The sequence below is a fragment of the Runella sp. genome (assembly GCF_027484545.1).
GTDB lineage: Bacteria > Bacteroidota > Bacteroidia > Cytophagales > Spirosomataceae > Runella.
In genome coordinates this window covers 57,672-105,278 of the sequence record NZ_JAIXST010000129.1, presented here as the reverse complement: position 1 = coordinate 105,278, position 47,607 = coordinate 57,672, and the positions used below count along the sequence as shown (strand labels likewise).

Annotated in this window: 46 protein-coding genes (1 of these 46 cut by a window edge); 27 read left to right on the top strand and 19 right to left on the bottom strand. The window is 44.2% G+C overall.

What is annotated here, in order from left to right:
* Positions 1–260 (bottom strand): hypothetical protein (locus Q0081_RS11635; protein ID WP_298353104.1); only part of this gene is annotated, 260 nt, incomplete at its 3' end.
* On the opposite strand from Q0081_RS11635, the gene Q0081_RS11630 reads away from it, so the two are divergent.
* From Q0081_RS11630 to Q0081_RS11615, 4 genes are all read left to right on the top strand, one after another.
* A complete protein-coding gene (locus Q0081_RS11630; protein WP_298353101.1) occupies positions 235–1,329 on the top strand; it encodes a PepSY domain-containing protein in 1,095 nt (364 codons plus the stop codon). The two genes, Q0081_RS11635 and Q0081_RS11630, sit on opposite strands and share 26 nt — an antisense overlap.
* 77 nt (positions 1,330–1,406) lie before the next feature.
* Positions 1,407–1,796: a hypothetical protein gene (locus Q0081_RS11625; protein ID WP_298353097.1), complete on the top strand. Its 390-nt coding sequence runs from the start codon at positions 1,407–1,409 to the stop codon at positions 1,794–1,796.
* 80 nt (positions 1,797–1,876) lie between these two features.
* On the top strand, positions 1,877–2,317 hold the full coding sequence (locus Q0081_RS11620; protein ID WP_298353092.1) for a hypothetical protein: 441 nt from the start codon (positions 1,877–1,879) through the stop codon (positions 2,315–2,317).
* Positions 2,314–4,659, top strand: coding sequence for a TonB-dependent receptor (locus Q0081_RS11615; protein WP_298353089.1), 2,346 nt, complete (start codon positions 2,314–2,316; stop codon positions 4,657–4,659). Before Q0081_RS11620 ends, Q0081_RS11615 begins: the two co-directional genes overlap by 4 nt.
* 59 nt (positions 4,660–4,718) lie before the next feature.
* On the opposite strand, the gene Q0081_RS11610 is transcribed toward Q0081_RS11615, so the two are convergent.
* Positions 4,719–4,994, bottom strand: a complete 276-nt coding sequence (locus Q0081_RS11610; RefSeq protein ID WP_298353087.1) for a Txe/YoeB family addiction module toxin — start codon at positions 4,992–4,994, stop codon at positions 4,719–4,721.
* Positions 4,966–5,229, bottom strand: coding sequence for a hypothetical protein (locus tag Q0081_RS11605; RefSeq protein ID WP_298353084.1), 264 nt, complete (start codon positions 5,227–5,229; stop codon positions 4,966–4,968). Before Q0081_RS11605 ends, Q0081_RS11610 begins: the two co-directional genes overlap by 29 nt.
* Positions 5,230–5,285: 56 nt before the next feature.
* On the opposite strand from Q0081_RS11605, the gene Q0081_RS11600 reads away from it, so the two are divergent.
* The gene (locus Q0081_RS11600; protein ID WP_298353081.1) at positions 5,286–6,488 is read left to right on the top strand and encodes an exo-alpha-sialidase; all 1,203 of its coding nucleotides are present in this window, start codon (positions 5,286–5,288) and stop codon (positions 6,486–6,488) included.
* Between the two features lie 73 nt (positions 6,489–6,561).
* Here Q0081_RS11600 and Q0081_RS11595 read toward each other — a convergent pair whose 3' ends face one another.
* Together Q0081_RS11595 and Q0081_RS11590 are read right to left on the bottom strand one after the other, a co-directional pair.
* Positions 6,562–7,671: an alanine--glyoxylate aminotransferase family protein gene (locus tag Q0081_RS11595; RefSeq protein ID WP_298353078.1), complete on the bottom strand. Its 1,110-nt coding sequence runs from the start codon at positions 7,669–7,671 to the stop codon at positions 6,562–6,564.
* Between the two features lie 140 nt (positions 7,672–7,811).
* A complete protein-coding gene (locus Q0081_RS11590; RefSeq protein ID WP_298353076.1) occupies positions 7,812–10,646 on the bottom strand; it encodes an FAD-binding and (Fe-S)-binding domain-containing protein in 2,835 nt (944 codons plus the stop codon).
* Positions 10,647–10,727: 81 nt separating this feature from the next.
* Here Q0081_RS11590 and Q0081_RS11585 point away from each other — a divergent pair, with 81 nt between their 5' ends.
* The 3 genes from Q0081_RS11585 to Q0081_RS11575 all read left to right on the top strand — a co-directional run bounded on the left by Q0081_RS11585 (position 10,728) and on the right by Q0081_RS11575 (position 14,422).
* Complete coding sequence (locus Q0081_RS11585) at positions 10,728–12,488, top strand: L-lactate permease (RefSeq protein WP_298353073.1); 1,761 nt, start codon at positions 10,728–10,730, stop codon at positions 12,486–12,488.
* A gap of 150 nt (positions 12,489–12,638) precedes the next feature.
* Complete coding sequence (locus tag Q0081_RS11580; RefSeq protein WP_298353071.1) at positions 12,639–13,187, top strand: DinB family protein; 549 nt, start codon at positions 12,639–12,641, stop codon at positions 13,185–13,187.
* Between the two features lie 158 nt (positions 13,188–13,345).
* Entirely contained in the window at positions 13,346–14,422 is a 1,077-nt protein-coding gene (locus Q0081_RS11575; RefSeq protein ID WP_298353068.1) for a glycosyltransferase family protein, read from the top strand.
* A gap of 86 nt (positions 14,423–14,508) precedes the next feature.
* On the opposite strand, the gene Q0081_RS11570 is transcribed toward Q0081_RS11575, so the two are convergent.
* Positions 14,509–14,901, bottom strand: coding sequence for a hypothetical protein (locus tag Q0081_RS11570; protein ID WP_298353065.1), 393 nt, complete (start codon positions 14,899–14,901; stop codon positions 14,509–14,511).
* A 131-nt stretch (positions 14,902–15,032) separates the two neighbouring features.
* Between Q0081_RS11570 and Q0081_RS11565 the strand changes: the two genes are divergently transcribed.
* Positions 15,033–16,019 (top strand): formylglycine-generating enzyme family protein, encoded by a 987-nt coding sequence (locus Q0081_RS11565; protein WP_298353062.1) that lies wholly within the window; start codon positions 15,033–15,035, stop codon positions 16,017–16,019.
* 40 nt (positions 16,020–16,059) lie between these two features.
* Here the strand turns inward: Q0081_RS11565 and Q0081_RS11560 are convergent, their stop codons facing one another.
* The 6 genes from Q0081_RS11560 to recQ form a co-directional block, all read right to left on the bottom strand.
* Positions 16,060–17,022, bottom strand: coding sequence for an MlaD family protein (locus Q0081_RS11560; RefSeq protein WP_298353058.1), 963 nt, complete (start codon positions 17,020–17,022; stop codon positions 16,060–16,062).
* A gap of 89 nt (positions 17,023–17,111) precedes the next feature.
* Positions 17,112–17,900, bottom strand: a complete 789-nt coding sequence (locus Q0081_RS11555; protein WP_298353055.1) for an N-acetylmuramoyl-L-alanine amidase — start codon at positions 17,898–17,900, stop codon at positions 17,112–17,114.
* Positions 17,901–18,072: 172 nt separating this feature from the next.
* The gene (locus Q0081_RS11550; protein ID WP_298353052.1) at positions 18,073–18,660 is read right to left on the bottom strand and encodes a NifU family protein; all 588 of its coding nucleotides are present in this window, start codon (positions 18,658–18,660) and stop codon (positions 18,073–18,075) included.
* A gap of 98 nt (positions 18,661–18,758) precedes the next feature.
* Entirely contained in the window at positions 18,759–20,027 is a 1,269-nt protein-coding gene (locus tag Q0081_RS11545) for a regulatory iron-sulfur-containing complex subunit RicT (protein ID WP_298353049.1), read from the bottom strand.
* Positions 20,028–20,110: 83 nt separating this feature from the next.
* A complete protein-coding gene (gene purD, locus Q0081_RS11540; RefSeq protein WP_298353046.1) occupies positions 20,111–21,400 on the bottom strand; it encodes a phosphoribosylamine--glycine ligase in 1,290 nt (429 codons plus the stop codon).
* Between the two features lie 102 nt (positions 21,401–21,502).
* Positions 21,503–23,743, bottom strand: a complete 2,241-nt coding sequence (gene recQ / locus Q0081_RS11535) for a DNA helicase RecQ (protein ID WP_298353043.1) — start codon at positions 23,741–23,743, stop codon at positions 21,503–21,505.
* A 76-nt stretch (positions 23,744–23,819) separates the two neighbouring features.
* On the opposite strand from recQ, the gene Q0081_RS11530 reads away from it, so the two are divergent.
* Entirely contained in the window at positions 23,820–24,041 is a 222-nt protein-coding gene (locus tag Q0081_RS11530; RefSeq protein ID WP_298353040.1) for a hypothetical protein, read from the top strand.
* A 25-nt stretch (positions 24,042–24,066) separates the two neighbouring features.
* Here the strand turns inward: Q0081_RS11530 and Q0081_RS11525 are convergent, their stop codons facing one another.
* On the bottom strand, positions 24,067–24,540 hold the full coding sequence (locus Q0081_RS11525; RefSeq protein ID WP_298353038.1) for a DUF4293 domain-containing protein: 474 nt from the start codon (positions 24,538–24,540) through the stop codon (positions 24,067–24,069).
* 226 nt (positions 24,541–24,766) lie between these two features.
* Here Q0081_RS11525 and Q0081_RS11520 point away from each other — a divergent pair, with 226 nt between their 5' ends.
* Positions 24,767–26,308 carry a YifB family Mg chelatase-like AAA ATPase gene (locus tag Q0081_RS11520; protein ID WP_298353035.1) on the top strand — a complete coding sequence of 514 codons (1,542 nt, stop codon included), beginning with the start codon at positions 24,767–24,769 and terminating at the stop codon, positions 26,306–26,308.
* 38 nt (positions 26,309–26,346) lie between these two features.
* The gene (locus Q0081_RS11515) at positions 26,347–28,044 is read left to right on the top strand and encodes a DUF262 domain-containing protein (RefSeq protein ID WP_298353032.1); all 1,698 of its coding nucleotides are present in this window, start codon (positions 26,347–26,349) and stop codon (positions 28,042–28,044) included.
* Between the two features lies 1 nt (position 28,045).
* Here the strand turns inward: Q0081_RS11515 and Q0081_RS11510 are convergent, their stop codons facing one another.
* Positions 28,046–29,416, bottom strand: a complete 1,371-nt coding sequence (locus Q0081_RS11510) for an NAD(P)/FAD-dependent oxidoreductase (protein ID WP_298353029.1) — start codon at positions 29,414–29,416, stop codon at positions 28,046–28,048.
* An 85-nt stretch (positions 29,417–29,501) separates the two neighbouring features.
* On the bottom strand, positions 29,502–30,011 hold the full coding sequence (gene folK, locus Q0081_RS11505) for a 2-amino-4-hydroxy-6-hydroxymethyldihydropteridine diphosphokinase (protein ID WP_298353026.1): 510 nt from the start codon (positions 30,009–30,011) through the stop codon (positions 29,502–29,504).
* A gap of 122 nt (positions 30,012–30,133) precedes the next feature.
* Between folK and Q0081_RS11500 the strand changes: the two genes are divergently transcribed.
* The 10 genes from Q0081_RS11500 to kdpA all read left to right on the top strand — a co-directional run bounded on the left by Q0081_RS11500 (position 30,134) and on the right by kdpA (position 39,954).
* The gene (locus tag Q0081_RS11500) at positions 30,134–31,039 is read left to right on the top strand and encodes an alpha/beta hydrolase (RefSeq protein ID WP_298353022.1); all 906 of its coding nucleotides are present in this window, start codon (positions 30,134–30,136) and stop codon (positions 31,037–31,039) included.
* 134 nt (positions 31,040–31,173) lie between these two features.
* Positions 31,174–31,695, top strand: a complete 522-nt coding sequence (locus Q0081_RS11495) for an RNA polymerase sigma factor (RefSeq protein ID WP_298353019.1) — start codon at positions 31,174–31,176, stop codon at positions 31,693–31,695.
* Positions 31,696–31,754: 59 nt separating this feature from the next.
* Positions 31,755–32,240 (top strand): hypothetical protein, encoded by a 486-nt coding sequence (locus Q0081_RS11490; RefSeq protein ID WP_298353016.1) that lies wholly within the window; start codon positions 31,755–31,757, stop codon positions 32,238–32,240.
* 49 nt (positions 32,241–32,289) lie between these two features.
* Positions 32,290–32,796: a hypothetical protein gene (locus Q0081_RS11485; protein WP_298353014.1), complete on the top strand. Its 507-nt coding sequence runs from the start codon at positions 32,290–32,292 to the stop codon at positions 32,794–32,796.
* 173 nt (positions 32,797–32,969) lie between these two features.
* Positions 32,970–33,905, top strand: a complete 936-nt coding sequence (locus tag Q0081_RS11480) for a homoserine kinase (RefSeq protein ID WP_298353012.1) — start codon at positions 32,970–32,972, stop codon at positions 33,903–33,905.
* 13 nt (positions 33,906–33,918) lie between these two features.
* A complete protein-coding gene (locus tag Q0081_RS11475; RefSeq protein ID WP_298353009.1) occupies positions 33,919–35,406 on the top strand; it encodes a M28 family peptidase in 1,488 nt (495 codons plus the stop codon).
* Between the two features lie 65 nt (positions 35,407–35,471).
* Positions 35,472–36,347: a UTP--glucose-1-phosphate uridylyltransferase GalU gene (gene galU / locus Q0081_RS11470; protein WP_298353007.1), complete on the top strand. Its 876-nt coding sequence runs from the start codon at positions 35,472–35,474 to the stop codon at positions 36,345–36,347.
* A gap of 75 nt (positions 36,348–36,422) precedes the next feature.
* Positions 36,423–37,754 carry a sigma-54 dependent transcriptional regulator gene (locus tag Q0081_RS11465; protein WP_298353005.1) on the top strand — a complete coding sequence of 444 codons (1,332 nt, stop codon included), beginning with the start codon at positions 36,423–36,425 and terminating at the stop codon, positions 37,752–37,754.
* Between the two features lie 337 nt (positions 37,755–38,091).
* The gene (gene kdpF, locus Q0081_RS31860; protein ID WP_409034058.1) at positions 38,092–38,208 is read left to right on the top strand and encodes a K(+)-transporting ATPase subunit F; all 117 of its coding nucleotides are present in this window, start codon (positions 38,092–38,094) and stop codon (positions 38,206–38,208) included.
* Between the two features lie 51 nt (positions 38,209–38,259).
* The gene (kdpA, locus tag Q0081_RS11460) at positions 38,260–39,954 is read left to right on the top strand and encodes a potassium-transporting ATPase subunit KdpA (protein ID WP_298353002.1); all 1,695 of its coding nucleotides are present in this window, start codon (positions 38,260–38,262) and stop codon (positions 39,952–39,954) included.
* Here the strand turns inward: kdpA and Q0081_RS11455 are convergent.
* Positions 39,951–40,298 carry a DUF6516 family protein gene (locus Q0081_RS11455; protein WP_298352999.1) on the bottom strand — a complete coding sequence of 116 codons (348 nt, stop codon included), beginning with the start codon at positions 40,296–40,298 and terminating at the stop codon, positions 39,951–39,953. The two genes, kdpA and Q0081_RS11455, sit on opposite strands and share 4 nt — an antisense overlap.
* Positions 40,298–40,594 carry a hypothetical protein gene (locus Q0081_RS11450; protein ID WP_298352996.1) on the bottom strand — a complete coding sequence of 99 codons (297 nt, stop codon included), beginning with the start codon at positions 40,592–40,594 and terminating at the stop codon, positions 40,298–40,300. Before Q0081_RS11450 ends, Q0081_RS11455 begins: the two co-directional genes overlap by 1 nt.
* Before the next feature lie 34 nt (positions 40,595–40,628).
* Here Q0081_RS11450 and kdpB point away from each other — a divergent pair, with 34 nt between their 5' ends.
* Positions 40,629–42,683, top strand: coding sequence for a potassium-transporting ATPase subunit KdpB (gene kdpB / locus Q0081_RS11445; RefSeq protein ID WP_298352993.1), 2,055 nt, complete (start codon positions 40,629–40,631; stop codon positions 42,681–42,683).
* Positions 42,684–42,687: 4 nt separating this feature from the next.
* On the opposite strand, the gene Q0081_RS11440 is transcribed toward kdpB, so the two are convergent.
* Together Q0081_RS11440 and Q0081_RS11435 are read right to left on the bottom strand one after the other, a co-directional pair.
* A complete protein-coding gene (locus tag Q0081_RS11440) occupies positions 42,688–42,945 on the bottom strand; it encodes a Txe/YoeB family addiction module toxin (RefSeq protein WP_298352991.1) in 258 nt (85 codons plus the stop codon).
* A 3-nt stretch (positions 42,946–42,948) separates the two neighbouring features.
* On the bottom strand, positions 42,949–43,206 hold the full coding sequence (locus tag Q0081_RS11435) for a hypothetical protein (protein WP_298352989.1): 258 nt from the start codon (positions 43,204–43,206) through the stop codon (positions 42,949–42,951).
* A 33-nt stretch (positions 43,207–43,239) separates the two neighbouring features.
* Between Q0081_RS11435 and Q0081_RS11430 the strand changes: the two genes are divergently transcribed.
* From Q0081_RS11430 to Q0081_RS11415, 4 genes are all read left to right on the top strand, one after another.
* Positions 43,240–43,803, top strand: a complete 564-nt coding sequence (locus Q0081_RS11430) for a K(+)-transporting ATPase subunit C (protein ID WP_298352986.1) — start codon at positions 43,240–43,242, stop codon at positions 43,801–43,803.
* Between the two features lie 62 nt (positions 43,804–43,865).
* Positions 43,866–44,942 carry a porin gene (locus Q0081_RS11425; RefSeq protein WP_298352983.1) on the top strand — a complete coding sequence of 359 codons (1,077 nt, stop codon included), beginning with the start codon at positions 43,866–43,868 and terminating at the stop codon, positions 44,940–44,942.
* A gap of 16 nt (positions 44,943–44,958) precedes the next feature.
* Positions 44,959–46,086 carry a sensor protein KdpD gene (locus Q0081_RS11420; protein WP_298352980.1) on the top strand — a complete coding sequence of 376 codons (1,128 nt, stop codon included), beginning with the start codon at positions 44,959–44,961 and terminating at the stop codon, positions 46,084–46,086.
* Positions 46,087–46,105: 19 nt separating this feature from the next.
* Positions 46,106–47,607, top strand: partial view of an ATP-binding protein gene (locus Q0081_RS11415; protein WP_298352977.1) — the 5' portion only. The gene runs 196 nt beyond the window's last position; the window shows 1,502 of its 1,698 coding nt (coding positions 1–1,502); the start codon lies at positions 46,106–46,108; its stop codon lies off the right edge, out of view.

Sequence of the window (47,607 nt, the reverse complement as noted above, 5' to 3'; positions counted from 1 at the left end):
CCTTTTGCTTTGCCATTGTTGGTGTTCAACAATCCAACTGCTACGAGTTCGTTGTCGGTCATAAGACCAACAACGGCAAAAAAAACAACGACGGGCCCTTTTGCTTTGCCATTGTTGGTGTTCAACAATCCAACTGCTACGAGTTCGTTGTCGGTCATAAGACCAACAACGGCAAAAAAAGCTATTTTTGCACTTTGTGACTTTACAGCACCACCTAACCGGTAGTCCTTACCAATGACCATAAACCGATACCTGTTCACGATTCACTCTTGGTTTGGTCTCATCACCGGGATATTTTTACTGATGTTGGGATTGAGCGGCTCATTGTTGATTTTTAAGGAAGAACTTGATCATTCATTTTACCATGACCTGCTTACTGTCAAGCCGCAGGAAATCCCCCTTTCGCTCGACAGTCTGTATAAAATCACCGTAAAACACTACCCAAATTTGGACGGTATGGCATGGAACAATCCGACCGCTCCCAAAGACCATTCCTATGAATTCCGATTGTATCTCAACGACAGCCGCCTGATTTCGTATGATTTGGGGTTAATCAACCTCAATCAGTACACGGGCGAAATCCTTCGGCAGGGACGAGGAGATGATTTGGAAGTAGGCTGGATGGAATGGCTGTATCAGTTTCATTTTTCCTTTCATTTGGGAGTGCCCGGGGCTGCTCTGGTGGCGATTTTTGGAATTGCGATGTTGATTTCAGTGTTTACGGGTCTTGTCATCTATCGAAAATTCATTTGGAAAGTCGTGACGTTCAACGTTCGTTTTAACCGTAAAAACCGACGTACCATCACCTCCTCTCTGCACCGAATTACGGGCGTTTGGGCGTTGGTATTCAACGTGGTCATTCTTTTTACGGGTTTTTGGCTCAACCTATTTGCCTTTGAAAAAGGAGCGTGGAAGAAAGAAATGATTCCTACGCCGCCCAATACGTTGGTTAAAGTTTCGCTTGATAGTCTTTATGCCCAAGCCCTTCAAAAAATACCTGATTTAACGCCAACTTACGTGTATTTGCCTACACAGCCTGAGCGTACCTTTAATATACGGGGAATTCGTAAAGGCCAAAACCCTTTGTTTGAAGGCGGAAATTCCGTTCAATTTGACGGGCAAACAGGTCAGTTTGTGAGCCAAACCACCTTTGAAGATTTATCGTTTTGGCAGCAGGTACAGGCTACTTTTTATCCGCTGCACATAGGCAATTTCGGGGGAATTGCGCTCAAAATTCTCTACATTATTATTGGCCTGACGCCCGGATTGCTATCTGTTACGGGTTTTCTACTTTGGCGGCGCAGGAAAACAAAGGTATCCAGCATCTAAGGAACGTGAATATATTGATTTTAATCATCTTCTCTGCTTCAAAATCACTTACCTTTGCAGCATAGAGAAACCTAAACATGGCATACAAACGGCACATATCACTTTTTTTGCTGTTGCTTATCAGCCTCAAAACGCTGGTGGTGCCGTTTGTTTATTTGGATTTTGAATTACGCAAAGAACACATCATTCAAAATCTTTGCGAAAACCGTTACAAACCTCATCTTCATTGCGACGGAAAGTGCTATTTGGCCAAACAACTTCAAAAAGTAGCCGAAGGACACGCCCGCGACGATGCTCAAAAACAGAGCGATTCGGCCAAACGGGTCATTCAGGAAGTATTTGAAGAAAATCCGTTGGATTTTTCAATGACTTTCACTCTGCCTCTCAATTTCAAGCTTTTCAGTTTATTTTCTTCTTCCCTGCACAAAGGCTTTTTATCCAAGCCCGTTGTGCCTCCGATTGCCTGATTTTTTGTATTGAAAAAGCCATTCCCAATCTGTCACAAAAGGACAGTTGTGCTTTTTTACACATAGGCAACGATACATACATGAAAATCAACCCATTAGTACTAATTGGGGTAGTGCTGGCGGCTGCCTGTCAAAACGAGGAGCAAAGCCAACTAGATACCCTGGAAAAAGACGTGATGATGATTCACGATGCTGTCATGCCCAAAATGGGTGAGTTGGTAGCATTGGAAAACGCCATTCGCAGGCAAATTTCCCAAACCGACAGCTTGCTCAAAATCACGCCCAGCGACTCCGCGCTGCAACAGCTGCTGGAGCAATCTATTCACCTTTCGTCTCAACTCAAGCAGGCCGACGATGCCATGATGGATTGGATGCACAATTACCGAGGTGACTCACTTAGGAAACTACTCCCATCCCAAGCCATTCAGGCATTTACGCAGGAGAAAATCAAGATTGAGCAAGTCAGCGACGACATGCTCAAGAGCATTGAAGAGACACAAAACTTTCTGAAACAAAAATGAAAAATATAAAATTAGTATTCCTGCTTCTTGTGGGAATGTTTGCCCGCGAAGCCGCGGCGCAACACCTTGTTAAAGGAAAAATCTTTGATGCCGTTACCAAAGAACCCGTCGTGGGGGCCACCATTCAAATACTGACCACCACTGATGGAACAGTGACTGACCAAAACGGCCAATTCCAGCTAAAATCAGTGCCTCAAAACGCCAAAATTAAAATCTCGACGATTGGCTACTCCTCTCAGGAACTGACCGTTACCGACACCAAACCCCTAACGATCTCGTTGGAACCCGCCGTTGAGAATTTACAGCAAATTGTGGTAACGGGCAATCGGGAAGCGGCGTTGCGCACTGAATCACCGATGGCTATTTCACGATTGACGCCCAAACAAATCGACGAAGCCAAGGCCACAGCCCTGTTTGAAATTGTCAACAAAACGCCGGGCGTGATGATGGTTAACCTAAACAACGAACAACACATGATGGCGATTCGCCAACCGATGACTACCAACGCTTACTTTCTATACATGGAAGACGGCGTTCCGATTCGGCCCATGGGTGTTTTTAACCACAATTCGATTTTGGAGTTCAATCAATTTGCCATCAGTTCGGTGGAAGTCGTGAAAGGCCCGGTTTCTTCCATTTACGGCCCCGAAGCGGTGGGAGGCGCGGTCAATTTTATCACGCACCGACCCACCTCCATTCCCACGGCTAAAATCGGTATTCAGGCCGACCAATGGGGCTATCAGCGTCTGCAATACGGCGCGGGGGGAATGAAGGGCAAATTTGGCGTGTACGTAGGCGGGTTCATTGCCCGTCAGCGCAATGCGTGGATGACGAGTTCTGATTACGACAAAAACGCCGTGAATGCGCGATTAGAGTATCATTTTACGCCTAAATCACGGTTGATTTATACGCTTTCCTACAATAATTACGACTCACAAACGAGCGGTAGTGTGGACAGCGTCGCGTTTTACAATCGCCAATACGTGAGCACGACTGATTTTACCTATCGCAAATCGGAGTCGCTGCGTACACGTCTGACGTTTGAAAAAGACTGGAATAACGGTTCGCAATCATTCGTCACGGTGTTTGCTCGCGACAACAAACACGGTCAGAATCCGAGTTATGGCATTCGCTGGACAAGCGGCGCCACCACCGCCCGGGGCGAAATCAATTCGAGCGATTTCAAGAGTTTGGGACTCATTGCCCAACACACGCAGAAGTTCAAGTTCATGAATTCCAAGCTAATTGCGGGTACGACGATTGATTTTTCACCGAGTAAGTATTGGTCATACCAAATTGATTTAGCCGCCCAACTTCGCGCCGATAAAAAATCGGTAGAGAAATACGCAATCACCAAGGAACGACCTGATATTCAAATCGCCAACTACGACGCCGACATTCATAATACGGCTTTTTATGCGCAATATGACTTTGAGCCACTGCCTAAACTGCGCATTTCGGCAGGTTTGCGCTACGACAATATGTCGTTTGATTTTGTGAATTATTTGGACAATACCACCGGCAACAAATCGTACAGTCAGACCACGCCCAAAATCGGTTTAACCTACGATTTAGGCCATGGAAAAGGGATTTACGCCAATTATTCCAAAGGTTTCTCACCTCCCGGCCTGACGGCGATTTTCCGTAAGCGCGGCACTCCCCTGCCCAACGGTGACCTGTTTTACTACAACCTCGCTTCCGCTCAATTTGACAATGCAGAGATTGGCGGATGGGCTTCGTTGCTGAACAATAAAGTGTACGTGGATGTGGCTGCTTACCAAATGAACGGCACCAACGAACTGTTGAACATTCGTCAGCCTGATAACTCCACCGACTACCAATCGGCCGGAAAAACGCTCCACCGGGGCATTGAGTTTGGATTGACCTATAAGCCTAACAAACAGCTCTTTGTGCGCTTCGGAGGAACGACCGCCATTCACCGTTTTGTAGAATTTACGCTGAGTCAAAAAGCCTCCGACGTTCTGAAAGACGTGAACGGAAAAGACATGCCTTCGGCGCCGCGTTGGTTGTGGAATTCGGAAATCAGTTATTATCCCAACTGGTTCAAAAACTTCCGCACGTCGGTAGAATGGCAGCACGTAGCCGGGTGGTTTCAGAATCAAACCAATACCGTTCGCTACGATGGCTACAATTTGGTCAATTTTCGAGCAGGCTACCAATGGAAAGGCATTGAACTCTTTACCAACATCATGAACCTGACCGATGCCCTGTACGCTACCAACGCTACCCGAGGCAACGCCCCCACCGACCGCACTACGTTTACTCCCGCCGCACCGCGCACGTTTACGGTTGGGGTACAGTATAATTTTACCGGGAAATAAAAATACGCGGGTAGGGTCTATCAATTAACAGACCCTACCCGTGTCATGCAGTTAAACAATTATTTGTCGCCGTAATGATTTTTAAAGGCAATGAATGTAATAATTTGGTCACTAATCCTATAAATCAATCGATGCTTATCGGTAATCCGACGCGAAAAATAACCTTTCAAGCCGTGTTTAAGGGGCTCAGGCTTTCCTCTCCCTTCAAAAGGAGTTCTCCTGATTTCTTCAATCAATTCAGCGATTTTGAAAAATATTTTTTTGTCTTCGGCAGCCCATTCGATAAACTCTTCAAATGCTTTTGGCTCAAACAGAATGTTTCTTGACGAGTTCATCGAATTCTTGGGATGTAAAAGAAATAACATTTCCTGCCTCTACCGAGGCTTTACGACGAAGTAATTCCTCGTAGTAAGCAGGATTGGCCATAATGGCTTCAGTTTCATCCGTTTCGGTTTCTTCAATTTCAATTTTGATTTTGAACGAACCAGTCCGACGGGCAAATTGAGACTTGATGCGACGAAAAAGACGGTAGTCAAATTCATCCTCGGTCAATTGATACGTAACAGTCATATCGCTGATTTTTTTAACAAATCTAACAAAAACCTTTCATTCTAAATAAAATCACCATGAAATACCTCCTCACCTCCTCATTGATTCTGTCGCTCGGTATTTTCGGTTTTTCCACCATGATCAACCGTAAAACAACGTCCCTTTCCAACGAAAAATTCACGGGCGCAACACCCCGCTTCACCACCGATCACCGTGGCCATCCGGTACTGAGTTGGGTGGAAAAAGACGGTGATAAAGGCTCCTTTTATTTTGCCGTTTCCGAAAACGGCGGACAGACATTTGGCAAGAAAATCAAGATTGATGCTCCTGCTGAATTAACGGTACACGCCGAAGGGATGCCGCGCGTGGCCTTCAAATCCGACGGCAGCATTTGGGCCACGTTTGAAATCAAAAAGCCCACCAAAGAAGCACCGCGCGCCTCGGATTTGATGTACGTTGCCTCGACCGACAACGGCAAAACGTGGTCAGCCCCGAAAGCCATTCACAAAGACACATCGCCCGGTAAAGGACATTCGTTCAGCGACATGATTCGCTTGCCCAACGGGGAATTAGGCTTCGTGTGGTTGGACGAAAAAATGGGAGCTTACGAAGGTCGCAGCGTGAAATTTGTACAGACACTTCCCCAAGGAGGTTTTTCGGAGGAAGTTGTCGTTGACTCCAATGCCTGTCAATGCTGCCGCACGGTATTGTTTATTGATACTGACAAAAACATCCACCTCACCTACCGCGACCTACTCGCCGACGGTACCCGCGACATGAGCCACGCCGTTTCGACCGACGGTGGCAAGACGTTCACTCAACCCCAATTGGTCTACAAAGACCGTTGGAAAGTCAACGCCTGTCCGCACACCGGCCCGGGCATGACTCAGGCAGGCAAAGATTTTTTTGTGACGTGGTTCAGCGGAAAATCCGAAACCCACGAAGCAGGCATTAGAATTGTAAAATTGGGAGAAGAAAAGCTATTTTCCTCCAACCTAACCGTACGTGCCAAGCACCCCCAAATCGCCCATTTGAATGGTGCTATAGCGGTGGTTTGGGATGAATCAGTAGAAAAAAACGGCGAATTTTTCACCAAAATCGCCCTGAGAATCATTGACAAAAACGGCAAAGAATCCACCAATTATTTGACTGCCGATAACGAAAACGCTACGTATCCCGTCCTTTTACCAACGCCTAATGGTTTGCTGTTGGCTTATGAGCTTCAAAAAGGCAATGAAGGAAAGGCAGTGATTGTGTCGCAGTTGGTGGGGGATTTGTAAAATTCAATTTTTCTGATTTTTACGGCAATAGTCAGAGAAGCAACAGCAACTATTGCTTCTCTGAGTAGTTTATTTACATCAATTCATCCAATGCCCCCGTCAGCAGATTGACATGGTTTTTGGTGGCACTTTCGCCCATAATGCCGACACGCCAAATTTTTCCAGCAAACGCTCCCAATCCGCTACCTACCTCAATATTGTATTTATTCAAGAGTTGACTTCTCAGCGCGGCTTCGTCACAGCCTTCGGGCAAATACACCGAATTGAGATTCGGCAGACGATAGGGTTCTTCTACCAAAAACCGAAAACCTCGGGCTTCCAGTTGTTTTCTAAGGTATTGATGCACTTCTTGGTGTCTGGCCCAACGCGCCTCTAATCCTTCTTCCAACACAATGTTGAGTGCTTCGTGCAGGGCATAGACGGAGGAAACGGGCGCGGTGTGGTGGTAGGCTCTTTTAGCCCCCGCCCAGTAGTTTTTGACCATGGTCAAATCCAAAAACCAACTCTGCACTTTCGTTTTTCGGTTGTCTAAAACCTTCACTGCTGCCTCCGAAAAACTAACGGGCGACAGGCCCGGAGGAGCGGAAAGGCATTTTTGAGTCCCCGTATAAATGGCGTCAATTTGCCATTTATCCACTTCCAAAGGAACCCCGCAAAAGGAAGTAACGGCATCCACTACGAACAACGCACCGGCTTCGTGGACTATTTTACTGATTTCTTCCAAAGGTTGTAAAGCTCCTGTAGAAGTTTCGGCGTGAACAATGGCCAGCAACTTAGGTTTGGGGCAAGCGTCCAACGCTTTTTTTACTTGGTCAGGCTCAGTTACTTTTCCCCATTCGGTATCAATGCGATGTACCTTGGCACCGCATCGCTCGGCAATATCCACCATGCGGCCCCCAAAAACACCGTTGACACAGATAATGCACTCATCGCCGGGTTCCAACAGATTGACCAAACAGGTTTCCATTCCCGCGCTGCCGGGAGCTGAAACAACGAACGTAAGCAGGTTTTCAGTGATAAAGCACTGCTGAACCATGCTTTTGACTTCGTCCATCATTTGCACAAAAAGTGGGTCGAGGTGCCCGTACAAAGGCGCAGACATCGCTCTTAAAACGCGCGGGTGAACATCCGAAGGGCCGGGGCCCATCAATACTCTGGGAATGGGGTTGAATTTATAGGTCATGTTGTATTCAATTATTTTTCAGGGTTAAAGAATATAAATCTGTAAGCATCCGCGTCGTCCGCGTTGTTTTGATAATCAATAATGGCAATGGCGCAAAACTGAAAAATCCTTAAATAACTGATTATCATTCACTAAATCACTCATTCACAATTAGAACTTACTTCATCCAACAATTTTAAAATAGATTCGTAATTTTTGCCAACTGCTTCCGAGAGCGCCATTTCGCAGGTTTTAGAGGTGGAATAATATCCGTCGTAGTCCATCTGTTTCACCTCCAATGCCTCATTTTTGGTAGCTGCCTTGGTGAGTTCAGGATAATAAAAGCCTCGGTCACCCGCCATGCCGCAGCAACCGGCAAAAGCAGGAATATCAGCTTGAACAGCGCAGGCTTTACCAATGCGTTGGAGTTTGCCCATCGAACCCATTTTATGTACCGAACAAACGGGATGAAAAACAATTTTATCTTTGCGGGCCGTGATTTTCAGTCGTGGCAGTAACACATCTGACGCAAAATCGATCACGTCTAACAGGGCCAGTTTATCAAAACGGGCTTTGTTTTCGTCCGTCAAATACGGACGCGAACTTTTGAGGGTTTGGGTACAACTCGTCACATCCATGACAATGGGCGTGGTGCCTTCCTGCGAATGTTCCCACAATTTTCCCAGAGTCTGATTGGCCGTCAAACGATACGCTTCTGTAAAACCTTTGGAAGAGAAAATTTGACCACAACACGTACCTTGACTGTCTTTTGGAATAACTACCGATACGTTGGCTTTGCGGCAAACCGAAGCAAACGTTTGGAAAATATCGCCGCCCATCATGCGGGAAATACAAGATGAAAAATACACAATGGTCAATGGGGAGACTGTGGTGTCATTGCCGTTTATGGCCCTGTTTGAATTTACCGGAGCCAAAACAGGAGGCCCGGGAGCTTGCATTTGATTTGACCACTTCGGTAAAGAAGGAATGACTTTTCGGCCAAAACCGGTCAAATTCACCATAAATTTCTCCCCCAAAATACCGTTGAGAAAAACGCCCGATTGGACGCCCAATCGGGCTGTTTTTTCCAACGCGGTAAAATTTTTGGCCAGAAAAAGGGCGGTCTTGTTCTGAAACGGCGAATGATTTTCTCGCCTCAAACGCTTCACCAACTCGCCCGTATTGATATCTACGGGGCAGTTGTTGGCACACATCCCATCCACCGCGCACGTTTCAATGCCGTCATAGTCATAATCTTTCAACAGCGCCTCTTTCTCAATCTTTTTTCCTGCGGCATCCAATCGCTCAATAGCGCGACGAACCCCGATGCGGCGGCGCGGCGTCAGGGTTATATCCCGACTCGGGCAGCTTGATTCGCAAAACCCGCATTCAATGCACTTGTCTACCTCTTCTTCCACAATAGGCATGACTTTGAGGTTGTGAACGTGCGTCAGTTTATCGTCGGTAATGATGATACCAGGATTCAGCAGATGGGTAGGGTCAATCAGCGCTTTGAGCTTTTTCATAACCTCATAAGCGTCTGTTCCCCATTCGGTTTCGATGTAGGCCGATACAGCCCGACCCGAACTATGCTCCCCCTTTAACGCTCCGCCGTATTTACTCAAAACCAAATCGAACAACTCATCATTGAATTTTTCGTAATGGTCAATGTCGGGTTGAGTGGCGTAGGATTGCGAAATGACAAAGTGCAGGTTTCCGTCTTTGGCGTGGCCAAAAATGATGCCGTTTTCGTAGTTGTATTTATCGAACAAGTGCTGCACGTCCACGACGGCTTCGCCCAATCGTTCTACGGGAAATGTAAAATCTTCCATCAACGCCGAAGTACCTTTTGCCCGCATCCCGGCCACGGACGGGTACATGCCTTTACGAATTTTCCACAGCAACGCCTGTTGCTGCGCATCCTGCGTAAATTCGGGCTGAAACAGCAAAGGTAATTGCGCAAAAATCGGTTTAGCTCTTTCGTATTTCTCCTCCAGAGCCGCCTGCGTATTTTCCTGAAATTCGCATAAAATAGCGGAGGCCGTGGGCGATAACGTTTTTAGAAAGGACGGAACACCGGGCATGTCCTCTACCGACCGCAACGAAGCTCGGTCCATAAATTCAAGGGCTTCGGCTCCCGTCGATTTTAAGGCAGGAATGGTAGTACAGGCGGCTTCGGGCGTATCGAAATAGAGCATTGCCGTCATCTTGTAAGGCAAATCAGGAACGGTGTTCAGTACGGCTTCTGCAATGAACGCCAACGTGCCTTCACCTCCGATGATGAGATGCGCCAACATGTCCAAAGGATGCTCAAAATCCACAAAGGCATTCATGCAATACCCGACGGTGTTCTTTTGTCGGTACTTTTTACGGATTTTTTCCACCAAAGGGGTATTGTCCAACACCTCCCTGCGTAACGCTCGCAGTCCGTTGGCAATATCGGCCGCTTCGGTTTCAAACCGTGCGTAATCTTCGGGTTTTTCGGTAGAAAAAACCTGTCCGTTGGGCAATACAAACGTCAGGTATTGAAGGGTATGGTACGAATTATGCACCACACCGCAGCACATGCCGCTGGAATTGTTGGACAAAATCCCTCCCATCATGCAAGCGTTGATAGAAGCGGGGTCGGGGCCTATTTTACGTCCGTATTTTTTCAGGGCAATATTGACGTGCGCTCCAATCACGGAAGGTTGTACGCGTACCGTTTCTCCGTTGTTTTCAGGGATTACTTTTCGCCAATAATTACTCAAATCCACCAAAACACCGTCCGTTATTCCCTGCCCCGACAAGCTTGTCCCGCCCGCCCGAAAGGTAATATGAATGTTGTGTTCGTGTGAAAAGGTAAAAATTTTTTGAATTTCTTCAATGGTAGTGGGCTGAACGACAGCCTGCGGCACCAAGTAAAAATGACTCGCGTCGCTCGCGTACGCGTAGCGGTCAATCAAGCGAGTTTTGAGGCGTTCTTTGGGCAAAATACGATGGAGAGCGTCGAGCATGAGAAAATATCAGTAATAACTTATATAAAAGGTAGAAACGCGGCCGATTTACCTTTGCCGTTACGAAACCCCTCGAAAACCATGAAATGGACCCAACTCACTGACCCTTTTCACAACATTGCCCTGTCTGCTTTGGTAGCAGCAGTTCCTGTCTTGTTTATTTTCTTTCTGTTGATCAAAAAAACGAAAGGCTATTGGGCCAGCCTGCTCACGATGCTGTTGGCTATCGTCATGGCTATTTTGGTGTATGGAATGCCCGTTAAACTCTCCGGACTATCCGCATTGCACGGAGCGCTTTACGGGCTTTTTCCCATCGGTTGGGTCATTATCGGAGCCGTGTTTTTATTCAATGTGACGGTAAAAAGCGGTCAATTTGAAGTTATCAAAAACTTCATGGCCTCCATCACACCCGATCGACGGTTACAGGCACTTTTGATTGCTTTTTCTTTTGGTGCTTTTTTGGAAGGAGCAGCCGGTTTCGGAGCCCCCGTTGCTATTTCGGGAGCTATGTTGGTGGGTTTGGGGTTTAATCCACTCTACGCGGCCAGCATTTGTTTGATTGCCAATACCGCCCCCGTGGCTTTTGGTTCGGTAGGCACCCCCATTATCATAGCGGCACACGTCACCGACATTCCAGAATTAGCTATTTCTCAAATGGTAGGTCGCACGCTTCCTTTTTTGTCCGTGGTGGTTCCTTTCTATTTGGTAGTGCTGATGGCCGGCTTCAAAAAATCACTGGAAGTATTGGATGCCATTTTAGTTTCCGGGGTGTCTTTTGCTTTTTTTCAATGGTTTACCTCCAACTACCTGGGGCCCATGTTGCCCGACGTCATTGCCGGCATTGCCTCTATTGTTTGTTTGATGATTTTTTTGAAATTTCGGAAACCTCCCCCTATCTGGCGATTTAAAGAAGAGCCGCCCCAAACGATTGATTCTGAATTGCACTATACGGGAGCCGAAGTATTTCGAGCTTGGTCGCCCTTTATCATTATGACCGTTTTTATTATTTTTTGGGGACTTCAGCCGGTCAAAGAAGCCCTCAATTCGGTTGGATTTATCAAATTTGACATTTCAGGGTTGCAGGGTGCCATTCTGAAAGCAGACGGAAGTATCTTACCCATCAAACCCTTCGAATTTAATTATCTATCAGCACCCGGCACTGCCCTGCTATTGGCGGCTTTTATTTCGTTGCCTTTGGTGGGTTTAAACTTAAAACAAGGACTCACTATCTACGGCGCTACCTTGATGCAGTTGCGATATCCACTCCTTACTTTGGCCTCGGTGGTAGGTTTTGCCTACGTGGCCAATAATTCGGGAATGTTGATTTCGATGGCAATGGCGTTGGCCAGTACGGGCATATTCTTTCCTTTTTTCTCTCCTATTTTGGGTTGGTTGGGTGTTTTTTTGACGGGGTCTGATACTTCATCCAATACCCTTTTCGGCAAACTTCAGGCCACTTCGGCCACCGCCATTGGCCTTGACCCGGTGCTTACCGTCGCCGCCAATGCTTCGGGAGGCGTGACAGGTAAAATGATCTCTCCTCAATCCATTGCTATCGGAGCAGCGGCGGTTGACTTAGTAGGAAAAGAGTCTGATTTATTTCGTTTTACGGTGAAACACAGCTTTCTGATGCTTTTTATTATCTGCATCATTACCGTCATTCAAGCTTACATCACGCCCGGAGTCATTCCGGTGTATGAGAAAATAGAAATCACCTCAGAGGCTCCTTTGAACCGCATTTCGGAAGGTTTTACGTATTTACAGTTTCTACTGGGCATCGTGATTTTACTGGCTGTCTCAGTCCGATTTGCCAACCGAAACACAGTCATAAAAAACGGATAGGATGGCGTGTTGGTACAAAAGTTCAAATTTCACAGGCGGGATAACCGGTAATAGATTTATAATCTCTCCGTATTCGTTAAAGTCAAAAAGGCATAATCGGCAGGAGTTCCTCAGCAGTCACTTATTCTTACAAACTAAATCAGTATCCCCATGAAAATCAGCCGCAAAACCGTTCTTCAATCTCTCTTTGGTGCCCTTGTTTCAGTCCCTGTTTTTAGTGCCTCCCGCAGCAAAAAAGAACTTCAAGCATTCCGAGAGGAATTTGGAGTTGCTTGGAAACGCTCGCAGGATTACACGCTCACGGTTTTCAACCAAATGCCCGAAGAACACTTAGATTTTCACTATACGCCTGAAGCCATGACCTTCCGAACGCAGTTTGTGCATTGCATTACATTCACAGCCATGCAATTGGCAGGGCGTTTGGAAATCAAAAATCCTTATGAGATGAAACAAGACTGGGGAAAGCTTACCAAAGCCCAACTCGCCAACGAGCTTAACGGCTTTTATGCGTGGGTGGAGAAAGTAGTGGGAGAAACCACACCGGAACGCTTGGCCAAGGAAGAAGGTTTTGCGGGTGGCAAAATTCAGGTGTGGCGCTTTTTCTACGCCATGGAAAATCACCTTATTCACCACCGCGGTCAAGCTATTTGTTATCTGCGATTGAAAGGAGTGACACCAGAAGGATATGTGGGATGGTAGCAAACGACGAATGAGGAGGTACGAATGACGAATTTAACGGATAACTCGGTTTCAATAATGCAAACTTCCTAAAAACAACAAATTCATAATTATTTGGTAATGAAGAGGTAATGTCTTTTTCGGTGATTTGGGCTATCACTAAATTGATTCCAAAGAAGTTGAAAAAAGTCCTTTTTTTGGTGCAGGGAGAAGGGCGAGGCCACTTGACCCAAGCCATTTCATTAAGCCAAACGTTGCGTGATGCCGATTATCAGCTCGTGGCTGTCCTCGTAGGTGGTGCGGTCGAACGACCCATTCCTGCCTTTTTTCATGAACAGATTCAAGCACCGGTAGAGGCGTTTCCCAGCCCGAATTTAGTTTTCAATTCGGATGGAAAGGTGGACTTCAAAAAGACCGTTACGCATCACTTACCGCGCATTTTTCGCTTTGGTAAAAGCTTGGAACAAATTAATGAAGCCATCAAACGTTATCAACCCGACCTGATTTTGAATTTTTACGAAATTCTGGGTGGATTTTACAATGGGTTATATAGACCGGCCATTCCAATGGTCTGCATTGGGCATCAATACCTGTTTTTTCATTCAGAATTTCAGTTTCCTTCCAAAGGCCGAATGGACCGTTTTCTGGTCAATTTCAATTCACGGCTTACTGCATTGCGAGCCAAACGGCTACTGGCTCTTTCATTTGATTCTTTGGAGAATCAACCTAATAAACTTGTGTACGTCGTATCTCCCCTTTTACGGCATGATATTCACTCACTAACTGCCTCCCAAAAAGAATACATTCTGGTGTATCTCAACCACCCAGCTTTGTATACTCAAATCCTCGAATGGCATCAGCAGCATCCTGAGGTAGTTTTGCATTGTTTTTGGAGCAAACCCGACGCTCTGCCCGAAGAAAAGATTGACGAAACGCTCACTCTTCATCGCCTCGACGGAGCTAAGTTTTTAGAGATGATGTCAGGCTGCAAAGCTTTGGTTACTACGGCAGGTTTTGAATCGGTATGCGAGGCCATGTATCTGGACAAACCCGTGATGGTAGTCCCCATCCACTATGAACAAGCCTGCAATGCCGCCGATGCAGAACGTGTAGGTGCAGGCGTGGCTGCCGAACGATTTGATTTGTCCATCTTAATGAATTATTTACCTCAACATGAACCGATAGGAGAAAATTTTCGTCGATGGTGCCGCGAAGGAGAAAAGCAATGGTTGGGGCATTTGGAATGTGTTGTATAAAAAACGTCGGCAAGGTTTCATAAAAAACGTCAGCGAGGTTTTGAACCTCGCCGACGTTACAAATAACTCTCATTTCACTTTCAGACCTACTTTCTTCTGCGGTTTCCGCCTCCACGAGGGCCGCGTTTTTCACGCTCGGCGGTTTGCCATTCCTGGTATTTCTTGAACTGTTCTTCAGTCAAAACCGCCTTAATACTCGTTTGGAATTTTTCATTAACTCCTTTCATGCTCTCGCGCATGGCATCGCGGTCGTCGGCATTTTTTTCTCTGATTTTTTGCGCCTCCTGCGTTCGGGACAATTCCAAATCATAGACTTTTTTGGTAGTGGCATCGTCGAGAGTTAATGCCTGTTTCAAGTCAGCAGAAACTCGCTCTGCCCTTTTGACGGGGTCCATTGGCTCGCGTTGGGCAAACGTTAATTGTGCATAAATGGCCAGGGCCATTACGAAGAAGGTGCGGATGATGTGTGTTTTTTTCATGGTTTTTAAATACCGTCAATACGGTTGTTTTTCTGTTTCGTTACCTTTGACTTACAAAATCAACAAAGGTTTAATCGTCCACTGTTTTCCGTCTGATTATGCTACGCTCTTTTTATAATTTACTCTTTGTTTTGGCATCCTCTTTTTTAGTTATTTCCTGTCAAAAACAAAGTGATAATCAACAAGTTGACACTTCGAAAACGCAGACCGCGGTTCTCAATACGGATTTCCTGAAAAAGCTCGAATTTCCTGAAACCGTCAGTGACATTGGCTTAGAGAAACCCAGTGATACAACCGTTGTCAATCCCAAACTGAGCACAATCCCTACTGGCATGGTGTATATACAGGGAGGGGTCGTTCAAATCGGTTCAGACGAAGGAATAGAACACGAACGGCCTTCTTTTTGGGCCAAAGTGCGCCCCTTTCTAATGGACGTACATCCCGTTACGGTAGGAGAATTCAGAAAGTTCATTACGGCAACCAACTTTAAAACCGAAGCAGAAAAATTTGGTAACGGAGGCATTATCGACGAATCTACCGACCAACAATGGATATTGAAAGACGGGGCCAATTGGCATCATCCCATGGGACCTGATTTTCCCGCCGCTCCCGACGACCATCCCGTTACGCAAGTTTCTTGGAACGACGCCAATACCTACGCCCAATGGGCAGGTAAGCGGCTGCCCTGCGAGATTGAGTGGGAACACGCCGCACGCAATGCCCGCAACAGCCGCGATATTTATCCGTGGGGCAACGATATCCAAACGCGGGGAAAGTACAATGCCAATATCTGGCAGGGGAAGTTTCCAGTAAAAAATTACAATGATGACGGCTTTTTGTATACATCCCCCGTTGGAAAATTTGGCAAAACCCCGCTTGGATTAACCGACATGAGTGGAAATGTCTGGGAATGGCAATCCAACCTAAAATTCAACTACGAGGCCCTGTTTCGTTCTCCCGCAAAGGAAGGAGACTTGTCCAACGAACGTGCCGAACGCGGCGGTTCATTCCTGTGTGAACCCACGTGGTGCCATGGCTACCGCGTATCAGGCCGTTCCTCTTCTACCTCCGAAACGAGTTTGTTCCACGTAGGTTTTCGGTGCGTCAAGGACATATAATGAGATAAATTAATGTCATTGATGATATACTGACATAGACTTAGTATTTCAACGTCGTATCAGCAGGGCTATCGGCGGGGCCTTTGTCTTTTTTGCTAAACACAGACACATTTACGTATCGCTTAGGATACTGACGGAAGTTGGTCATCAGTTTATTAACGCTCACGATAGTACGGTTTAAATTATCGTACAGAGCCTGATCTTTCAGCAATTTCCCGGCGGTTCCCTGACCTTGTTCGAGTGCCGTAAGCGATTTTTGAAGCGTGGCAACGGCAGCGTTGGCCTGTGCCAATGTCTGACCAATACGCAAAGCCTTGAGCGAATCGGTCGTTGTAAGAAGATTGCCCAAGATGGGTTTGATGCCTTTTTCCGTTTCAATCAACGACGCCGAAAGTGCGTTCACGTTGGCCAAAGTAGCCGCGATCGCCTGACGATTTTGATCGATGGTTGCATTAATTCCCAAAGCGGTTTTATCAGCTGTAGCCAACAATTTATTAAGCGCATACCCGGTCTGATCAAACTGTTTAACGACCCGATTGAGATTAATGATCAATGAATCAGCATTCTTCACAACCGGAAGAGCCTGTTCCTGCAACAAAGCCTGAATTCCTTTTTCGCTATCTGACAAAAGTGTATCTCCCTGTTGAAGTCGTTTTGCTCCCGATGCTATTTCTAACACGAGCGCACTTCCCCCCAATAATTCGGAGGTCAACTTGGTTTTTGTGCCTTGCGTTACAATGATTTCTTTATTAATTTCTAATGTCACCAAGACTTTATTTCCTCTGTCTTGGAGCAGTTCTGTTTTCTTTACCTGCCCTACCTGTACCCCATTCAATTTGATGGCATTGGAGGACTGAAGCGAGCCGATATTATTAAAAACAACGTAATATTTGTAGTTACTTGAAAAAAAATCAGAGCCTTTTAAAAAACTGAAGCCGAAGTAAAGCATAGTGAGCGTTACTATAGCCATCAATCCAACTTTTACTTCTTTAGAGATTTTCATGTCTGCAAGATGTATGTTATCCGTTACCGCGCGGGCGGCCCCGTTGTTACCTGTTATCAGAAAATACGGATAACTAATAACTGAAATAATTATTTATTTTGTTCTACTTCCTCCTTGTACTGCTTAAAAGCCCGAAATATTGCTTCCGATATTTCGTCCTGTCCTTCTGCTGAGTTGAGGTATTTCTCTTCGTCAGCGTGGCTTAGAAAACCCGTTTCAACCAACACACTGGGCATAGCCGTTTGCCAAAGCACCATAAAACCGGCCTGTTTTACCCCACGACTGTTTCGGTTGGCATGTTTTTTAAATTGCCGTTCAATTTTTCCGGCAAAAGTCAAACTGCTTGCGATATAAGCATTTTGGCGATTGGCCAACATGATATAGGCAAGCGGTGAATTGGGATTAAAACCTTTGTATTTCTCTTCGTAGTCTTTTTCCAACAAAATAACCGCGTTCTCTCTTTTTGCTACTTCGAGGTTCTCCTCCGACTTGTGCAATCCCATCACAAACGTTTCTGTCCCTGACGGACTTACTTTATTTTTGGGAAGTGAATTACAGTGAATCGAAATAAACAAATCTGCCTTGCGCCGATTCGCAATATTGGAACGCTCGCTTAAATCCACAAATTTATCGGAGTTACGGGTCAAAATAATTTTCACATCGGGCATTTCGGCCCTGATTTTATAGGCCAATTTCATTGTAATATCCAAAACAACGTCTTTCTCGCGAGAGATTCGTCCCTTTGTACCAGTGTCTTTCCCTCCGTGACCTGCATCAATCACAATGACTCTGATGCCTCCTTCAGCGTCAGACTTAAAAGTAAAGCTACAAAATGCAATCCAGCTTAAAATCAGTAGGGTTTTAACAGCGCTCGACATGGACTATTTCAACGTTTTGCAGTTATTGCGAATAAAAGCATTTTTTGTATTCTACAATAAATAAAGGAGCCAAAACTCTCTCATTTTTTACCTAACGGCAACATTGGAAAGTTTTGGACTGAATTTTCTACAAAGAAACTCAAAAATAGGATAAATATTGCACAAAGAAGAGCTATACTCCTTCTGCTACCACTTCTTTCACGTCAGGCACCATTTGCGTCAGCAAATTTTGGATACCTGCTTTGAGCGTTAGCGTCGAAGATGGGCAGCCGCTGCATGAGCCTTGCAACAGAACTTTTACGGTTCCTGAAATTTCTTCAAACGAATGAAAAGAAATAGCTCCTCCGTCCGACTCTACAGCGGGACGCACGTAGTCGTCCAAAACCGTTTTAATTTTGCGAACGGTCGGGCTGTCTGTATCCAGAATAGTGGTATTGCTTTCTACTGTTTTTTGTTCAAAAACCAGGTGATTCTCTTCGAAGTAAATCTTCAAAAACTGCTTTGTATCTAAAATAACATCTCCCCAATCGGTTGTATCATCTTTGGTAAGTGTTATAAAATTGGAGGCCAAAAACACACGTTGCACGAATGGAAACTGAAATAAATCGCCCGCCAAAGGAGAAGATTTCCCTTCTGCCACGGTTGAATTTAAATCCGGGTAATCGAATGAAAGTCCTTGAGGAACCAATTCAAAATTCAGCACAAACTTCATAGAGTTTGGATTCGGACTGGCTTCAGTATAGACAAATACGGGTTGCATGGTTGAGTTGCTTCGAACGGTTAGTGATTGATAGAAAAACAAAAAGGACAACCTTTGGAGGATTATCCCTTTTGCAACAAAAATTTACTTGAAATGGTTTACTTCTTCTCCCCTCCCCCTTTCGGCGGTTGGTTGGCCGGTTTATTGGGGGCGGTTGCTTTAGGAGAAGTAGTAGGGTTGGCAGCAGGATTTCCCCCGCCACCGCTTTTTTTCTTTTTGTTCTTGCGGTTGTTACTATTGTTGCCGTTGTTTTGTTGGTCGCGACTGCTGAATTTTTTGTCCATTTTGGTCAAATCGCTGTTGATACCCGCAAAAGGCAATGCCAATACGGCTTCCTGAATTTCCAATACATCCAACGAAACCGGCTTTTCGCCTTTCGCATTCATTTTCAGTATTTCATTGACTTGGTCAAGCGTAATCGGATGCCAGGTAGTGCTATCGTTTTCGTACCCAAACCACATAATTTTCTTAAAAATGTCGGTTTTCTGCAAATGAGCCTTTCCTTTTTGGGTTTGGAGAGGCGCATCAACGTGCGGAATATCTTTGAGTGCGTCTATGTACGTTTCCAGTTCATAGTTGAGGCAACATTTCAAACGTCCGCACTGTCCGGAAAGCTTGGTCGGATTGAGTGATAAATTTTGGTAACGCGCCGCCGATGTTGTGATATTTTTGAAATCAGTAAGCCAAGTAGAGCAGCATAACTCCCGCCCACAGGCACCAAGACCTCCCAAGCGTCCTGCTTCCTGACGAAGACTTATTTGACGCATTTCGATACGGGCTTTAAATTCTCCCGCCAATACTTTGATCAACTCTCGGAAATCAACGCGCTCATCGGCAGAATAATAAAAAGTGGCTTTGGTATTATCCGACTGAAACTCAACATCGGAGAGTTTCATATTGATTTTCAATTCTTTAACCATTTCTCGGGCGCGATACATGGTCGTCAAATCGCGGGCAATGCTTTGTTCATGTTTTTCGAGATCACGCTGATTAGCGACTCGATAGATGCTTTTCAGATTCTCGTCATTGGCGACTTTCTTTTTTACCATTTGCAAACGGACCAAGTCGCCCTGCAACGATACCGCACCGATATGATATCCAGAAGCCATCTCACAAACGACATAATCGCCCGTGTGAAGTTCCAATTGGTTGATATTCCGGAAGTATTCTTTACGTCCTCCCTTAAATTTTACTTCGACGACATCAAAACGCTTCATGACCGGCACATCCATGTCACTTAGCCAGTCGAAAACGTTCATTTTATTACAACCGCCCGTACTGCAAGCCCCATTATTTTGACAACCAGCTGTTTTTCCATTCAGCCCGCCTGTCCCGCATCCGCCTGTTGAGCATGATTTACAACCCATTTAGTTTACAGTTTGTAGTCTGCAGTTTACAATGAGCGGCATTCTACTTTGCCATTTGCCCCTTGTCATTTTCTTACTGCCTCCTAATCCTTATAACGAATCAAATCCAATCCAATATCTTTTCGATAGTATTTCCCCTCGAATTGCACGGCCGCGGCCGCTTTTTGCGACTTATTTACGGCGCCTTCGAGCGAATTAGCGATTCCGGTCAATGCCAGAACTCGCCCGCCGTTGGTGAGAATTTCACCTTTATCATTGGTTGTTGTTCCTGCATGGAAAACAACGACTTCATCTATTTTTTCTATATCAGCAATTTTCTTGCCCTTTTCGTAGGCATTGGGATATCCACCTGAAACGATGACCGTAGTAACCGCCGTTTGGGAAGAAATCACAAAATCACTTTCCGTCAATTTTTGGTCAGCGGCTGCCAGTAAAAGAGTGACTAAATCCGATTGAATTCGCGGCAAAACGACCTCCGTTTCGGGATCTCCCATGCGGGCGTTGTACTCAATGACGTAAGGTTCTGACTTTACGTTCATCAAACCGATAAAAATAAAACCTACGTAGTGAATACCTTCCGCCTGCAAGCCTGCCAGCGTAGGTTTTACAATTTTTTGTTCTACTTTTCTCAAAAAATTTTCATCCGCAAACACAACCGGCGATACCGCTCCCATACCTCCTGTATTGAGTCCCGTATCTTTTTCTCCAATGCGTTTATAGTCTTTGGCTTCGGGCAAAATTTTGTAATTGATCCCATCCGTCAATACAAAAACCGACAGTTCAATTCCTCTTAGAAATTGTTCTACGACTACTTTATTGCCTGCGGCCCCAAATTTTTCTTCTACCAGTATCTCATTCATTGCTGTTTTGGCGGCATTCAGGGTTTCGGCAATAATCACTCCTTTTCCCGCTGCCAAACCATCGGCTTTCAGTACGATAGGCAATGCATGTGAGGTAAGATGAGCAAGCCCATCTTCCAGTGTGTCAGGTGTAAATGTGCGGGAAGCAGCCGTTGGAATTCCATATTTAAACATGAAATTTTTGGAAAAGTCCTTACTGCCTTCCAGTTGAGCACCCAATCGGTCGGGACCAACGATTTTGACCCGAGAAAGTTCGGGACGTGCTTTCAAAAAATCAACAATTCCATTTACCAGAGGTTCTTCCGGTCCCACAATCACCAGTTTGATTTTCAAATCAACAATTGCTTTGGCAACCGCCTCAAAGTCATTAAAACTAATCGGTAAATTCGTAGCTACCTGAGCTGTCCCTGCGTTTCCGGGGGCAACATACAACTCATCACAATGGGGACTCTGACTTATTTTCCACGCAAAAGCGTGCTCACGACCACCCGAACCAAGGATTAAAATATTCATCTTTATAGTTATCAGTTGGCATTTAAAAGTCATTAGCAGGTATAGAAAAACGTCACTGATGACTGTTAAGCGGAACTCTGCCCGCTGCCAACTATGGACTTATTAATTTGCTACTTCTGACAGGAATTTTATACGCATCAACCGAAGTTCGTCTTCTGTTACATCATCTTCGAGCAATTCGTCCAAAGCGACTTTGATGCTATCAGTTTCTGCCGTCATGAAATAATCGTAGATATCGTGCTGACGGTCACGGTCCATAATCTGATTGATATAATAATCCAGATTCAATTTGGTGCCGGAGTAGCAAATGTGTTCGATTTCTTCGATCAGTTCATCCATTGCGAGCCCCTTTGACTCGGCTATCTCGTCCAAATCTACTTTTCTGTCAATTTGTTGAATTATAAAAATCTTAACTTTTGACTTATTGGCCGCCGATTTTACAACGACATCTTTGGCTGTCTCAATTTCATTTTCTTCAACGTATTTGGTAATCAAATCAATAAACGGCCTACCAAATTTCGACACTTTCCCCATTCCAACCCCATTGATTTGGGCCATTTCCTGAGAAGTGGTAGGATAAGTAGTCGCCATTTCTTCCAACGACGGATCTTGAAAAATCACGTACGGAGGGAGATTTTTATCTTTGGCCAACTTCTTCCTCAAGGCTTTTAATAAGCCCAAAAGCGCTTCATCGTAGGCATTTCCACCACCTGCTGGAGCAAGATCGGTTACGTCTTCATCATCACTCGATTTTTGAGTTTCATTTTCGTCGAATGTATGATCTTTAGAAATTGTAATCGGGAAAGGATCATTTATGAATTTAGCCCCTTTATCACTTAACTTCAAGACTCCGAAATTTTCGGAATCTTTCAACAAAAAGCCCAAAATCACCAATTGGCGAATCATGGAACGCCAAAACTCTACTCCATATTCTTCGCCCTCTTGTTCATCTTTGAATTTTCCCGCGCCATACATTTCCAGTTTATCGTGCTCATAACTGGTTACGTATATGTTATCCGTAGCCGTAATTAAATCCGCAATGTGCTCTCCATCAAACCGTTGATCCGTTTGCTGAATAGCTTTCAAAATCAATACCGCTTCGTTCTGGATTCTGATTTTTTGGGTAGGTTTAACGCAGTTATCGCAAAAGCCGCAATCTTTGTCCATGTACTCCCCAAAATAACTCAGCAACTGACGACGACGGCAGGCTCCCAAGTTGGCATACGCCACCATTTCATTGAGTAAATGACGGGCATTATCGCGCTCGGTAACCGATTTATCTTTGTTGAATTTCTCTAATTTCTGAATGTCTTCAATGTTGTAAAACATTACACAGTTACCTTCCAATCCATCACGACCCGCACGACCTGTTTCCTGATAGTAACCTTCCAACGATTTGGGAGCATCGTAGTGAATCACAAAACGCACGTCGGGTTTATCAATTCCCATTCCAAAAGCGATGGTTGCTACAATTACATCGGCTTCTTCGTTAAGAAAGGCATCCTGATTGTGCATCCGGGTTTGCCCGTCTAAACCGGCATGATACGGAAGTGCTTTTATATCATTAACACTGAGCAGATTAGCAACTTCTTCTACCGTTTTTCGACTTAAACAATAGATAATACCCGATTTTCCTTTGTTGTTTTTTATGTATTTAATAAGCTGTTTGTTGACATCTGCCAGCTTGGGTCGCACTTCATAGTAGAGATTTTTACGATTGAAAGACGACTTGAAAAGAGCCGATTCTTCCATCCGCAAATTTTTAGCAATATCCTGCTGAACTTTGGGAGTAGCCGTTGCAGTAAGAGCAATCAGAGGCAAATCAGGGTTGATGTTGTCAATGATTCCCCGAATTCGACGGTATTCAGGACGAAAATCATGTCCCCATTCTGAGATACAGTGTGCTTCGTCAACCGCTACAAAAGAGATATTTGCCCGTTGTAAAAAATCAAGATTTTCTTCCTTTGTCAAGGATTCAGGAGCGATATAGAGCAATTTTAATGAACCGTCTAATGCATCCTTTTTTACTTTATTGATTTCCGCTTTGTTGAGTGTAGAATTCAAAAACTGGGCATTAATGCCAAATGCATTAAGTTGATCCACCTGATTTTTCATCAAGGCAATCAACGGAGAAATTACAATCGCCACTCCCTCGTTTGTGATGGCGGGCAACTGATAACAAAGAGATTTGCCGGCTCCGGTTGGCATGATGACAAAGGTATTGTTCCCTCCCATGATGCTATTTATGATAGCTTCCTGCTCTCCCCTGAACTGACTGTAGCCAAATATCTCTTTGAGCCGTTCCTTAAGCGTATGCTGTACGCCTGTTTCTTCCTGAATCATCCTCATTCTATGTATTGACGCTTTTATCCCCTGGTTCACAGGGCTTTGTATAGCTTTATTAGTGAGTTAAAAAGTTATGAAATCAATAGCTATTGCCTCTGTTTTATCAATTTCTGAGCAGGCAAAGTCAGTAACTAAGTTTGAAATTAGTAAAAATAATCAAATCCGGCACAACAAATTTTTGTCAATAAAAAACTGGCTTTTTTTTAATCAGGCACCTATCATACCCTACAAACAACTGACAGCCAATTTCTTGCAATGGTTTTCTATTACAGAAAAAAGAGCATTTTTTGTTTGAAAATTGTCAAATTGTTTCTTTTTATTTACCTCATACGTTCCTGCGAACGAACAAATTTCTCGTCGCGACGGATGAAACGATTGGCTAAAACGTTGGCTAACATCGCTATTACAAGCGCATAAAAGCCAAAACCGAAGTTCCCGTTCACCGTCGGCTCAAAAAAATCTTTTGCTTTGCCGAAGATAAAATACATGATCAATCCCATGATGATAGTCATAAGGATAGAGTTGGCAGCGCAAATTCCGGACTGTAACAGACGATTTTTGTATTGGGAAATTGCAAAAATTGTCACTCCTGACACAATACCTCCCAAAAGTGCCAAATACCAAACGGGGCTAATGGTAGAACTAACTCCCTGTTGATGAATCAATCTAAGCGCGGAAAGGTGAGCTGATTGAGCAGCATCTGCTGAGGTTTTATCCCAAATAGGCAGGGCAATCATCCCCACCATACCCACGGCAACTAATGCCAAAAAAAAGGTTTGAATGCGTTGAAGCATAACTGTAAAAATCGTTATCTGTGTTTGGTAAACTATTTCCCTTAAAAAAATGGATGGCAAAGGTAAGCATTTGAATACGATTTTGGAATACGAATAAAGTGGCGGTTCGCCGCTGCGAAAGATTTTGGCGGACAAAAGTGCTCAGAAGACAATTTCTTTAGTGTAGTATTTTTAGGGATAAACTGTACTTTTACGCAAAAAATTAGCTTAGACAAATTTAGAGATTATGCTTTCAAAGACCTTTGGCAGTGCAGTATACGGTGTAAATGCCACTATCATAACCATTGAAGTAACAGTGGGCCAGGGAATGCGTTTTTTTATGGTAGGTCTTCCCGACAGTGCCGTTAAAGAAAGTGAACAACGCGTGGAAGCATCACTTAAATACTTCGAATACCGAATGCCGCGCCAAAAAGTAGTCGTCAACCTTGCCCCAGCCGACATTCGCAAAGAAGGCTCTGCCTATGATTTACCCATTGCGCTTTGTGTATTGCAGGCATCTGAACAATTGTCCCCCAAAAAGAATTTAGAAGATTACATTATCATGGGCGAACTGTCACTTGACGGAAAACTTCGCCCCATTAAAGGCGTATTGCCCATTGCTATCGAAGCTCGTCGGTTGGGATTCAAAGGGTTTATACTTCCTTCCGCCAATGCCCACGAAGCAGCGATTGTCAATAGTTTAGATGTCATCCCTGTCGAGACTCTAAAGGATGCCGTAGAGTTTTTGGAAGGAAATAAAGAAATTACTCCTTTGACAGTAGATACCCGCGATATTTTCCTGAATACACTGAATGATTATGATGCTGATTTTGAACACGTTCAAGGACAGGAAAACATCAAACGTGCCCTTGAAATTGCCGCCTCTGGGGGCCATAATGTGATTATGATTGGACCTCCCGGTTCGGGAAAAACAATGTTGGCAAAGCGGTTACCGTCTATTTTACCACCATTAACCCTGCACGAATCGCTCGAAACAACTAAAATACACTCCGTAGCGGGAAAATTGGGCACTAAATCTTCTCTTATTTCGCGCCGCCCGTTTCGTTCTCCACACCACACCATCAGCGATGCTGCACTGGTAGGAGGTGGTACGTTTCCTCAACCCGGCGAGATATCATTAGCGCATAATGGGGTACTGTTTTTAGACGAATTGCCTGAATTTAAACGCAGTGTATTAGAAGTAATGCGACAACCTTTGGAAGAACGTTGCGTCACGATTTCGCGAACGAAATGGGCCATTGAGTTTCCTGCCAATTTTATGCTCGTTGCCAGCATGAATCCTTGCCCCTGTGGCTATTACAACCATCCTGAAAAAGAATGCGTTTGCCCTCCTGGCACTGTTCAACGTTATTTAAACAAAATCAGCGGTCCGCTCCTCGATCGCATTGATTTGCACGTAGAAGTTACTCCTGTATCGTTTGATCAAATAGCTTCTACCCGCAAAGCGGAAAAAAGCACCGACATCCGTGAGCGTGTCATCAAAGCACGCGCCATTCAAACGGAACGATTTAAGGAAAAAACGGGAATTTACTGCAATGCCATGATGCCCTCGGCCATAGTAAAAGAGATTTGTGAAATCAATTCCGCAGGCAGAGCCCTCCTCAAAACAGCGATGGAACGGTTGGGACTATCGGCCCGTGCCTACGACCGCATTTTGAAAGTTGCCCGAACCATCGCCGATTTAGGAGCCAGCCCTGACATTAAAATCGAACACCTGGCCGAAGCTATTCAGTATCGGAGTTTGGACAGAGAAAGTTGGGCAGGATAGATTTCTTCGTTAGATTTAAGGTTTAAATTTGCATTACTATGTCAAAGATATTTTTTGAACAATCACGGCCTACCTTTTCAGAGATAATAGGTAATGGAAAAACATTTGCAGTACCTAACTATCAACGAAATTACAGCTGGTACTATGATGAATGGGAAGATTTATGGCTGGATATTGAAGAACTCAGTCATGATGAAAATCATTATATGGGCTATGTTGTTCTCAAACGTACTAATAATCCTAAACATTATGAAATAATAGATGGACAACAACGAATTACTACACTAAGTATAATTTGCCTGGCTTGTATAAGTTTGCTACAAGATTGGATCAATAGCGACATTGATGCTGACGACAATAAACAAAGATTAGAATTAATACGTACAGGTTATATTGGTTTTTTAGAAGGTCGTACTTTGGTAACTAAAGCCAAACTAAGGCTAAACCGTATAAATGAATATTTTTTCAGAAGTTATTTGGTACAGTTACGGAAACCAAGTAATATCAGTAATGAAAAACCATCTGTCCAAAAATTATATAAAGCGTTTACTTACTTCAAAAAAAAATTGGAAGAAAAATTTGAATCTAATATGTCAGGTTCAGATTTATTTGACTTTGTAGATGGCAGTTTAGGAAGTAATTTATTTTTTACTCTTATAGAAGTCGGTGACGATACAAACGCTTACAAAATTTTTGAAACGTTGAATGCCAGAGGTGTAAAGCTCTCTGCGTCTGATTTATTGAAAAACTACTTATTTTCACTAATCTTATCAGATTCACCTGCGTTAGTAGAAGATTTAGATATGAAATGGGATGCTATAAATGACATACTTGGCAATACTGAAGTAACTACTTATTTACGCCACTATTGGAATGCGCGGCAAAATAAAATTGAAAGAAAATCTACCTTATTCAAGGCTTTAAAAAGAAAAATAACAAAACAAAAGGAAGCATTAGATTTATTAAACAGCTTAGAAGAAAATGTAAGCATCTATACAGCTCTAAGTGATGAAAACAATGCCTTATGGGTTGATGAAGAGAGAAAATATATTAAAGAATTAAATCTATTCGATGTTACTCAATGCTATTCATTATTACTTGTTGCAAAAGAAAAACTAGCTGATGATGAATTTATAAAATTGCTCAGAGATATAGCTGTTATAAGTTTTAGATATAACATAATTGGTGGGCAAAACCCTAATGAGTTAGAAAGAGTTTATAATGATGCCGCAAATAAAGTCTTTAAAGGTGAGTTAACCACATCAAAAGCTATTTTTAAATTATTGGAAAGCGTATATTTAGTAGACACGAACTTTAAAAATGATTTTGCTACTAAAGCTATTAATACTAACAAAGCTAACCAATTAGTCAAATATATTCTTTCAAAGCTTGAAAAGCAATATGGGGGTAATGAAGTAGATTTAAATGATAAATCTGTAACTATTGAACATATTTTACCCGAGAAACCGACAGATGAATGGGTAGAAGCCTTCAATAACACTGACACTTCTCAATATATCTATCGATTAGGAAATCTAACTTTATTAAAAACAAGCAGTAACAATAATGTAGGAAGAAAACTCTTTCCCGAGAAATATACAGAGTACAAAAAAAGTGAATTCAAATTAACAAACACGCATATTGAATACAACAAATGGGATGCGAGTACTGTAAGTAGCAGGCAACGAGATATGGCTACAAAAGCCTTAACAATTTGGAAAATACATTATCAGTAATCTACGAAACATCCTTCAACAATTCCTCCACTGCGCGGCGGCCGGATTCCATGGCACCGTGAACTGTGCCGCTGTGACCGCCGTAATGGGTGGCTTCGCCCGCAAAATACAATTTACGTTGTACGGACTGAGAAAGGGCTTGTCGCGTAAGCAGCCCTCCGCCGTCGACAATTGGGTACGAATAGGCTCCCTTGATAAAGGGCTCCTTGCCCCAATCCATGATACGGGCGTTTGTCAAAGCGCCCGTAGCCACCCCTTTCCCGTAAATAGTATCTAAATCCTTGACTATGTTTTGAATTGCGGTGGCGGAAGGCAAAGCGCTCAAGGCTTCGGCTTTTTCACCCATTACTAAACCCGTTAAGACAAACGACTGTGTGCTGCGGCCGTACGAACTCACATTGTATTTTGGTACTAAGCCAGAGGTATAAACAGAGCCGGTAGTAACATCCCAAAAGCGACGATTGAATACCAACACCACCTTCATTCCGGCCCCCATTCCTATGTTTTTAATGGCTGTAATCTTTGCTTCTGGCAAAGGTGGGGTAAATTGTAGCTCATTGGCCTGCAATATGGTTAGCGGAACAGTAATGATGACTTTGTCCACAAAGCGCCTTTGTACCTGCGCATCTTCCAAACTAATACGGTCACTGCTGAAATCAATTCTTTTTATCTGCTTGTTAAGCACTACTTTAGGAATGACTTTTTTGCATTTTTCTTCTAAAACTGACAACAATGAACGATTGGCCAAACCATAATTTCCATCAACGGCTCCTCCAATCAGCGCCTCTTCCGTAATTCCTTTGACACTTAACCGACCGGCCGAGGTGCCATATTCATTGGCCACCAATGCCTCTGTAATGTGACGTACACGGGCTGCCAACTTGGACGTATCCATGAGTTGAAGCAATGTACTGTCAGTGCCGGTATAATTAAAAGCCTGTTGCGCTAACTGCAAAGCAAGTTGGAAATCAAGGTCTGTATTCCACTGACTTTCGGTGCGAAGTTGAGTGGCGATTTGATAAAAATCAGTGGCCGTGTCAGGCACAAAAGCAGCGCCCGACTCTTTGACCCAATCGTACCAGACAGAACGATTTCCGCGAATTTCCTCGGCTCCCAGCTCTATGTCGAAATCAGCAAAGCCCTTTAACGAACGAATCCGCCCGCCAATTTGCTCGGATGCTTCAAAAATGGTGTAATTAGCACCTTTTTCTTCCAACAAGTACCCCGCATAGAGTCCGGCAGCCCCTGCGCCAATGATAGCGATCTGACCTTCATACTTACGTTCGGCATACGGATCTTTTTCATTGCAGCTGCCAAAAGCAAGCGCTCCTGTGGTGATAACGGTATTCTTTATAAAATCGCGACGTTGCATTCTTCCTGCTATTTGTGAGTTAGTGAATTGTGGGTTGTGATTTAGTCAATTACGAAATAAAATCACCACTTCCATTACAATATAGTTACTTTTTACCTTCCCAATGTTGTTCAAAAACGTTTACAATCCCTTCATCTGTACATGTTTCCAGTAATTCTCGATTTGTTTTTTTTAAACCGGGATGGATAAAATCAGGAGCAATCTCAGCCAAGGGTACCAACGTAAAACGGCGTTCGTGCAACCTTGGATGGGGTAAATGTAAGTCAGAATCGGCTAAAATAAGGTCTGCGTAATACAGTATATCAATGTCAATGACCCGAGCGCCCCAACGCAAACGGCGTTCGCGCCCGAGTTGTTTTTCAATGTTCAAGGTTTGATCCAGCACTTTTTTCGGCGAAAGTTCGGTTTCGATTTGTATCACCTGATTTAAAAAAGCAGGTTGGTCAATAACGCCCCAAGGAGCCGTTTCGTACAATTGCGATTGTGCAGCAATAGGCGCAATTCGTTCCGAAATCAATTGGACGGCTTGTTTCAGTGTGGACTCCCGCTCGCCCAGATTGGCACCTAACAATAGAAAAACAGGGTATTGATTCATACGACAAAGGTAGGCAAACAATCAGTGCAGTGTCATTTGGCAAACAGAATTCGTCAAAATAATGGGCAGAAAAAGTCAATACTTCTCTTTTAAATTGAAATTATAAACGAAGAAATTTAATCATGACGAGCATCCAAAAAATAAAAGTAACCGGCCTTTTTCTTTTTCTCTCCTTCTCCTGTTTAGCCCAAGAAGAAATTACACTTTATCCGGGCAGTGTTCCTAATGCCAAAGATGTTCCCAACGAAGAGGTAAAGACACCATCTCAAGTAGTTTCCAAAGTATCACAGCCTACTCTTTCCGTGTTTTTACCTCCTAAAGAAAAGGCAACAGGGGCAGCCGTAATCATTTGTCCGGGAGGTGGTTATGGCGTACTCGTTATCAAAAGAGAAGGTTACGATGTAGCCGACGCGTTTACCAAACAAGGCATTGCTGCTTTTGTATTGAAATACCGATTGCCAAGCGAAAAAACCATGATTGACCCATCCATAGGCCCCTTGCAGGACGCTCAACAGGCCATAAAAACCATTCGGCAACGCGCCAAAGAATGGAATGTTGACCCTCAAAAAATCGGCATTATGGGTTTCTCCGCAGGCGGGCATTTGGCGGCAACGGCAGGCACTCATTTTACACAGTCTGTACTTCCTGCAACGGACGGTATCAGTGTTCGACCTGATTTCATGATTTTGGTGTATCCCGTCATCAGTTTTATGGAAGGCATTGGTCACAAAGGGTCAGGGGCAAATCTATTGGGTAAAAGCGCCTCCGCAGAACAAATTAAACTCTATTCAAACGACCTTCAGGTAACTGCTTCTACCCCACCCGCATTCATCACTCACGCGGGGGATGATACTGTAGTGCCGGTTTCCAACAGCCTTATTTTTTACGAAGCATTGAAGAAAAACAACATCCCAAGCGAACTGCACATTTACTCAAAAGGAGAACACGGATACTTAAAAGTCCCCGCTTTCGACGAGTGGTTTGGCCGCTGCCTGCACTGGATGGCTACTGCGGGATTTGTGAAGTAGGAGGTACTAAATAGGAAGGTATGAGGTATAAAATAGGAAGTACGAACTTCTTACCTCCTATTTCAAATTTCCTCTTCTCCCTTTCCAACCTTTCCCACCCGTTGGCCGCTCTTTGTGATTGAAAGCATCATTGCATGACCGAACAAGAACTGATTCAACGCTGTCTCAACCACGACCGTGCCGCGCAACGACTCCTGTATGATCGTTACAAATCAGCGATGTACACGCTGGCGTACCGCATTACGGGCGATTTTGACGAAGCCAACACGGCCTTGCAGGATACATTCCTGTCGGTATTTCGGAACTTGGCACAATACCGGGGTGAGTCAACAATCGGCGCTTGGATCAAATCCATTTTGGTAAGAAAGGCGTATCAAAACGCTCAAAAGCAACCGCATTATGTATTAATGGAACAGCTTCCAACGGATACCAACCCCGTTGATTGGGGAAATGATGCCATTGATGCAGACCATTTGGGAAAAGCCATTTTGAGTTTGCCCGAAGGCGCTCGTGCGGTATTCGTGCTGATTGAAACCGAAGGATTTGCGCATCGCGAAGTAGCTGAGATACTGGGAATTTCGGAAGGTACCTCCAAATCCCAATTGAACTACGCAAAAAAGCGGTTACGGGAAATGTTAGTGAGGAGACAGGAGTGAGAAGTCAGTGAAGAATGAAATTTCAAAGAGCAAACAGTAATGTAAAAATGGCAAAGTCATTGAACGATAAACTTCCGCAGTATTCTCCGCCCGAATCGGTCTGGGAAAACATTGAGCAAGGTCTCAATGACGCGCCTTTGCAGGAAGCACTAAGCAAGCTGCCGATTTACGAGCCGCCAGTTCAGACTTGGTTTGATATTGCTGCCCAAGTACCTAATTATCAAATACATTGGTGGAGGTATCCAGTAGCAGCTTCTGTAGCAGTATTAATAATTGGCTTTGGTGAGTATTTGGCGAGTAAACAAGCCGAAAACCTAACTATAGGACAATCATACGCTCATATTCAAGCTCTTGCCCAACAAGAGGCAACAACTTTCAAATCAAGCAATAAAACCATTAAACAATCACACGCCAATATTCAAGCTCTTGCCCAACAAGAAGCAACAACTTTCAAATCAGACAATAAAACCATTGAACAATCACACGCTCATATTCAAGCTCTCGCCCAACAAGAAGCAACAACTTTCAAATTGAACCACCAATAAGTGTATTTAAAAATAATTATTTTGACAACCTGATAAACAATAATACAAAATGAAAAAGAACCTAACATTGTGCTTTTTAATTATCTGCTCAACTAATTCCTTTGCTCAAACAATTACTTTCAATGAACTCCTTTCTAAAGTGAATTGTAAAAATTTCGCCTGTTTTAAAGACTTTATTGAAACAAAAGGATTTAGTTATAACAAGTCCGATAAAAATAACAACAGAGAATTGTATTTATATTTATCAAATCAAGGGTTCTTAACTTCATCTAATAATGATATAACGACCAAAAACACTTCAATTTTTCTCTTAGGCGATAGTTATACTTTAGTGGGCGCAAGAACTGCTGTTGTATCATACTATCAATCCTTACTTAAACAGATAAAAAATGCTGGCTTTGTTTCAAATAAAATCGAAAATATAACCAATGGGGTTATCGTATATTATTCATCAAAACAACATCCTAAAATTTCAGTGGCAGTCCAGACTGATATTTTAGAAAAAGAAGGAAGTCAATGGACATCTTACGACATTTCTGTCACAAAAAATTTATAATTGGTCTAACCCCCGAACCGCTGACGGACGATAGATAGGCAGTAACAGATAAAGCCGTTCTGTTACTGCCTATCTTTTCACATATCAACCCCATCCTCGCCCATCATTCTGTTATTTGACGTTTTTATGTACTTTTGTCGAATCAATTTTCCGCCTTCTCATCTGATTTGACAATGAATTATATAAAAGCTTTTGCCCCGGCAACCGTTGCCAACGTCGCCTGTGGGTTTGATATTTTTGGATTTGCTTTAGACGAACCCGGTGACATCGTAGAACTGCGCAAACGCGACGAGCCCGGCATCATTATTAAAGATATTATCGGCGACGAAGGTCGTCTCCCCCGCGAACCCGAACGCAATGCCGTTTCGGTGGTGATGCTTAAATTTCTCCAACACATCGGTTCTACCCAAGGCGTAGAAGTAACGCTTCATAAAAACATGCCTTTGGGCAGCGGAATGGGCTCCAGTTCAGCCAGTTCGGTGGTTGGTATTTTTGCCATCAATGAACTTTTGGGACGTCCGCTGACGCAACGGGAATTGCTTCCTTTTGCCATGGAAGGCGAGCGCATTGCCTGCGGTGCTGCCCACGCTGACAATGTTGGCCCGGCACTTTTGGGCGGCTTTGTAGTAATTCGCAGCTATTCACCCTTGGATGTGTTCAAGGTCAAAGTTCCTGACGAACTCTACTGCACGTTGGTTCACCCCGATGTAGAAGTAAATACCAAAGATGCCCGTTACATTTTGCGTAACGAAGTTTCGCTCAAAAATACCATTTCTCAAATGGGCAATGTAGCAGGTCTCATCGCCGGGCTAATGCAGGAAGATTACGATTTGGTTAGCCGCTCCATGGTGGATGTAATCATTGAGCCCGTCCGTTCGATTTTGATTCCCGAATTTGACCACGTAAAACAGGCCGCTCTCGAAAGCGGAGCACTGGGATGCAGCATTTCGGGGGCGGGCCCTTCGATGTTTGCCCTCAGCCGTGGCCGCGCCACTGCCGAGCGCGTCGCCCTATCCATGAGTGAAGCCTTTGGTAGGGTGGGCATTACCACTAAAAGTTACGTATCTCAAATCAATCAACAAGGTCCCAAAGTATTGGAAACCGCCTAAAACTCAATTTGTCATGCTGAAAGCATCCATAAAATCGTTCCTTCTTGTCTCCTTGCTTCTTTCTTTTTCTTCCTATGCGCAATCGCTCAAAAAACTGCCCGAAGCCCAATTTTCCAAGGCAGAAGTAGAAATGAATATGCGTTTTTTGGCGTCTGATGAACTTCAGGGACGGCGAACGGGAGAACAGGAAAATTTGGTAGCCGCACGCTACCTTGCCGAACAGTTTCGGTTTTTGGGCCTTAAACCCGCTCCCGGCCAAACGGACTACTTGCAACCCGTTCCGTTTGTGATTCAAAAAGCTGCCAAAGAAGGCCTGTTAATTGCCAATGGTGATACCTTACACTCAGGCAAAGAATTTGTACTATTGGGCGGTAGCCCTGCCAATTTCAAGGCAGATATTGTTTTTGTAAATTATGGGTTGGCAGACGATTACAAGACAGATGTAAAAGGAAAAATCGTCGTAGCCCAAGTAGGCACACCGGAGTCTAAAACGCCGCAGGAGATTTTTGCTGCTTCCAACGACAAACGTAAAATTGCCACTGAAAAAGGGGCCGCGCTGCTGATTGAATTGTTTACGGCTCAAATTCCCTGGAGTTTTGCCTCCCGTTATTTTGGTAACGAAAAACTAAGTCTGGACAATGGCACAAGCACGGGCGTAACGCACGTGTGGGTAAACGGTCAGCAAAAAAAATACACAGATCTGTTTAAAAGCGGAGCTTCCTCCGCTACCTTTCAAACGACAGGCCGCGACCAACAAAACGTTAATTCATACAATGTAGTCGGTATTATTGAAGGTACCGACCCAGTACTCAAAAATGAATACATCGTGGTAAGTGCGCACTTCGACCACGTCGGAATAGGCAAAAAAGGCGGCAACACCTACACGGCGGCCGACAGTATTTTTAACGGTGCCCGCGACAATGCGTTCGGAACAGTCGCCATGTTGACGGCTGCTAAAACGCTTTCGTTGAAGCCTGCCAAACGTTCGGTTTTATTCATTGGTTATACCGCTGAGGAAGTGGGATTGCTGGGAAGTAGATACTATTCAGAACACCCGTTGGTGCCGCTTAATCAGTGCGTTTTTAACCTCAACAGCGACGGTGCGGGCTACAGCGACAAAACGCTCGTGTCGGTCATAGGCCTCGACCGCACCAACTGCAAAGCGGAAATCGAAGCAGGTTGCAACGCCTTTGGGCTGAGTGTTTTTGGTGACCCCGCGCCCGAGCAGGGCTTATTTGACCGTTCAGACAATGTCAGTTTAGCCGCTAAAGGCATTCCTGCGCCTGATTTTTCGCCTGGATTCAAAAGTTTTGACGGAGAAATTGCGAAATACTACCACCAAGCCACCGACAATCCCGAGTCTATCGACTTTGATTATCTGCTAAAATTCTGCCAATCGTTTGCCTACTCTGCCCGGCTCATTGCCAATAAATCCGTCCGCCCCTACTGGACAGCAGGCGACAAATACGAGCCGGCAGCCAAGGCGTTGTATGGGAAATAAAATACCTTACAAGTAATCCTTATAAACAAAATAGACCCTTTCAGGGTGACAAATTAATATCCTTCATGATTCGTAAAGCCGTTATACCCGCCGCAGGTTTAGGTACCCGCTTCTTACCTGCTACTAAATCTCAACCCAAGGAAATGCTCCCTATCATCGACACACCCACCATTCAGTACGTGGTGCAGGAGGCGGTGGATTCGGGCATTGAAGACATTCTCATCATTACTGGTCGTGGCAAACGCGCCATTGAAGACCACTTTGACCGCAATGTAGAGCTGGAAGCCAAATTAGAAGAAAAGCAGGACGAGCTGCTTTGGAACGAAATGCGCCGCTTATCGGACATGGCCAATATTCATTACGTTCGCCAACGCGAGACCAATGGACTGGGCGATGCTATTTATTATGCCAAACAACACGTTGGTAATGAGCCCTTTGCCGTACTTTTGGGCGATACCATCATGGATTCTGTGATTCCAGTCACTCAGCAATTGATTGATACCTACGAGCAATACCAAAGTACCATCATTGCCGTAGAAACCGTTCCTCGCGAAAAGGTAAACCGCTATGGAATTGTGGGTGGAACGGCGTTGAGCGATACCATTATGCAGTTGGATGCACTCATTGAAAAACCTTCCATTGAGTCCGCCCCTTCGAATTTGGCCATTGCAGGACGCTATATTTTGTCTCCCGAAATCTTTACAGCGATTGAACAAACAGGCAAAGGCAAAGGCGGCGAAATTCAATTGACCGACGCCTTCCAAATCCTGTTGCGTCGTGAAAGTATTTACGCCCACCGCATTGAAGGCGAGCGCCACGACATCGGAAATAAGCTTGATTTCTTGAAAACAACCGTCAAATTTGCGCTCAAACGCAAAGAATTCTCCAAACCGTTTTTGAAATTTTTGAGAGAAACGTTGGCGGAGTATGAAGGTAAATAATATGTTAATTGTTATCCGTTATTTGCGATTCAAACGACTAACAAATAACCGTTAACGGATAACCTCCCCTTCCCCATGCCAAACCTGCTCCTGATTGACGATGAAATCAAACTCCGCGGCCTCCTCAAACGCATCCTGGAGTTAGAAGGCTACCATGTCAGCGAAGCAGGAGATGCCCGTTCGGCCTGGAAGATTTTAGAGAAAGAAGACATTCAGGTAGTTGTCTGTGATGTAAAACTCCCCGATGCCCATGGCGTAGAACTTACTCAGCGCATTAGAAGCCAATTCCCTCTCGTTGAAATCATCCTGCTTACAGCCTACGGCACCATTGCTGACGGTGTAAAAGCGGTAAAGAACGGCGCTTTCGACTACCTTACCAAAGGCGACGACAACGACCGCATCGTACCGCTTGTGGCACGGGCCATGGAAAAAGCCGAACTCCAACAAAAAGTAAAACGGCTGGAAGAACGAGTCCATCAAAAATTTGGATTTGGGAGTATTCTTGGAAATTCGAAACCGATTCAGGAAGTTGTCCTGCTTGCTCAAAAGGTAGCGGCGACGGACACCACCGTATTGCTTTTGGGTGAAACTGGAACGGGTAAAGAGGTCTTTGCACAAGCCATTCATCAGGAAAGCCCACGCCGCGACAAGCCATTTGTAGCACTCAATTGCAGCGCTTTTAGCCGCGAAATTTTAGAAAGTGAGTTGTTTGGTCACCGCGCAGGGGCTTTTACGGGAGCACTGAAAGACAAAAAGGGGCTCATGGAAGAGGCCCACGGCGGCACCTTGTTTTTGGACGAAATTGGTGAAATGAGCCTCGACCTCCAAGCCAAACTTCTTCGCGTTCTTGAAACTAACATCTTTTATAAAGTAGGCGATACCAAACCGACTCAAGTGAGCGTGCGGTTTATTGCCGCCACCAACCGAGACTTACAAAAAGAAGCAGAAAACCAGCATTTTCGATTGGATTTATACTATCGCTTATCGGTTTTTGAAATAAAATTACCTGCTCTTCGCCAACGTCCGGAAGACATTCCATTGTTGGCAGCGCATTTTGTGCAGGTCTATGCTGCCAAAATGAATCGCCCCGCCCCAAAACTATCACCTGCTTTTTTAGAAAAATTGAAGCAAAGTCCGTGGAAAGGCAATATTCGTGAATTGAAAAATGTCATCGAACGAGCCGTTCTTTTATCCAATCACTCAGAGTTGACTGTCCAGGAACTTCCTTTTGAAATGCAATTTGGGACGGCTAATCTTGTACAAGGGTTGGCTACTTTAGCCGAGATTGAAAAACAACACATCCAACGAATGTTGCATCACACCCAAGGCAACAAAACCGAAACCGCCCGTCTCCTGGGTATCGGTTTGACAACACTTTATCGGAAAATTGAGGAATATGGATTGTAGAGACGCAAAATGTTGCGTCTTTCTTTAAGCCATATATAAACAGACGCAAAATTTTCGGTCCCGCAACGGCGGACGGCACGGGCCGCCCCGCGTGCCGATACGGCATCTCTACGACAGGCCCTTCCAAAATGAAAATCGACCCTTCCAAAACGGAAGGGTTTTTTATTGAGAAAATCCAATTGAAATCTATAAACTATTAACAGTAAATGCTTTAACTCTACTCCATTTTCACCGGCACAGCTTTGGCATCCCTTACTACATCTTACTAAAACAGATTTAATTATGGTCATGCTGATTAGTCTTCTCCTCACGGGCATTGGGTGTTTTGCCCTGTTTTATGGTTCCATTCGATTCTTTGAAAAAATCTAAAACTATGTTCGCTGTTCTGTTCATCCTCTCATTGGCTGTGTTTTGCTACTTAGTGTACGTCTTACTCAAGCCCGAAAAATTTTAAAAGCCCCACCCCTGCCCTCCCCACTTAGGGAGGGGGAAAATGATTACAACTATGTTACAGGAAATTCTCGGTATCGTTTTAATTTTTGTCCTTACGGTTTTGTTAGCACTGCCATTGGGACGCTACATCGCCAAGGTCTATTTAGGGCAACCTACTTGGCTGGACTTTATGTCGCCACTCGAAAACTTTATCTACAAAGTGTGCCGTATCAATCCCAAAAAGGAAATGACGTGGCAGGAACACTTAGCAGCCCTTTTGACCATTAATTTTTTATGGTTTTTCTGGATGATATTTGTTTTGATGAACCAAGGCTGGCTTCCGCTCAACCCTGACGGTAACCCGTCCATGAGTCCTGATTTAGCATTTAATACCGCTATTTCATTTTTGGTGAACTGTAATTTACAGCACTATTCGGGGGAAACGGGTGTGACCTATTTTTCGCAGTTGGCGGGATTGATGTTTATGCAATTTGTGACGGCAGCAACAGGTATAGCCGCAGCGGCGATTGTATTTAAGGCAATGAAAGAGCACCAAACCAATCAATTGGGCAATTTTTATAGTTATTTCCTCAAATCCTGCACCCGAATTTTATTACCAATTTCATTAGTAGCAGCCATCATTTTGGTCTTCAATGGTACACCTATGAACTGGGAAAGCAAGGCCAATATCGTTACGGTACAGGGAGATTCGGTACAGGTATCGCGCGGGCCTGCGGCAGCTCTGATTGCCATCAAACAGGCGGGAACCAACGGCGGGGGCTATTTTGGGGTCAATTCAGCGCATCCACTCGAAAACCCTAATTACCTTACCAACATCGTCGAAAACATCCTTATCATCCTGATTCCGATTGCCTTTGTATTTGCGTTGGGCTTCTATCTAAATCGTAAGAAACTCGCTTGGATGATTTTCGGAGTGATGACCATCGGCTTTTTATTACTCTTAAGTGTCTCCGTTTATTTCGAAATGCAGGGGAATCCTGCCATTGACAAAATGGGTATCAGCCAAACACTTGGCAGCATGGAAGGGAAAGAAACACGTTTTGGCGCGGCGGCTTCGGCCTTTTGGGGCATCACCACTACAACCACTTCCAACGGCTCGGTCAACGCCATGCACGACAGCATGACGCCATTATCCGGGGCTATGCAAATGATTGACATGATGATCAATGCCCTTTACGGAGGCGTGGGGGTGGGGTTTTTGAACTTCTACGTTTTTATTATTATTGCCGTATTCATTTCGGGGCTGATGGTGGGACGCACGCCTGAATTTCTGGGCAAAAAGATTGAAGCCAAAGAGATGAAAATTGCCACGATGATTGCGCTGCTGCATACCTTTTTGATTCTGTCTTTTACCGCTTTCTCAAGTTATGTCTTTACCAAAGACCCAAGCGTGGGTTGGCTCAACAATCCGAGTTTTCATGGGTTTTCAGAAATGTTGTATGAATATACTTCCTCATCCGCCAACAACGGCTCGGGTTTTGAAGGTTTAGGCGACAACAATCCTTTTTGGAACATTACCTGTGGTATTGTGCTGATTTTGAGTCGTTATCTGCCTATTATCGGCCCCATCGCCATTGCCGGTATTTTGGCTAATAAAAAGTACATCCCCGAATCAGCAGGTACGCTCAAAACGGATACAGCGACGTTTGGTTTTATGGTTTTTGCCGTGATTTTCATTATTGCCGCACTGTCTTTTTTCCCAGCGTTGGCACTGGGGCCTTTGGCTGAGTTCTTTACTTTACGCTAAGTTAATTGAGTAGAGATGAAAGCCAACACTTTTTCAATGGTCATTGGCTCAGAGGGTAACACATTGGTTTCAGTACCTATATGTTTATGAAAAGGGGAAGTTGAAAGGTTGGGGTAATCATGGGCATTATCCCAGCGAATAATCAGGGAAGTATCAGGTCTTTGCCAATGATATCCATACTCAAAGAGGTTCTTATATTCAAGAGAAACTTCACTGACAAATAAAATGGAATCATCAAAGAATATGATTTTGTATTTCAACTTGGCTTTTAGGGCTTTACGCTCAAATTTTAACAGCGTAAATGTTTTGATGATAGGGTCAAATGACTTAGGGTAAAGAAGCATTAAATCAAATTTTTCAAATGTTCCCGATAAATTTTCACTGCTTCGACTTCCACTTTCCAATCCATACTATCATCTTCCTTATCAAAAAGACCAAATTGCTCTAATTCAAAAAAGCGACGCTTAAAGTCATCAAAGGACATGCCATATTTTTTTTCAAAACCATCAATGATTTCCTGACTTTCTTTAATGTTCAATTCAAGTTCATCCCGCATCTTTTTTATGGCATAGTCTGTAACTGACTCATAGCCTAGCCCTTGAACCATAGTTTCGAGTGTAACAAGTTGCGCATTTGACATAGCTTATTCATTTTTTTTCAAAATTACAAAAAATATGAAACGTTCTCAATCCACTTCTCTCTTTCAGGGAGGTATGGCCAAAACAGCTCTAATAGAGTCGTTTGTCAAATTAAATCCTACGGTAATGTACCGTAATCCCGTTATGTTTACGGTTGAAATCGGAACAGCGGTGATGTTCTTCGTGTGTCTCCAAATTGCTTTTGGCGGCGATACTACTCAAGGAAGTCTGGCCTATAACTTGGTCATCTTCATTGTGTTATTTCTTACTTTACTTTTTGCCAATTTTGCCGAAGCACTGGCCGAAGCCCGCGGTAAAGCCCAAGCCGACAGTCTGCGTAAAACCCGCGAAGAAACCCCGGCCAAAGTCATTAGAACGCTTGGTAACTTAAAAGTAAACGAACTTCAAACCATTCCTTCGTCTCAACTTCAAAAAGGAGACATATTTGTATGCGACGCGGGTGATCTTATTCCGACCGACGGCGAAATTATCGAAGGTTTAGCAACCATTGACGAATCGGCCATAACGGGTGAATCCGCTCCAGTAATCCGCGAAGCCGGTGGCGATAAGTCGTCGGTGACGGGAGGTACCAAAGTGCTTTCAGACCACATCAAAGTAAAAGTAACGACCCAACCCGGTGAGAGTTTTCTCGATAAAATGATTGCCTTGGTGGAAGGCGCTTCGCGTCAGAAAACACCAAACGAGATTGCTTTAACTATCTTATTGGCAGGCTTTACGCTTATTTTCGTCATCGTCTGCGTTACACTCAAGCCCTTTGCCGATTACGCCAATACCCCCATTGCCATTTCGGCGTTCATTTCGCTATTTGTCTGTTTGATTCCAACAACCATTGGTGGTTTACTTTCCGCCATCGGGATTGCAGGAATGGACCGCGCCCTACGGGCCAACGTGATTACCAAATCAGGAAAGGCCGTTGAAACCGCAGGCGATATTGACACCCTACTTTTAGACAAAACAGGAACCATCACCATCGGAAACCGCAAGGCCACGCATTTTTGGCCAACGGCGGGCATCAGTCAGGATCGGTTTATTACTTCTGCGCTGTTTTCATCGTTGGCCGATGATACGCCCGAGGGAAAATCAATTCTTGAGTTGGGGCAGCAAAAAGGGCAAAAACTTCCTGCCATGCCCCAAAACGCCGAAATGATAAAGTTCACCGCCGAAACGCGTTCATCGGGTGTCAATTTGCCCAATCACGTCCAGATTCGGAAAGGCGCTCAGGATTCAATTAGAAATATGGTCGAACGGGCAGGGAACGAATTCCCGAAAGACACTGCCGAACAAGTTCGGGTCATTGCCACGAATGGCGGTACGCCGCTGGTCGTATCTGAAAATGATAAAGTGTTGGGAGTGATTGAATTACAGGATGTTATCAAACCCGGTATTCAGGAACGTTTTGAGCGTCTGCGTAAAATGGGCGTAAAAACAGTAATGGTGACGGGTGACAATCCACTGACGGCCAAATACATTGCCAACGTAGCCGGTGTGGATGATTTTATCGCAGAAGCGAAGCCGGAAGATAAAATGAACTATATCAAAGCCGAACAGGCAAGCGGCAAACTCGTAGCCATGATGGGCGATGGTACCAACGACGCCCCTGCCTTAGCCCAAGCCGATGTAGGTGTCGCAATGAACAGCGGAACGCAGGCCGCCAAAGAAGCGGGCAACATGGTGGATTTGGACAACGACCCCACCAAACTCATTGAAATTGTGGAAATTGGCAAACAGTTGTTGATGACGCGCGGTACACTCACTACCTTTTCCATTGCCAACGACGTCGCCAAGTATTTTGCCATCGTTCCGGCCCTGTTTATGACTTCCATTCCCGCCTTGCAATCACTCAATATCATGCACTTGGCCAGTCCCGAAAGTGCGATTTTATCAGCAGTGATTTTCAACGCAATTATTATTCCTATGTTGATTCCGTTGGCGCTCAAAGGGGTAGCATATAAGCCCATTGGAGCAAGTGCATTATTACGTCGAAACTTGCTGATTTATGGCTTGGGAGGTTTGATTGTGCCTTTTATTGGTATTAAACTAATTGATTTACTGGTAGGGAGCCTGTTTTAAATAATCAATAATGACCATGACAACTTACGACAGACACTTTTTCATTATCAACTTTATAAATCAAACGATGTTCGCCGTTGATTCTCCTGCTCCAATAACCCGACCAATTTCCTTTCAATGGTTCAGGTTTACCCAGACCTTTAAACGGGTCACGAGTAATATCAATAATCAGGTCATTAATTTTGTTAAAAATTTCGCGGTTTTCATACGACCACTCGACATAGTCTTTGTAAGCATCGGCCTCAAAATAAATATTCCGCATGAATTAGAGCGATTTGGATAGTTTGACAAACTCATCAAAAGAAAACGAAACTACATTTTCCCCTTTTTCAATGTTACCAATCGCTTTATCCAGTCGCGCTTTGTATTGCTCCTGAGTTTCGGAACGTAAAAATGAGGCTGAGGGTTTTTCTGCCACTTGAATGGTGATTTCGTAATTGTCGTTTCCCTTTAAAAAGTGTTGCAATTTTTCCAAAAAGCTCGCATTTAGTTCTGAAGGACGCACTTTAATGATCGTTTCCATATCAAATTTTATTTTCTCAAAGTTACACAAAAAATGAAAACACACATTGTTCCCGCCATACTGATGACGCTCGCTACGTTTGTATTGTTAGTAGTCATTTACCCTCTGATTGTCTGGGGATTTGCTCAATTTGCTCCTGAAAATGGCCGCGGCGAAACCGTTGCTGTTAATGGCAAAGTCGTAGGTTTTGCCAAAGTCGGTCAGAAATTTACAGAAGATAAGTACTTTTGGTCGCGCCCATCGGCGGTAGAATACAATGCCGCCGGTTCGGGTGGCTCTAACAAAGGCCCTTCCAATCCTGATTATTTGGCACAAGTTCAGGCTCGGATTGATACGTTTTTAGTACATAACCCAACCGTCCAAAAATCAGACATTCCTTCTGAACTCGTCACCGCTTCGGGTAGCGGTCTTGATCCTGATTTATCGCCCCAAGGTGCTGAAGTTCAAGTGGCCAGAATTGCAAAGGTCAGAAACCTGCCCAAAGGGAAAGTCAAAGAATTGGTTAAAACCCATACCGAAGGGCCTTTTTTAGGCTTATTCGGTCCCTCAAAAGTGAACATCCTGGCCTTAAATATCGCCTTGGATAACTTGAAGTAATTTTAAGTAACCAATAGGCGAATATATCTCGATTGCTTTTATTCCACAGATCAGAAAGTACCATGAAAAAGTCAGTAAACACCACCTTAGCCTGTGTGCTGTGCATACCTTTAGTGGCTCAAACCACCGATTCCACCGCAAAACTTACCGTAAGCGGCTACGTAGAAGGCTATTACAGTTATGATTTCAATCAACCAGCAACAAATGACCGACCGCCGTTTGTGTACAGTCATAATCGACACAATGAATTTAACGTCAATCTGGGTTTTATCAAAGCCGCTTATGCCGACGAACGCATTCGTGGAAATGTAGCCCTGATGGTCGGTACGTACGCCAATGCCAACTTAGCCGCCGAACCGGGAACATTGCGTAACATTTTTGAAGCCAATGCAGGAATCAAACTCTCAAAAACGAAAAATGTATGGCTTGATGCGGGTGTTTTTGCCTCACATATCGGTTTTGAGAGCGCCATATCAAAAGATTGTTGGACACTTACCCGCAGTCTCATGGCCGACAATACGCCTTACTACGAAACAGGAGCCAAAATCGGTTATACATCCGACAATGAAAAATGGTTCTTATCGGGTTTGGTCCTCAACGGTTGGCAACAAATGCGGCGGACCGATGGCAATACGCGGTTGGCAGTGGGTACTCAAATCACGTTTAAACCTACGGGCAAAGTTACGCTAAACTCAAGTACGTTTTTGGGAGGCAGGCCTGACAATTCCAATCGAACTCGTTTTTTTCATAACCTCTACGGCATATTTCAACTATCTGAAAAATTGGGACTTACTGCCGACTTTGATTATGGCGTGGACCAACGGCAAACGGGGTCATCGACCTACGATGCCTGGGCAAGTTGGGTGGCAATTTTAAAATACCAATTGAGTTCAAAAGTGGGCGTTGCGGGGCGTATTGAAAATTATACCGACAGGAAAGGATTGGTCATTGCCACACCTACCCCAAAGGGCTTCCAAACCACGGGCTACTCCGTTAATCTTGATTACGCACCTATTTCCAATGCCCTATGGCGTATTGAAGCCCGTCGTATAAATAGTAAGGACGCTGTTTTTGAAAAAGAAGGTCAACCGACAAACCATACTTTTACTCTAACCACTTCTCTGGCGATCTCATTTTAAATCAAACTATTTGTCTATGCCTGAGCAAACCGAACAAAACGCCCAATATTTCCTCGATTTGATTAAGAAATCAAAGCGGGGGAAATTTAAAGTCTATATTGGTATGAGTGCGGGCGTAGGCAAAACGTACCGAATGTTGCAGGAAGCCCACTCGCTTCTTCGCAACGGCGTGGACATCAAAATCGGCTTTGTTGAAACCCACCGCCGCGCCGATACTCACGCGTTGCTGGAAGGCTTGCCGCTCATTCCGCACCGTACGGTTTTTTATCGGGGAAAAGAACTGGAAGAAATGGATTTGCAGGCCATTTTGAACCTTCACCCGGAAGTGGTAATTGTGGACGAATTGGCGCACAGCAACATTCAGGGTTCAAAAAACGAGAAGCGCTGGCAGGATGTAATTGACATTTTAGATGCGGGAATCAACGTAATTTCAGCCGTTAATATTCAGCATCTCGAAAGTCTAAACCATGATGTTTTTCGAATTACAGGCATCGAAGTTAAAGAGACAGTGCCTGACAGCTTATTGCAGCAAGCCGATGAAGTGGTTAACATTGACCTTACCGCCGCTGAGCTTATTACCCGTCTGAAAGAAGGAAAAATCTATGACCGTACTAAGATTGAAACGGCGCTTACTAATTTTTTTAAGTCGGACAAAATCTTACAGCTTCGCGAATTGGCGCTGAAAGAAGTGGCGTCGCAGGTGGAGCGGAAAGTAGAGCTGGAAGTACCGAGAAATACAACGTTCAGAGCAGAACGATTTGTAGCCTGCATTAGCTCCAACCATGAAATTGCAAAAAAAATCCTGAGGAAGACCGCTCGTTTGGCCAGTTATTACCAAGGGAAATGGTATGTACTGTACGTTCAAACTTCAGGAGAAGATACCGATAAAATCGGATTGACCACTCAGCGCCATTTAATCAATAATTTTAAATTGGCCACTGAACTAGGCGCGGAAGTAATCAGAGTGAAGAGCGATGAAGTGGCGCAAACCATTTTTGATACGGCCCAAAAGCACAACATTACCACCGTTTGTATCGGCAAACCGCACGGTAATTTTTGGAAAAACTTAACAGGCAATTCGCTGTTTTTTAGACTTTTGCGAAAAGTCTCCGATACAGACATTGATTTAGTAGTGATAAGTTAAAGAACTATTGGGTAGGGTCATGAAACTAAAAACCAAACTTCGTTTAGCGCTTACCTTTTTGTTTGCGGTGATATTATTGCTCGGCACTTTAGGAGCGTGGTATCTCAAAAAACTCTCCAACGAAGCACAGGAGATTTTGAAAGACAATTACATCTCCTTGGAGTATGTTCGCAATATGCGGAACGTAATTGATGAAAACGCGTGGAAAAATGAAGACGTACTTCTGTTTGAAAATAACCTTCTGAAACAGGAGCAAAACCTGACTGAAGTGGGGGAATCTGAAGCTACTCAACAGCTCCGAAGCCACTTCAATGCGTTCAGACAAACTCGCGACAGTAGCCGAATTTATCTCATCAACAAACAGTTAGCTAAAATTTCCGATGTAAATATGCAGGCTATTGTGCGCAAAAATGCACAGGTCAAAAAAACAGCCGATGAAGTGTACTCTTACATGGTGCTTATTGCTACGATATGTGCCTTGGTAGCCTTCTCGTTTATAATCAATTTTCCGCGTACCATTTCCGAGCCTATCCAACAGCTCACCGAAGGTTTGCGCGAAATCACCCGTAAAAATTACGAATCACGTTTGGGCGTGGATCGTAAAGACGAATTTGGTGAAATGGCACAAGCCTTCAACCAAATGGCCCGGAAATTGGATGAGTACGAGCACAGCAATCTCGCGCGGATGATTTTTGAAAAACGCCGCACCGAGACCATCATTAACCAAATGAATGACGCGATTGTAGGGCTGGACGAAAACAGCAACATCCTGTTTATCAATTCAGTAGCTTCCGAAATATTGGGATTGGATATTCGCCAAATTATAGGTCGTTACGCTCCAGACATTGCCTTAAAAAATGATTTATTGCGTACCTTGCTCAACGATGAACCTTCCGCCAAACCTCTCAAGATTTTTGCCAATGAACGTGAAAGCTATTTTACCAAAGAAACGTTTGAGGTAAAAAATGAGGATCAACGCATCGGACGGGTTATAATTTTGAAAAATATTACTCCTTTTCATGACCTGGACGAAGCCAAGACCAATTTTATTGCCACGGTTTCGCATGAGTTAAAAACGCCAATTTCCAGCATTAAAATGAGTTTGAAACTCTTACAGGACGAACGAGTGGGGGCTTTGAATGAAGAACAAAAAAACCTGTTGACCCACATCCGCGACGACAGCCAACGGCTACTCAATATCACGGGCGAATTGCTTGATTTATCGCAGGTTGAAACGGGTAATATTCAGCTTAATTTGATAGCGGTTGCACCTCACGAACTCGTCGAAATGTCCCTTAACGCTGTACGATTTGTGGCCGAACAAAAACAGATTGCATTACAAATCAACCTCCCTCCTACTTTACCGGCAATTCAGGCTGATTTAGACAAAACGGCTTGGGTATTGATGAATTTTCTTTCCAATGCCATTCGCCACAGCCCTGAAAAGTCCGTTATCGAAATCTCTGCAAAGATAGATGAAGGGAAAAAACAGGTTGAATTTTCGGTAAAAGATGAAGGGAA

Bases quoted from the DNA above. Each gene is read 5' to 3' on its own strand.
- Q0081_RS11570 (WP_298353065.1), bottom strand. From the start codon at position 14,901: ATGAAAAAAACACACATCATCCGCACCTTCTTCGTAATGGCCCTGGCC.
- Q0081_RS11475 (WP_298353009.1), top strand. From the start codon at position 33,919: ATGCTGAAAGCATCCATAAAATCGTTCCTTCTTGTCTCCTTGCTTCTT.
- Q0081_RS11430 (WP_298352986.1), top strand. From the start codon at position 43,240: ATGAAAACACACATTGTTCCCGCCATACTGATGACGCTCGCTACGTTT.
- galU (WP_298353007.1), top strand. From the start codon at position 35,472: ATGATTCGTAAAGCCGTTATACCCGCCGCAGGTTTAGGTACCCGCTTC.
- Q0081_RS11425 (WP_298352983.1), top strand. From the start codon at position 43,866: ATGAAAAAGTCAGTAAACACCACCTTAGCCTGTGTGCTGTGCATACCT.
- folK (WP_298353026.1), bottom strand. From the start codon at position 30,011: ATGAATCAATACCCTGTTTTTCTATTGTTAGGTGCCAATCTGGGCGAG.
- kdpB (WP_298352993.1), top strand. From the start codon at position 40,629: ATGAAACGTTCTCAATCCACTTCTCTCTTTCAGGGAGGTATGGCCAAA.
- Q0081_RS11480 (WP_298353012.1), top strand. From the start codon at position 32,970: ATGAATTATATAAAAGCTTTTGCCCCGGCAACCGTTGCCAACGTCGCC.
- Q0081_RS11585 (WP_298353073.1), top strand. From the start codon at position 10,728: ATGAAATGGACCCAACTCACTGACCCTTTTCACAACATTGCCCTGTCT.
- Q0081_RS11420 (WP_298352980.1), top strand. From the start codon at position 44,959: ATGCCTGAGCAAACCGAACAAAACGCCCAATATTTCCTCGATTTGATT.
- Q0081_RS11495 (WP_298353019.1), top strand. From the start codon at position 31,174: ATGACCGAACAAGAACTGATTCAACGCTGTCTCAACCACGACCGTGCC.
- Q0081_RS11560 (WP_298353058.1), bottom strand. From the start codon at position 17,022: ATGAAAATCTCTAAAGAAGTAAAAGTTGGATTGATGGCTATAGTAACG.
- Q0081_RS11465 (WP_298353005.1), top strand. From the start codon at position 36,423: ATGCCAAACCTGCTCCTGATTGACGATGAAATCAAACTCCGCGGCCTC.
- Q0081_RS11615 (WP_298353089.1), top strand. From the start codon at position 2,314: ATGAAAAATATAAAATTAGTATTCCTGCTTCTTGTGGGAATGTTTGCC.
- Q0081_RS11500 (WP_298353022.1), top strand. From the start codon at position 30,134: ATGACGAGCATCCAAAAAATAAAAGTAACCGGCCTTTTTCTTTTTCTC.
- Q0081_RS11450 (WP_298352996.1), bottom strand. From the start codon at position 40,594: ATGTCAAATGCGCAACTTGTTACACTCGAAACTATGGTTCAAGGGCTA.
- Q0081_RS11625 (WP_298353097.1), top strand. From the start codon at position 1,407: ATGGCATACAAACGGCACATATCACTTTTTTTGCTGTTGCTTATCAGC.
- Q0081_RS11520 (WP_298353035.1), top strand. From the start codon at position 24,767: ATGCTTTCAAAGACCTTTGGCAGTGCAGTATACGGTGTAAATGCCACT.
- purD (WP_298353046.1), bottom strand. From the start codon at position 21,400: ATGAATATTTTAATCCTTGGTTCGGGTGGTCGTGAGCACGCTTTTGCG.
- Q0081_RS11630 (WP_298353101.1), top strand. From the start codon at position 235: ATGACCATAAACCGATACCTGTTCACGATTCACTCTTGGTTTGGTCTC.
- Q0081_RS11545 (WP_298353049.1), bottom strand. From the start codon at position 20,027: ATGGGTTGTAAATCATGCTCAACAGGCGGATGCGGGACAGGCGGGCTG.
- Q0081_RS11455 (WP_298352999.1), bottom strand. From the start codon at position 40,298: ATGCTTCTTTACCCTAAGTCATTTGACCCTATCATCAAAACATTTACG.
- Q0081_RS11610 (WP_298353087.1), bottom strand. From the start codon at position 4,994: ATGAACTCGTCAAGAAACATTCTGTTTGAGCCAAAAGCATTTGAAGAG.
- recQ (WP_298353043.1), bottom strand. From the start codon at position 23,743: ATGATTCAGGAAGAAACAGGCGTACAGCATACGCTTAAGGAACGGCTC.
- Q0081_RS11620 (WP_298353092.1), top strand. From the start codon at position 1,877: ATGAAAATCAACCCATTAGTACTAATTGGGGTAGTGCTGGCGGCTGCC.
- Q0081_RS11435 (WP_298352989.1), bottom strand. From the start codon at position 43,206: ATGGAAACGATCATTAAAGTGCGTCCTTCAGAACTAAATGCGAGCTTT.
- Q0081_RS11510 (WP_298353029.1), bottom strand. From the start codon at position 29,416: ATGCAACGTCGCGATTTTATAAAGAATACCGTTATCACCACAGGAGCG.
- Q0081_RS11600 (WP_298353081.1), top strand. From the start codon at position 5,286: ATGAAATACCTCCTCACCTCCTCATTGATTCTGTCGCTCGGTATTTTC.
- Q0081_RS11485 (WP_298353014.1), top strand. From the start codon at position 32,290: ATGAAAAAGAACCTAACATTGTGCTTTTTAATTATCTGCTCAACTAAT.
- Q0081_RS11525 (WP_298353038.1), bottom strand. From the start codon at position 24,540: ATGCTTCAACGCATTCAAACCTTTTTTTTGGCATTAGTTGCCGTGGGT.
- kdpF (WP_409034058.1), top strand. From the start codon at position 38,092: ATGGTTCCATTCGATTCTTTGAAAAAATCTAAAACTATGTTCGCTGTT.
- Q0081_RS11580 (WP_298353071.1), top strand. From the start codon at position 12,639: ATGAAAATCAGCCGCAAAACCGTTCTTCAATCTCTCTTTGGTGCCCTT.
- kdpA (WP_298353002.1), top strand. From the start codon at position 38,260: ATGTTACAGGAAATTCTCGGTATCGTTTTAATTTTTGTCCTTACGGTT.
- Q0081_RS11555 (WP_298353055.1), bottom strand. From the start codon at position 17,900: ATGTCGAGCGCTGTTAAAACCCTACTGATTTTAAGCTGGATTGCATTT.
- Q0081_RS11605 (WP_298353084.1), bottom strand. From the start codon at position 5,229: ATGACTGTTACGTATCAATTGACCGAGGATGAATTTGACTACCGTCTT.
- Q0081_RS11530 (WP_298353040.1), top strand. From the start codon at position 23,820: ATGAAATCAATAGCTATTGCCTCTGTTTTATCAATTTCTGAGCAGGCA.
- Q0081_RS11440 (WP_298352991.1), bottom strand. From the start codon at position 42,945: ATGCGGAATATTTATTTTGAGGCCGATGCTTACAAAGACTATGTCGAG.
- Q0081_RS11590 (WP_298353076.1), bottom strand. From the start codon at position 10,646: ATGCTCGACGCTCTCCATCGTATTTTGCCCAAAGAACGCCTCAAAACT.
- Q0081_RS11595 (WP_298353078.1), bottom strand. From the start codon at position 7,671: ATGACCTATAAATTCAACCCCATTCCCAGAGTATTGATGGGCCCCGGC.
- Q0081_RS11550 (WP_298353052.1), bottom strand. From the start codon at position 18,660: ATGCAACCCGTATTTGTCTATACTGAAGCCAGTCCGAATCCAAACTCT.
- Q0081_RS11515 (WP_298353032.1), top strand. From the start codon at position 26,347: ATGTCAAAGATATTTTTTGAACAATCACGGCCTACCTTTTCAGAGATA.